The organism is Pseudomonas sp. GW821-FHT09C09, assembly GCF_059418105.1.
The window spans coordinates 229,607-287,277 of the sequence record NZ_JBWKPF010000004.1; the positions used below are offsets into that span (position 1 = coordinate 229,607).

Below are 57,671 nucleotides of genomic sequence, written 5' to 3' on the forward strand. Positions count from 1 at the left end.
GGTTGCTGTTCGAGAACCAGCTCGATGACCTTTTGCAGGCTCTCGCGAGTTTTCATGCCCAGCAGCGCGCCGTCCGCCTCGGCGAACAGATGACTGTCGGACAGTTGCACCAGCAACGCCGCATCGGCAGTGGTCAGAGTCGATACGCTCGGCAAGGCGTTCTCCCAGGGCTGGACGCCGGGTCGGAAAGGTTCGCAATTATGCTGGGGGAAGGCCCCGGGAAGAAACCGCCGAACCGGACACAGTTCACAACTTGCCGCTGTAATAGAAACTATCGAACGGCGGCGTACTCGTGACCGCAGGCCAGGCAATGACTCAGCCACTCTCCGAGGAACAGATTGAGCTGGGCCTTTTCGTCCGGCTGATGCATGGCCGCATTGGGGTAAGGATAGACGCCGCGAAAGCGCCGCGCATGTTCGGCGCTGATGACTTCGGCCATGCGCGCGTCGTGATAGACCTGCACTTCCAGCTGTGGCACCGGCAGCCACGGCAGGCTGTGTTCCTGACGCACTTGCAGGGTCGTGGTGTATGGGCAGGTCTGCAACACTTCGATGGCCAGCACGCCGAGCATCTGGTCGCCCTGGGTCACGGCGATGCGCCGCGCCTCAGGTTCGCGGCGCATGTCCGGCAGCAGTCGCATCAGGCGCGCGTAGTTGGCCTCGCAGGCGGCTTGCAGGCCCACGAGGTCGACACGATAACGATCGCGCAGTTTGTTTACGACCATAACCCCCTCACTTCGGCGCGATTGAGCGCCAGCCACTGCAAGGCGATGATGCTCGCCGCATTGGCAATCCGGCCGTCGCGTACGGCCTGCAGCGCATCCTCGAATGCCCAGACCGTGACGCGGATATCTTCTGCCTCTTCCTCCAGCCCATGCAGGCCGCCGACACCTTCGGTGCTGCAACGCCCCAGAAACAGATGCACGAATTCGTTGCTGCCCCCCGGCGACGGGAAATATTGCATCATCGGCCACAACGCCTTGATGTCGAGTCCAGCTTCCTCCTGCGCTTCGCGGCGAGCAACTTCTTCCGGCACTTCTTCCTTGTCGATCAGACCGGCGACCAGCTCCACCAGCCACGGGTTGGCAGTCTTGCCCATGGCACCGACGCGAAACTGTTCGATCAGTACCACCTCATCGCGCTGCGGATCGTAGGGCAGCAGGCACACGGCGTCGTGCCGCACGAACACTTCACGATTGATCTCGCGGCTCATGCCGCCGGCGAACAGTTCGTGGCGCAAATGCACACGGTCGAGCTTGTAGAAGCCCTTGTAGCATTGTTCGCGTCGCACGATATCGATGGCGGCGGGAGTGGCTTTGGCAAGATCGGTCATGGGCATCCTCGTTTACTGCAATTCCAATACGAGGCTGCGTTTTTTGTGACGGGCAACCTCGACTTCGCGCCATCCTAACGCGCCCGCGATGTTTGATGCAGCCCCTTTACCGTCAGCGGGATGGACGGTGGAGGCGAAACCCACTCTAATTAGCTTAGTGGCGAACTGACCGCTTCACAGAGAGTCGAAGCGGTAACTTTTTGCCTTCCCCTGTTTCAGAAAGGACGCCCATGTCGCTTTTCAAAATCGCCTCCGTGGCGGCCATCGCCCTGACCCTGGGCGCCTGTGCCAGCCTGTTCCAGCCCAACTACCGCACGCCGCTGGAAACCACCCGCGACGCCTCGGAAACCCTGAAACCCGGCTGTTCCAACCCGGACTGCCCGCTGGTGAACATCGACACGCTGCACTTCCCGGCCGAGCCTGCGCTGGACGGCATCATCGAAAAACGCCTGCTGCAATTCACCCGCACCGAGCCGAACGAACCGGTGGCGCCGACCCTGGCGGCCTACCGCGAGCAGTTCCTGCGCACGGCCGGCCCGCGCAACAGCAGCTATTTGCAGGCGAAAGTACGCGAGCAGCATGACGGTCTGGTGATTGTCGAAGTGTCGAGCTACCTGGACACCGGCGGCGCCCACGGCACGCCGGGCCGCGGCTTCATCAACTATTCGCGCCAGCAGCACAAGGTGCTGAGCCTGTCGGACATGTTGGTGCCAGGTCAGGAAGAAGCGTTCTGGAAGGCTGCGCAAGTGGCGCATAACAGCTGGCTGATCAGCACCAAGCTCGATCAGGAACCGGAGTACGTGAAAAACTGGCCGTTCGTCAAAACCCCGCACGTGGCCCTGACTTACGGCGGCGTGATCCTCAAGTACGACGTGAGCACCATCGCGCCTTACGCGCTGGGCCACGTCGAACTGAAGATCCCTTACCCGCGCCTGAACGGCATCATCAAGCCCGAGCTGTTTCCCGGCCGTAACTGAAGGCCCGGCCCAGCACGAGTTGCAGCAGCCCTGCCAGGACCAGCGCCGGCAGGGTTGCACCGACATCCGGATACAGGTTGGCCAGCAGGTGATAGGTGCTGATGCCACCCAGCCAGGCCAACAGCGCCGGCCAGCGCAACGCGGCCGAAGCGACCTGGCCACTACGCTTGCGCAGAATGAAGTGATCCACCAGCACCACGCCGAACAGCGGCGCAAATACCGAGCCGATCAGCAGCAGGAAATTCTGGTACTGCGCCAGGGGCGCCAGCAGTGCGATCAGGGTGCAGATCACACCGATGGCCAAGGCCAGATGTTCGACTTTCAGACGTAGCAGAATCCCGCTGGACACCGCCGCCGAGTGAATGTCGGCAAAGGCGTTTTCCGACTCGTCCAGCAGAATCAGCAGCAGCGGAATCCCCAGACCGGCACCGGCCAGTGCCAGCAGCAGCGCATTGACTTCACCGCTCGGCGCAAAGGCCAGGGTGTAGGCGACGCCCAGGCTCATCAGCCAGAAGTTGCCGATGAAAAAACCGATCGCTGTACCGCCGAACACATTCTTCGCCTTCTTGCCGAAACGCGAGTAGTCGGCGATCAGCGGCAGCCACGACAGCGGCATCGCGATGGCAATGTCGAAGCCCACGGCGAGCGGCATCGAACCATCCCCGGCCTGTGCCCACAAGGCGCCCAGATCAGCCTTGGCGAACAGGTTCCAGGTCAGCCAGATGCACGCGGCCAGAATCAGCCAGATGCCCCATTTGCGCAGGATCTTGCGCACGAATGTCAGCGGCCCGCTGACGGCGAGCAAGGTTGCCAGTGCACCGAAGCACAACGTCCACAACATCGGACTCGCCCACAGCGAACCTTCGCTGAACGCACGGGTACCCAGCAGGCTGGCGGCATCACGCATGACGATGATTTCGAACGAGCCCCAACCGATCAGTTGCAGCAGGTTGAGCAGCGCCGGCAGGCTCGCGCCTTTGCTGCCAAGGCTGAGTTTCAGCGCGGCCATCGACGACAGGCCGGTGTCGCTGCCGATCACGCCAACGGCGGCCAGCAACAGGACGCCGACCAGGGTGCCAAGGAAGATCGCCAGCAGCGATCCCGACAGCCCCAACCCTGGCGCCAGCAGCGCACCGGTCTGCAAGACCATCAGGCCGATGCCGAGGGAAAACCACAGGGAAAACAGATCGCGACCGCCGAACACACGCTTGTCGGCGGGCACAGCGAGGTCGGGGGAATAAGTACCGGGTTGAATGCTCAAGGGTGTTATCTCAGAGGGACATTTGTTGTTGTGTCGATCAATCGCCAGCAGGCTGGCTCCCACAGAGGACTTGTGGCGCCCACAAATCCCCTGTGGGAGCCAGCCTGCTGGCGATGGGGCCTGCACAGGCCCCACCCTTTCAGGTCAGATCAAACCTTCTTGTACAGCTGACTGCCTTCCTTCTTGAACCGCTCGGCCTGTTCCGCCAGGCCCTGGGCGACGTCCACGTCGACCGCGTCGATCCGCTGGTTGGCCGCGTATTCGCGGACTTCCTGGGTGATCTTCATCGAGCAGAATTTCGGCCCGCACATCGAACAGAAATGCGCGACCTTCGCCGAATCCTTCGGCAGGGTTTCATCGTGATACGAACGGGCGGTGTCCGGGTCCAGACCGAGGTTGAACTGGTCTTCCCAACGGAACTCGAACCGCGCCTTGCTCAAGGCGTTGTCACGGATCTGCGCGCCCGGATGTCCTTTGGCCAGGTCCGCTGCGTGGGCCGCGATCTTGTAGGTGATGATCCCGGTCTTCACGTCATCCTTGTTCGGCAGGCCGAGGTGTTCCTTCGGCGTCACGTAGCAAAGCATCGCGCAACCGAACCAGCCGATCATCGCTGCACCGATACCCGAAGTGATGTGGTCATAACCCGGTGCGATGTCGGTGGTCAGCGGGCCGAGGGTGTAGAACGGCGCCTCGTCGCAGCACTCCAGCTGCTTGTCCATGTTCTCCTTGATCAACTGCATCGGCACGTGGCCCGGGCCTTCGATCATGCACTGCACGTCGTGTTTCCAGGCAATCTTGGTCAGCTCGCCGAGGGTCTCCAGTTCGCCGAATTGCGCTTCGTCGTTGGCGTCGGCAATCGAGCCCGGACGCAGGCCGTCGCCCAGCGAGAAGCTGACGTCGTAGGCCTTCATGATTTCGCAGATTTCGTCGAAGTGGGTGTAGAGGAAGTTCTCTTTGTGGTGCGCCAGGCACCACTTGGCCATGATCGAGCCGCCACGGGAAACGATGCCGGTCACACGCTTGGCGGTCAGCGGCACGTAGCGCAACAGCACGCCGGCGTGGATGGTGAAGTAGTCGACGCCCTGCTCTGCCTGCTCGATCAGCGTGTCGCGGAACAGCTCCCAGGTCAGGTCTTCGGCAACACCGTTGACTTTTTCCAGTGCCTGATAGATCGGCACGGTGCCGATCGGAACCGGCGAGTTGCGGATGATCCACTCGCGGGTTTCGTGGATGTGCTTGCCGGTGGACAAGTCCATGACCGTGTCCGAACCCCAGCGAATGCCCCAGGTCAGTTTCGCCACTTCTTCTTCGATGGACGAACCCAGCGCGCTGTTACCGATGTTGCCGTTGATCTTCACCAGGAAGTTACGGCCGATGATCATCGGTTCCAGTTCGACGTGGTTGATGTTGGCCGGGATGATCGCGCGGCCACGGGCGATTTCTTCGCGGACGAACTCAGGGGTGATTTCTTTCGGGATGCTCGCGCCGAAGCTGTGGCCGGCGTGTTGCTGGTTCAGCAGGCCGGCGGCGCGGGCCTCTTGCAGCTTCATGTTTTCGCGGATGGCGACATATTCCATCTCGGCGGTGATGATGCCTTTGCGCGCGTAGTGCATCTGGCTGACGTTGGCCCCGGCCTTGGCGCGGCGCGGGTTGTTGACGTGGGCAAAACGCAGCTTGGTCAGCTCCGGATCGGCCAGGCGTTCCTGACCGAAATTCGAGCTCAGGCCCGGCAGGCGTTCGGTGTCGCCACGGTCGTCGATCCACGCCGAACGCACATCGCCCAGACCTTTGCGCACGTCGATCACCACGTTCGGATCGGTGTACGGGCCGGAGGTGTCGTAGACGGTGACCGGCGCGTTGATTTCGCCGCCGAAGTCGGTCGGGGTCACATCGAGGGTGATTTCGCGCATCGGCACGCGGATGTCCGGGCGGGAGCCCTGAACGTAGACTTTTTGCGAACGGGTGAACGGTTGAACCGACTGCTCGTCGACCTTGGCCGAGTCACTCAGGTTGATCGCGTTTTTAGATTTTGTAGTCATCACGGGCTCTCCAGACAGCATCCAGGCAGTGGATTGTCGGAGCAGAACCTGAAAGGCACGGACGCACCAGGACTGGTGCTGTGCATCGTCGTCGAGCGTTCGATTGTCGAACAATTTCCCGGACGAAGCACAAGAGGACTCGCCGGGTGACGAGAAATCTTGTTCCCTACGCAGGCGCTAACCTGATCAGGTTCAACGGGATCCGAAATTATTCGATCTCAGCCTCATAGCAAGGCACCCCGACAAGAACCCGGCCAGTCTAGACACAACCGGCAAAGAACGCCAACACCGCAGCAAACACCATGATGAATGGCGCAATTGCGGCGGCCGACAGGATTGTGAGCGCCTCAATGCGCTACTACACTCGCCTTGCCCTGCTGCGCCTTGACGCTATGCGGCCCGCGCCTTACCTTTGGCGCCCGGATTATTTCCATAATATTCATGCTAGGGATCGCCTCATGCTGCGCAAACTCTCACTGGCTGTTGCCGTGTCTTGTGCGTCCAACGCAATGGTCTGGGCAGCAGAAGCGCCCTTGTCGACCAGGACCGATCTGGTCAGCGTCTATCAGGAAGCGGTCGACAACAACGCCGATCTGGCCGCCGCCCGCGCCCAGTACGGCGCCCAGAAAGAAGTGGTGCCCCAGGCCCGCGCCGGGCTGCTGCCGAACCTCTCCGGCGGCGCCGAAACCGCCAGCGTGCGCACCTCGATCGACCAGCCTTCGGCCATCGCCAACCGCAGCGCGCACTCCTATCAGGCGACCCTGGCGCAGCCGCTGTTCCGCGCCGATCGCTGGTTCCAGTACCAGGCCGCCAAGGACGTCAACGAGCAGGCCGCGCTGCAACTGTCGGCCACCGAGCAGAATCTGATCCTGCAATCGGCAGAAAGCTACTTCAACGTGCTGCGCAGCCAGGACAACCTGGCCTCGACCAAGGCTGAAGAAGCCGCGTTCAAGCGCCAGCTCGACCAGTCCAACGAACGCTTCGACGTGGGCCTGTCGGACAAGACCGACGTACTTCAATCGCAAGCCAGTTACGACACCGCCCGGGCCAACCGGATCGTCGCCCAGCGTCAGGTCGATGATGCGTTCGAAGCGCTGATCACCCTGACCAACCGTCAGTACAACTCGATTCAGGGCATTGTCCACACCCTGCCGATCCTGCCGCCGGCGCCGAACGACGCCAAGGCCTGGGTCGACACCGCCGCGAAGCAGAACCTCAACCTGCTGGCCAGCAACTATGCGGTGAGCTCCGCCGAACAGACCTTGAAACAGCGCAAGGCCGGTCACCTGCCGACCCTCGACGCCGTGGCCAAATACGAAAAAGGCGACAACGACGCCCTCGGGTTCTCCAACCCGAGCGCCTTCGGCACGCCTTATCACGGTAACGTCGAGCAGAGCACCGTAGGCCTGCAACTGAACATCCCGATCTACAGCGGCGGACTGACCAGCTCCCAGGTGCGCCAGTCTTATGCACAACTGGATCAGAGCGAGCAGCAGCGCGAAAGCCTGCGCCGGCAGATCGTGGAAAACACCCGCAACCTGCACCGCGCGGTGAACACCGACGTAGAACAGGTGCAGGCGCGCCGCCAGTCGATCATCTCCAACCAGAGCGCGGTGGAAGCCACGGAAATCGGTTATCAGGTGGGGACGCGCAACATCGTCGACGTGCTCGACGCCCAGCGTCAGCTCTACACCTCGGTGCGCAACTACAACAACACCCGCTACGACTACATCCTCGACAACCTGCGCCTGAAGCAGGCGGCGGGGACGTTGAACCCGGGTGACCTGCAGGACCTGACCCGTTATCTGAAAGCCGACTACAACCCGGACAAGGACTTCCTGCCGCCGGATCTGGCCAAGGCCGCCGAAGAACAGCTCAAGGCCCGGCCCTGACACAAAAAAAACGCAGCCCTGAGGCTGCGTTTTTTTATGGGTGGTCGATCAACCTTCCCAGGCCATCGAGCAATCGCTGAAGCGCGCCCTGATTGCGGCGCATAACGTTCAATCCGGCTTCGGCCATGCGCTGTGCATCGCGCGGCAATTCGAACAGCCGCTGCACTTCCGTCGCCAGACCTTCGGCGTCATCCACCTCGGCCAACGCCCCGGCGCTGCGCAACTGCGCGGCGATGTCGAGGAAGTTGAACAGGTGCGGGCCGCTGATCACCGGTTTCGCCAGGGCTGCCGGCTCCAGCAGGTTGTGCCCGCCGTTGGGCACCAGGCTGCCGCCTACAAACGCGCTGTCGGCCAGGGCGTAGAGAAACAGCAACTCGCCCATGGTATCGCCGAGCAGCACCGACGTTGCGGCATCGACGTTGGCGCCGGTCGAACGACGCACCGTGGCAAACCCTTCGTGCTGGCACAGTTCGAACACCGAGTTGAAACGCTCCGGATGACGCGGCACCAGAATCAGCAGCGCATCGGGATGGTTGGCCAGCAAACGGCGATGGGCATTGAGCACCACCTCGTCTTCGCCTTCATGGGTGCTGGCGGCGATCCACACCGGACGCTCCAGCGCCTGCCATTGGCCGCGCAGTTCAGCGGCGCGTTGCAACAGCTGCGGGTCGATGGTCAGGTCGAACTTGATCGAGCCGGTGACTTCGACCGTCTCCGGGCGTGCGCCCAAATCGCGGAAGCGCTGGGCTTCGGCTTCGGTCTGCACGGCGAACAGGCTCATTTCGGCCAGCATCGGCGCGGTCAGTTTGCTGAACCGGCCGTAGCCTTTGGCCGAGCGCTCGGACAGTCGACCGTTGGCCAGTGCCACCGGAATCCCGCGTTTGGCGCATTGATGAATGTGGTTCGGCCAGAGTTCGGTTTCCATGATCACCGCCAGTTTCGGCTGCACGCGATCGAGAAAACGCGCCGCCGCGCAGGGCAAATCGTAAGGCAGGTAGCAATGCTGGATGCGCGGCTCATTGGCGAACATCGCATGAATGCGCTCCGAACCGGTCGGCGTCATGCAGGTCACGGTGATCGGAAGCGTCGGATAACGTTGCAGCAGCGCGCGAATCATCGGCGCGGCCGCAATGCTTTCGCCCACCGACACGGCGTGAACCCAGATGCCACCGGGTTGCAATGTCGGCATGCCGTAGGAGAAACGTTCGCCAATCCGTTTGGCATACGCCGGCGCCTTGCGCGAACGCAGCCATAGCCGAATCGCCACCAATGGCAGCCCCAGGTAAAACAGCGCGGTGTAGAGAGTTCTATTCATGGCGGCGGAGTTTATCGGCTTTTGCCGCCGATCGCCCGCAGGTGTATGGCAAATCGCTCCGCCAGCCAACGTGCCGCCGGCCCGAGCGGTTCGTCACGACGCCAGACCAGCTCCACCACCAGCGCCGGTGGCGTCCATTCGCTGTCGAGTTCCACCATCAGGCCCTGATAGGCCGAGTACTGCACCACATGACGCGGCAGCCAGGCCCAGCCGAGGTCGCGCACCAGCCATTCGGCCATGACGTAGAAACTGTCGGCACGCCAGACCTGCGGGCTGGCCGGCTCGCTGCCGGGGTAGACGCTGGTCTGGGTCGACATCAGCAGTTGCCGATGTTGCGCCAGTTGCTGGCAATTGACCCGGGATTGCGCGGCCAGCGGATGATTGACGCCACAGACCGTGACCATTTCCACACTGCCCAACACCCGACGCTCCAGCGCTTCGGGGATTTCATCGTGATAGAACAACAGCCCGAGATCGGCCCGGCGCTCCACCAGTTTGCGCGAGACTTCGCCTTGAGCGGCACTGGTCAGTTGTACCTCCAGGCTCGGAAACTGCTCGGCCAATGCACCGAAACTTTCCACCAGTGCCTGATAGGGCATCGCCTCATCCTGAGCCACGCGCAGTTGCGCTTCCTGGCCACGCACCATGGCCATGGCACGACCGTTCAGGCGCTCGCACTGACGCAGCACTTCCCGCGCTTCTTCGAGCAAGGCTTCGCCCGCTTCGGTAAGACTCGGCTGGCGACCGCTGCTACGCTCGAACAGACTGACACCGAGGTCGTCTTCCAGCATCGCGATCGCGCTGCTGATCGCCGACTGTGCCTTGCGTTGCTGGCGCGCCACGGCGGAGAACGAACGCTGTTCGGCGACCGCAATGAACACGCGCAACTGATCCAGATTCCACTGCATGTCCATCGGGCAACCCATCTTCAAAACAGATAGGTAATGACTTTACCCCATCCGGGTACTCACTAGAATGCCGCCTCAGAAAGCAACGCTTCACACGAGGAATTGAACATGAACGCTTACGTCTATCTGGCCATCGCCATCTGTGCCGAAGTGATCGCCACCGTTTCGATGAAAGCCGTCAAAGGTTTCAGCACGCCTTTGCCGCTGGTGCTGGTCATCGTCGGCTACGGCATCGCGTTCTGGATGCTGACGCTGGTGGTGCGCAGCGTACCGGTGGGCGTGGCCTACGCGGTGTGGGCCGGCATGGGCATCGTGATGGTCAGCGTTGCGGCGTTGTTCATCTATGGGCAGAAGCTGGACGTGCCGGCAATGCTCGGGATGGCGTTGATTGTGCTCGGTGTTGTAGTGATCCAGCTGTTCTCGAAAACCGCCGGCCATTGATTCTGACATGAGCCCCTTCAGGCACTCGCGCCTGCAGGGCTCATGCCTGCCCTCTGTTGATCATCGACAAATCCCCTTTTCCCCGAGTCTGTATACTGCGCCCTCGTCTTGAACACTGAGGTCGTTGCATGCCATCTCCAATTTCCACCGACGTGCTGATTGTCGGCGCGGGTGTCGCCGGTCTCTGGTTGAACGCGCGCCTGCGCCGCCAGGGTTTCTCGACCGTGCTGGTGGAAAGCGCCAGCCTCGGTGGCGGACAGAGCGTGAAATCCCAAGGCATCATCCACGGCGGCGCCAAGTACGCGCTGCACGGCGCACTGACCGGCGCCTCGGAAGCCATCGCCGACATGCCGCGCCGCTGGCGTGAAGCCCTGGCCGGCAACGGCGAACTGGATCTGAGCGGCGTGCGCCTGCTGTCCGAAGCCCACTACCTGTGGTCGCCGGGCACCCTGGCCGGCAACCTCACCAGTTTCTTCGCCAGCAAAGCGGTGCGCGGCCGGGTCGATCAGGTCAAGGGCGACCAGTTGCCGCCGGCCCTGCAGGACAAACGCTTCAAGGGCAAGGTCTACCGCCTCGCCGAACTGGTGGTCGACGTGCCGAGCGTGATCCAGCGTCTTGCCGACCTCGCCGGTGACGGCTTGCTGGCCGGTCAGAACATCGAGCCGCTGCTGGAAAGCGGCGTGCTGGTCGGCCTGAAGGTCGACGGCCGCGAGATCCGCGCCCAGCGCATCGTCCTCAGCGCCGGTGCCGGCACCGCAGCGTTGCTGGAAACCCTCGGCCTGACCCGACCGGCCATGCAACGCCGTCCGCTGCATATGATCATCGCCAAGGGCCCGGGCCTGAAGCCGCTGTACGCCCATTGCCTGGGTGGCGGCACCAAGCCGCGCATCACCGTGACCACTCACCCGGCTGCCGACGGCCAGTGGGTCTGGTACATGGGTGGCGATATTGCCGAATCCGAAGGCGTGGCTCGCGAGCCGGCCGAGCAGATCGCCACTGCGCAAAAGGAAATCGCACAGTTGCTGCCGTGGATCGACCTGAGCAACGTGCAATGGGCGACCCTGCGCGTCGACCGCGCCGAACCGCTGCAAACCGGCCTGACTCGCCCGGACAACGCGTTCCTCGCCGAAGAAGGTCGCCTGTTGGTCGGCTGGCCAACCAAACTCGCTCTGGCGCCGGACTTCGCTGACCGGGTGATCGCTTCCCTGCAACGCGACGGCATCCAGCCGAGCCACCCGGCACCGTTGCCGGAATTGCCGAAACCACCGATGGGCGTTACGGCCTGGGAGCAACTGCTGCCATGAGCCTGCCGACCCTGCACGATCTGCATCGCCCGCTGGGCAGCACCGGCCTGCTGGTTTCGCCGCTGGGCCTGGGCACCGTAAAGCTTGGCCGCGACCAGGGCGTGAAATACCCCAACGGGTTCCAGATCCCCGATGACGACGCCGCGCGCATGCTGCTCAAGCAGGCGCGGGAGCTGGGCATAAATCTGATCGACACCGCGCCGGCCTATGGCCGCAGCGAAGAGCGCCTCGGCCCGCTGCTGCGCGGCGAGCGCCAGGATTGGGTGATCGTCAGCAAGGTCGGCGAAGAATTTGTCGACGGCCAGTCGACCCACGACTTCAGCGCCGCTCACACCCGGATGTCGGTGGAGCGCAGCCTGCAACGTCTGGAAACGGATTTTATCGACCTGGTGCTGGTGCACTCCGATGGCAACGACATGGCCATCCTCAATGACAGCGAAGTCTATGCAACCCTCGCGGCGCTGAAGGCCGAAGGCAAGATTCGCGGCTTCGGCTTTTCCGGCAAAACCGTCGACGGAGGCCTCAAAGCGCTGGAGCAAGGCGACTGCGCGATGGTCACCTACAATCTGAACGAACAAAACGAGAAGGCGGTCATTGACTATGCTGCTGCCCACGGCAAAGCCATTCTGGTGAAGAAGGCCCTGGCCAGCGGTCACGTGTGCCTGAGTCCCGGCGTGGATCCGGTACGCGCCAGCTTCGAGTTGCTGTTCGCCCAGCCCGGCGTGGCGAGTGCCATCGTCGGGACAATCAATCCGCTGCACCTCGCCCATAACGTTGCGACCGTTGCCCAGGTCCTTCGTGGTCACTGACGCCGCCCCGCGGCCTTAAGCAGGAGCCGACATGCCGCGTACGCTCATCAGAAAGAACCCGAGCAACTTCAAGACGCTGCCACTGTTCGTCGAAGCGACACCCGAAGGCCTGACGTATCAGAGCGTCGGCATGCCGCTGAATTTCACCCAGACCCTGCAACGGCGCAAACCGGTCAGCGTGGCGGATGCCGAGCGCTTTGCGCTGGAGCTGGCCAACCTCGGCGTCTCGGTGCGTCTGACCCTGCACTGGCAGAATCGCGATTACTGGGTGCTGGTGCGCCAGCGGCGGCAGGATCGCGGCGATGTCGTGCTCAAGCTGATTTCCGGCTACGTGCCGGCGCACGAGTTGAATATCCCGTTGCACACGGCGATTCAGGAGATCGCCGAAGAATGCCTGCTGGAAACCCCGGAAGGCTGGCTCGGCGGGCGTTTCAACGACACCTGGCTGCCGGCGCCGTACGCGTCGGCGCTGCATTATCGCGAGGCCCTGCCCTTTCGCCTGACGCCGCTGTCCGGTTCGGCCCGGCCAGTGCGCTGCGCCAATCTGCAATTGCTCGAACGGCCGAGAGCCTACGTGCACTTGCCGACCGCCTCACTGCAATTGATCTATGACCTGCGACTGGACGTGCCGAAGGAAGCCAAGAACCTGAGCCTGTTCCATGTCGATGAGCGGCTGGAAGGCGATCAACTGGTCGCCCGGCTCGACCGCAAACGACCCGATCTGTACTTGATGCCGCTGCAGGACGGCGAGCCACTGCCCGAGCTGTATACGCTGAAGAAAGGTCAGTTATCCCCGGCAGGCACCCGAGGCCTGTATCTGGCCGAAAGCTTCGCCCGACAGGACGGCTGGCTGGTGCGCGATGAACGGATTCGCTGGAAGGACTGGCTGCGCCAACAGGGCCTGACGCCGCCACCCAAGGACACGGGGCTGGCGCGACTGCGCGGCAAGGCGAAGCAACTGCTGAAGAAGATCGTGCCGCGCAAGAAAGTGAGTTCCTGAACGGCAAAAGACCGCGCCTGCGAGTGACTCCAGAGAGTCATCGCAGGCGCGGTCTTCATGTTTGCATCACTCGGACTTGCGGATTTTTTCCACAATCGCCGTGGTCGAGCTGTTTTCCACCAGCCCCAACACCTTCACGGTGCCGCCGTAGGCCTTGACGATATCGGCGCCGACAACCTGGTCGATGCCATAGTCGCCGCCCTTCACCAGCACGTCCGGCTTGACCTCGCGCAGCAGGTTTTCCGGGGTGCCTTCAGGGAAGCTGATGACCCAGTCCACCGCGCCCAGGCCGGCGAGAACCGCCATGCGCCGGTCGACGCTGTTGATCGGTCGACCCGGCCCTTTCAGGCGGCTGACCGAGGCGTCGTCGTTGATCGCCACGATCAGGCGATCGCCTTGCGCTCGCGCCTGCTCGAGGTAGGTCACGTGCCCGGCGTGGAGGATGTCGAAGCAGCCGTTGGTGAACACGATCCGCTCGTTGTGCGCCCGGGCATCGGCAACCGCCAGTATCAGCTGCTCCAGACCCAACACACCACGTTCCGAACCTTCCTCGCGCTGAATGGCGCGACGCAGTTCCGGCGCGCTGATCGCCGCCGTACCCAGCTTGCCGACCACGATGCCGGCCGCCAGGTTGGCCAGCGCCACCGCGTGCGGCAGTTCTTCGCCTGCGGCAATCGCGGCTGCCAGGGTGGAAATCACCGTGTCGCCGGCACCGGTCACATCGAACACTTCACGGGCCCGGGCCGGCAGGTGCAGCGCCGGATGATCCGGACGCAGCAGGGTCATGCCGTGCTCGCCCCGAGTCACCAGCAGTGCGCCGAGCTCGAGGTCGTGCATCAGTTTCGCACCCTTGCTCACCAGTTCGTGCTCATCGGCGCAACCGCCGACGATGGCTTCGAACTCGCTGAGGTTCGGGGTGATCAGGCTCGCGCCACGGTAGATCGAGAAATCCTTGCCCTTCGGGTCGGCCAGCACCGGAATGCCTTTGGCCCGGGCGGCCTGGATCAGCGCCTGATGGTTTTTCAGGGCGCCTTTGCCGTAGTCGGACAGCACCAGCACCTTGATGCCTTCCAGCAGGTCGTCGACCTGGGAAGCAAGGGCGAGGGCGTCGGTGGCGAACGGTTCTTCGAAGTCGATACGCAGCAGTTGCTGGTGCCGGCTCATGACCCGCAGCTTGACGATGGTCGGCTGGTGCGCGATGCGCTGGAACAAGGCGCGCACGCCCGCCCCCTTGAGGCTGTTGCTCAGGCTGTCGGCAGCCTCGTCGTCACCGGTCACACCGACCAGCGACGCCGGCGCACCCAGCGCGGCAATGTTCAAGGCAACGTTGGCGGCACCGCCCGGGCGGTCTTCGATTTGCTCGACCTTTACAACCGGAACCGGCGCCTCAGGGGAAATCCGTGAGGTACCACCATGCCAGTAACGGTCGAGCATGACATCGCCGACCACCAAGACAGGGGCTTGATCGAATCGCGGCATGGACAACTTCATGGAGCAACCCACATACAAAATGAACAGGGGCGCGATATTAACACAGGGTTGGCGAAGGCTTGTGCGGCGGCTGCAACAGGATGAAACGACAGGCTTTTTTGCTCATTTTTTGCACAGAAACGCGGCCAGTCGATGGCAGGCATCGGCCAGCTCGACCTCGTCCGTATCGATGCGGCACTCGGCCGCCAGCGGCGCCTCGTACGGGCTGTCGATACCGGTGAAGTCCTTGATCCGCCCTTCTCGCGCCGCCCGGTACAACCCCTTCGGATCGCGTCGGGCGCAGACTTCCAGCGAGGTGCTGACATGCACTTCAATGAAATCACCTTCGGCAAACAGCCGGCGTGCCGTATCCCGCTCGGCACGAAACGGTGAAATGGCAGCCACGATCACGATCAACCCGGCGTCCACCATCAATCGCGCCACTTCGGCGGTGCGCCGGATGTTCTCGCGCCGGCAGGCGTCACTCATGCCCAGATCACGACAGAGGCCACTGCGCAGATTGTCGCCATCGAGCAGGAACGTGTGCAGCCCGAATTGATGCAGGTGCAGCTCCAGCGCATTGGCCAGGGTCGATTTTCCGGCACCGGACAGTCCGGTCAGCCACAGGCAACGGGGGTGCTGCGTCTTCTGCGCGGCACGCGCCTCGGCGGGAAGAGAAAGCGCATAGGGCCGGATTGCCGGTGGCGGCGATACTGACAGTGCCTCACTCATAACCGAGCATCTCGTAATCACGTGCATAGACTCGCCGCACCAGACGCCGGGTGCGTTGCGTGCAAAAGTCTCGGGCCGGCTGCGGGCGTCGTTGCCGGGAACTGTTGATGTGTTGCAACTGGCTGGTCAGACCCAGGCGCTCGCACACGAGGCGAAAATCCCGCTCCAGATGCTCCTGATAGCCGACAAAGTCCAGGGCGAGGCGCCCCAGTGAATCGGTGAGAAAATCGGTTTGCGCGGCAAAGTGCAATTGTCGCCCGATGGTGTCGGCATGTAGCCAGCGCGCAACGAAGTCATCAAAGTCGCGGTAGTGCCTGACCAGTTGCTGCGCGGCCTGATCACGCCCGCCCAGTTCGTTGCCATGCAGGAAGGCATAGGCGGAATAGGCACGCTCCAGCGGATCACGCACGAAAGTGAATTTGAAGGAGGCGGCGAACTGCGCGGGAAACTGCTCTTCATACCAGTACAACGGCAAGTGACCGGGACGCCAGCCGTCGAACATCGACTCGCACACACTGCTGCCGGCGCATTTGGGGACGTGAATGAACAGGCAGGAGTGTTGTTCGAAGGCTTCGGGAAAGCGCAGGCAGGCCGACATGGACTTGTTCACTGCCTGTCGATCGACCACCGACAGGCGCCCCAGCAGAAAAGCCCGCTGCGGCTTGGGCAGCAGTTTCCACAGATAGCGTTGCAACATGAAAGTACCCGCGCGACGGGGATGGCCCCTTCGATGGAAGTCAGAGTTCGTCGGGAACCTTAACAAGCGCGGTGTCGGGTTTTATGCAGGTTTGGTCAAGAAGAGTAAGTATTTCGATACAAATCGCCGGGCGCATTGCACGCCCGGCGTTCACAAGACGGGATCAGGCGATATCTTCGGCCGGTGCGTCGAGGCCCATGGCATTCAGGCGCGCGTAGTAGCCGTTCTGCGCCAGCAGTTCGCCGTGAGTGCCACGCTCGACGATCCGGCCCTGATCCATCACCAGAATCAGGTCGGCCTTCTCGATGGTCGACAGACGGTGGGCAATGACCAGCGTGGTGCGGCCCTTCATCACCTGGTCCAGTGCTGCCTGAATGTGCCGCTCGGATTCGGTATCGAGGGCCGAAGTGGCCTCGTCGAGAATCAGCAGTGGCGCGTTCTTGAGCAAGGCACGGGCGATCGCCAGGCGCTGGCGCTGGCCACCGGAAAGCAGCACGCCGTTCTCGCCGACCTGGGTATCCAGGCCTTCGGGCAGTTGCGCGATGAAGTCCATCGCATAAGCGTCACGCGCGGCTTTCTCGATGTCCTCACGCGGTGCCCCGGCCAGATCGCCGTAGGCAATGTTGTTGGCCACGGTGTCGCTGAACAACGTGACGTGCTGGGTGACCTGGGCGATGTGGCGGCGCAGGTTGAGCAGTTTGTATTGCTCGACTTCCACACCGTCGATCAGGATTTCGCCCTTGTCGTGGTGGTAGAAGCGCGGGATCAGGTTGGCCAGGGTCGACTTGCCGCTGCCGGAGCGGCCGACCAGCGCCACCATCTGCCCGGGTTCGGCCGAGAAGCTGATGTTGTCGAGTACCTGACGCTCGGTTCCCGGATAGGTGAAGCTCAGATTGCGCACATCGAGACGACCGCTGACCGCATCGCGCTCGACCGTGCCGGTATCGACTTCCGGCTCGACGTCCAGTTGCTCGAAAATGCTTTCGGCACCGGCCACGCCTTTCTGAATGGTCGAACTGACTTCGGACAACTGGCGAATCGGCTTGGGCAGCAGGCCAGCCAGGGTGATGTAAGCCACCATGTCCCCCGCCGAAGCGTCACCGCGCAGGAACAGCACCAGGAACATCAGCACGGCCATGGCGGTGTAGATCACCAGTTGCAGCATCGGTGTGTAGATGGCGCCGGTACGGGTCATGCGCAGTTGTTTGTCGGTATTGCTCTGGCTGGCATTGAGGAAGCGTTTCTCTTCGTAGGCTTCGCCGCCGAAGCTGCGTACGACGCGATAACCCTGGATGGTTTCCGACGCCACATGGGTCACGTCGCCCATGGCCAGCTGGATTTTCTTGCTCTGCTTGCGGAATTTCTTGCTGGCGGTGCGCACCATCACGGCGATCAGCGGCAGGATCGCAACCATCACCAGTGTGAGTTTCCAGTTCATGAACAGCAGGGAGGCGAACAGGAAGATGACCGTCATGCCTTCACGGATTACGACCTTGATCGCATCTGTTGCCGCCCCCGTGACCATGGTGACGTTGAAGGTGATGCGTGAAATCAGGTGACCGGAGTTATGCTTGTCGAAATACCGGTTCGGCAGCACCAGCAGGTTGTTGAACAATTGCACCCGCAGATCGTGGACCAGGCCCAGGGAAACCTTGGCCAGGAAGTAGTTGCCCAGATAGGATCCCAGGCCCTGCCATGCAGCGATCAGGATGATCAGCAGCGGTACGGCCTGCAAAAGCTGCAGGTCGCGCAGGTAAGGCACGGTGGGAAACAGCACCGCCTCGGGATTGGACAGGCCGTCGACGAAATACTTGAGAATGTAACCGAGCATCGGCTGGGTCGATGCGAAAATCAGAAAACCGACGATGCTGATCAGGAACAGACTGATATACGGCCGGACGTAGCCGAGCAGGCGGAAGTAGATTTTCAAGCTCGAAGGGCTTGCGGCGGGACTGGAGTCGGTCATATCACGCGAAAGTCGATAAAAAGGACGCTGACTTTAGCACAGCTTCTTAAGGGTTCTGGCAATCGGCCAAAGGCTGTTATTGTTATGCGTCTTTTTCAGCATCAAATAGCCATCAACGAAATGGCCGATCAACTTCAGGATTGAATCTCACAGCATGCAACTTCGCGGCTTCAGCAGTACGTCCAGTCGAGTCTTCGATTTCATCAGCCTGTGGATACTTCCCGTCGGCTACTTCCTGCTCCTGTGCGCGCTGTTCTTCCTGCCTGGCCGAAGCCTGCACCATAAGCTGTTTTATGGCCTGTTCAGCATTCCGGCGCTGATCGCCCTGTGCCTGCGTCCGCAGGGGTTCAAGGAACTGCTGCGCGAACCGATGATTGTAGCTTTGCTGGTGTTCGTCGCCTGGGCGATGCTCAGCCTGAGCTGGGGGCCAGTCGACGGCGAGTCGTTCGGTGGCATGTTCAAGCCGCCGCTGCATACCTTGCTGCTGTTCGTCGGCTGCTACCTGCTGGTGCGATATCGCAGTGACATTCTTGCACCGATGTTATTTGTCGCGGCCATGGTCGCACTGGTCGCCACCACCTGTTTTCTGGTCCCGTTCACCCTTCATTACGAGCCCGGCGCGCGTCTCGTTGGCGGTGGCGCTTTCGACAATCCCTTGCTCAGCTCCCACCTGTTCGGCTTCTTCTGTGCCTATTGGATGAGCATCAGCATGTCGTGCAGGCATGGCCGCCTGCTCTGGCTCAGCCTGCCGGCGATGCTGGTCATGTTTGCAGCCGTGATCGCCACCGGCTCAAGAACGCCACTGGTCGCACTGACCATGGCTGCGCTGTGGCTGAGCTTCATCTGCTGGAACCGTCGTTCGCTGGTGATGCTGGGGGCCCTGACCACCATGGGCATCAGCGTGGTCTGCCTGTTTTCGAAGATGATTACCGAGCGTGGCGACTCTTACCGTTTTGAAATCTGGCAGATCGCCCTGCAAAAGATTTCCGAGCACCCGTGGATCGGTCATGGCTATAACGCCGATCTGGCGATTGATCCGGGCGTTGGCTACAACTTTCAGGAACCCCACAGTTTCTTCCTGGGCGTCCTTTACTACGTCGGAATCCTCGGCTTGTTGCCATGGCTGTTTTTCCAGGCATGGGGCTTGCTGAGCAGCTGGCGTCAGCGGGTTCAGCCGTTGCTGATCATTGCTTCCACCTGGCTGGTATTCGGCATCGGTGCCGGATTGACCGAAGGCGGTGGCATCATTTCGCGCCCCAAGGAACACTGGTTCCTGCTGTGGATTCCTCTGGCGTTGATCGCGGCCCTGAGCATCAACCAGCGAGCCCGCCGCCTGCTGACCGTTCCGGTACAGAAACTGTCAGCCACCGGCCTGCAGCCATTGACGGCCGATGCCCAGGTGATCGAAGAAGACGGCCTCGGCCCCAAAGTGCTGCGCCTGACCGATGGCAGCTTCCTCAAGCTGTTCCGCCGCCGTCGCTGGTACACCTCGGGCAACTTCAACCCTTACTCCGAACGATTCGCCATCAATAGCGAACAATTGCGCCGGATGGGCATCCCGACCCCACAGGTGCTGAACCTGTACCGCCTCGACGATGGCAGCAGTGCAGTGCATTACGCGCCACTGCCGGGCCACACCTTGCGTCAGGTACTTCAGGGCATCACCGCACCAGCCGTGCGGCAGGCCCTGGTCGAGCGTTTCGGCAAATTCATGGCCCGCCTGCATGAACAGGGCGTGTATTTCCGCTCGCTGCACCTGGGCAACGTTCTGGTGCTGGAGGACGGTGAATTCGGATTGATCGACCTGGCCGACCTGCGCATTTACCCGTCCCCACTGAGCCTTTCATTGCGTCAACGCAACCTGCGCCACATGCAGCGCTACACGGAAGACAGGCGCTGGCTGTTCGAGGACCACTTCGATGCCCTGCTCCAGGGTTATTCGACGACGGCCTCCCGAGCGGCGGTCGATAATCTGCACAGGCAAGTGCAACAGGGAGGCCGCCCTGCCCGGGCCCATTGAATATGATGGACACCAATCCTCTCTTCGCCGCGGTAGCGTATTTGCTCGCTATCGCGACTTCGATAATGTTCCTGCGCCTGGTTCCCAAAGCCGCCCTGCACCTGCAGCACAATGGCGAAAGCCGCTACAGCACCATCGACGGTCTGCGCGGTTATCTGGCCTTTGGCGTATTCATACATCACGCCATCATTACCTGGTTCTACCTGCACACCGGCGTGATCGACTTTCCGCCGAGCAACTTCTACTCGCAGTTGGGCCAGGCCAGTGTTGCGCTGTTTTTCATGATCACCGGGTTTCTGTTCTGGAGCCGTCTGCTCAAACAGGGGCGCCAGCACGACTGGCTGGCATTTGCGGTATCACGGGTATTCCGGCTTTATCCCCTTTACCTGCCACTGATGCTGATTGTGTTTGTCACCGTATTCAACCTGCAGGACTGGGAACTGAAGGACTCACCCGCAGAAGTGGCCGGGCAGGTATTGGGCTGGCTGACATTCGACCGGCCTGATATCAATCAGTACCACCAGAGTGGCATGTTGATCTCCAACGTGACCTGGACACTGGCTTATGAGGTGTTCTTCTATCTGGGACTGCCCCTGCTGGGACTGGTATTCATCTACCGCGGGCACTGGCTGCAAGTCGTGCTGTGCCTGATCGGGATCTACGCCCTGTACCAGGTCGTCGGCTGGGAGCATTCGCTGAAGAAGCATTTTCTGGCGAGCTTTCTGGGCGGCATCGCGGCGGCTTATTGGGTACGACGCCCACAGTTGGTGGCATGGGGCCAGACCCACGTAGCCACAGCAGTTGCCCTGCTGGCCCTGATTCTGACGATGACACTGTTCAAGCGCGCCTTCAGCTTGCTGCCGCTTCTGCTGCTGGGCACATTCTTCGTCATCGTGGCGTCGGGCAATCCGCTTTGGGGGGCTCTGCGCCTGCGCAGTGTCCGCTGGCTGGGGGAGATCAGCTACAGCACTTATCTGCTGCACGGCTATGTGCTCTGGATCATGGTGCAGCAGTTGCCACACCTGATGTCCTTCAATCCACAGAGCCCGGTTCTCTATCTGCTGTTGATGGTCGTCTGCAGCTGTCTGCTGATCGTCATTGCCAGCCTGACATTCCTGTACATCGAGAAGCCTGGAATCGAAGCCGGAAAGACATTCCTGCACTGGCTACGCCAGAAGCAGCGCCCGAAAAAACTGGCCGAGGAAGCCGCCCGGGACCGTTGAGCGGCTAGGAGGGCTGGCGCTGGCGGGCGTAAGTGAGGAAGCCCTCGATGTCGTCACTGCACAGCGTTTGCGCCAGGCCGTGCAGTTCGGTTTCCGGCCAGTCCCACCAGGCACTCTGCAACAGTTGCTGACGCTGCTCTTCGGGAAAGCGCCAGCGCAGGAATTTCGCCGGATTGCCGCCCATGACCGCGTAGGGTTCGACATCCCGTGTGACCAGTGCACCGGCAGCGATGATCGCGCCACTCCCGATCGTCACGCCCGAGAGGATCGTGCAGTCGGAGCACAGCCAGACATCGTTGCCGATCGTCACGTCCCCGTGAGTACCGCTGTAGTCGGGAATGTGCGCAGCCTGCGGCAGCATCGCCGGAAACGGAAACGTGGTCACCCAGTCCGCCCGGTGATGCCCGCCAAGAAAGATCTGCACGCCTTCGGCAATCGAACAGTAGGCACCGACCTTCAGCGTCGAGCCTTCCTTCCAGTCATGAACGATCGGCAGACCATAACTGCCCCGGCCAAAAGCGTAGTCAGGATAAGCCTGGGCGAACCGTGCAGCACCGCGTTCGATCTTCGGCAACTTGCGAATCGCCCGTTTGGCGCGGCGCTCACGCCAGCGCTGGAGCCAGCCCATGGTTTCAGTCCTTTTCCAGCGGCGAAAACAGTAACCGGCCCAGACCGCGCCAGGTTTTCTTGTTCCACGCCTTGAACGGAATCTGCGCCAGCAGCTCCCGCGCCAGTTTGCGGTCGCGGTTGGCGGTTTTCAGGAACATCGAATTGAGCGACTTGTAACGCACCTCGTCGTACAGCGGATGATCGCTGAACAGCGCGTAGGTACGCAGGATGTTCTCGATCATGAAACGGTGATTCTTGTAAGAGTTGGTAGCGTGCTTGCGATAGCGCGCCATCACTACGTTCAGACCATCGATGAAGTACCCGGCGCGGGTCACTTTCAGCTCGATGTACAGATCCTCGAGACGAATCGTCGGATCGAACCCGCCCACCTTGTCCAGTGCCTCGCGGCGAATCATCAGGGTCGGCGCCGGCGGATACGGCTTGCGCTCCAGGAACATGTCATCGAAGTCCAGACGACGGAACGGCACGTCCCGGCGCTGACGCTTTTCCGGGTAGAGGTTGCCGTCGGCGTCCATCAATTCGATGTTGCCGGCGCAGATACCCACTTCCGGCTTGCCGTCCATGTACGCGACCTGGGTGGCGATGCGGTCCGGGTACATGATGTCGTCGGAGCCGAACGGTACGATCAGGCTGCCTTTGGCCCGTGCGATGGCGCCGTTGAGCGTGTTGGTCAGGCCCTGGTTCTGCTGCACCCGGAAATCGAAGCCGTGCTGTTCCTGCAAGGCCTTGATGCGCTCGACACTGTCGTCCTTCGAGCCGTCGTCGACCACCAGCAGCTCGATGTTCTTGTAGCTCTGGTTGATGACGCTGAGGATGCTTTCCTCGATGTACGGGCCGTGGTTATACGAAGCGATGATCACGGTGACGAGGGGTTGCGCTTCGCTCAAGGCGGTGGCCTCACTCATGGCTGCTCCTTGCGGGCCTGCGCCAGGCCGGAGTCGATCAGGTTCAGATATTCCTGGCGGAAGACTTCGATGTCGTGCTGTTCCTGCAAATAACGATAGGCCTGTTCACCCTTGGCCTTGAGCTCGTCATCCGACAGCCCGAGGTAGGCATCCAGCGCCGTCACCAGACTTGGCACGTCCTTGGGCGTGATCGCCAGGCCACCAGCACCTTCGATCAGCGGCAGCATGGCCGGCACGTTCGAGGCGATCACCGGCAGATGCCCGCTCATGCCTTCCAGCAAGGCCAGGCCCAGGCCTTCGGCCAGCGACGGCATGGTCCAGATATCGAACGCGCGCACGTATTGCAGGGCGTTTTCCTTGAAGCCCAACAGGTGGGCGCGACCGCTCAGACCGAGCTGTTCGATCTCGGCTGCCAACGGCGCTTGCAGGCGTCCGGCACCGATGATTGCCAGTTGGGTGTTCGGGTATTTGTCTTTCAGTTGGGCGAAAGCCTGCAACAGGTAAGTGTGGCCCTTGACCGACACCAGCCGGCCCAGCGCACCGATCAGACGCACCTTCGGGTCGATACCGAGCAGCTCACGGGCACGCTCGCGGCTGTGTTGCAAACCTTCGGCCTGCTCGATGTCAATGGCGTTGGTGATTGCGTAAGTATTCTGGTCGGTGAAACCGCAATCGCAATCCAGCAGGTACTGTTTGACCGCCGGCGACACACCGACGAAACGCCAGTGCCGGTCGATCAGGCGTTGAGTCTGACGACGGCGATAGAAGCGGTCGTACTCGCCGAAACCGTGGGAAATGCCGATGCACAACGGCACTTTCAACCAGCGGTTGAGCGTCAGCATCATGTTCACCGGTTTGAAGCGGTTGCAGATCACCACGTCGAACTTTTCCCGGCGGCAGAACTTGTACAGCTGCCACATCGCCCGCAGGCGCATGCCTTTGAGGGACTTGTCGGAAAATTCGAAATATACCGAACGGTCGGCCCGGCTGACGGCTTCACCCGGCCCGGGTTTACCGCGCAGGAATGCTGCCGTCACCTCATAACGATCCGTCGGCAGCGCCTTGACGATCTGTTCGGCGAGGTCGGCGAAATCATGGGATTTGACGTTGTAGTCGGGCTGCAGCTGCAGAACCTTTGCGCGTTGACTCATGACTCTCCCCGTTGCGAACCCGTCGCGCCTGCTTCGCTCTGCTTCAGCACCCAGAACAACTCCTGGCGCCTGACCGCTTTGCGGAAAAATTCGTTCTCGCCGTAGACCGACGGCATCCGCCCCGCCAGCAGTCGTTGAAACAGCCGGCGCAGGCGACGCTTGAACGGCGCCGGCGGCTGCAGGTCATGCATCATGCCCAGCGCCATGGCCTTGTCCCGTTGCAATTCGATCGACAGCGGCAGGCACAGCGGCTGCATCGCCAGAGTCGCATCGAAGGTCGGCGGCAAGGCGATGCCCTGCCCGCTGTCGCCCATCGGCCAGCGGTCGTTATCGTGCAAGTGGTTGGCGTAGCCGAGCAGGGTCGGATGCCAGTCAAGACCGCGCAGGGCTTCCAGCACGGCTTCCTGGGCACAGATATGATCGGGATGCGGATCCAGCGTCGGATGCGGCAACACGACCACATCCGGACGGGCACGAGACAGGACGTCACGCAGATCGGCCAGCAGATTGTTCCAGGTCGGCGCGCCGTCGGCATCGCCGGGCAAGGCAAACGGATTCAACTGGCGGAAAATCCGCGTGTCGCTCAGATCGGCTTCCCGCGAGCCCACCGGTTGACTCGGCGCAGCCTGCATCGCCGCCAGTTGCAGGCAGAAGTAACCGAGCTGCACGCAGTGTTCCTGTGGAACGCCGGCCCAGCGCGGCACGGCGAGGCTGTCCCAGGCCCGCAAGCGGCCCTTGAGTCGAGATGCCTCGACCTTGTTCAGGCCCATCTGCTGATAGTGTTCGGCTTCGATCTCGCCGGCGGTCAGGGTGACGATCCAGGCTTCTTTAGCCTGACTGTACAGACCGTAGGCGGCCAGTTCGGCATCGTCGGCGTGAGGGGCAATGACCATTACCCGCTGCTGGCGGTAGTCCGGTTGCTCCAGCGCCCACAGCACCGGCTCGCCGGACACCCGGCAAAAGCGCCCGCGCAGACGCAACTGGCCTTGCGACAGGGCTTGCGCCTGACCGCTGAGGTTCAGATAACGCAGGCCGTTGACGCCTCGTTCGAAGGTCTGGACATCCGGGTTCGATCCACCCGCAAGCTCCACGCGCGGATCAAAGAAGCGTCCCAGCCAGGTGCTTTTCACCCGCACGGCGAGGATCAGCGTGGCGTCGTCCACCAGCATCACGCCCTCGTCGAGGCGCAATTGCTCACCGTGCAAATGCACTTTGGGCTGCGGTGTGAACGGCGGAAAGCTGTATTGGTAATCGTCTTTCGGCGAATAGAACAAGTGATCGGCGAACCACGCTTCGTGAGCGATCCAGCCAATCACCGCCAGCATCAGCGGCAACCACCAGGCCACCAGCACGCCGAGGGCAATCAACACGATCAATGCGATCAACAGGCCGATTCGTTTATTGCGCCGGTGACGCTTGAGCAATTGCTGTTTGCGGCTCATGGGCTGACTCATACGGTGAAGACCGGCACAGGATTGCACCAGCGATCCTTGTATTCACGGTCGGCACGACCGAAGGAAAAGCGCAGCGGCTTGTTCAGGGACCGGGCATGCTCCCAGGCACTTTGCGTATTGAGGAAACTCAGGACGCTGCCGGGGCTGAATTCACGGGTTTCGGGGTCGACGCCGCCGTTGATGTATTCGACGCTGATCCACTCCGGGGCTTCGACGCGGTACACCAGTTGAATCGCGATTGGTGCATCGTTGAGGAAGATCACCGAACCGATCAACAGCTCGCGCAGGAGTTCGATGACTTCGGCCATACGTGCCGCGCCAGTGGCCGGAAAACCCCAGCGGCGCTGGAACAGGTCGCAGTAAATCGCGGCCAGTTCGGCACTGGAGAACTCAGCGACCGGCCGCACCACCCCGCCCGCCTCTTCCAGCAAACGCAGCTCGCGGCGCTGGTTGTAGCGAAACTTTTTCGACAGTTCTTCCGGGGTGCGGGCCATGGCCAGTTGCTCGGTCTGCAACTTGAGGCCGCTGAAGCGGTTCTCGTTGAGTGCCGACAGGTAACGCCCGCGATGGCGCAGCGGGGCCTGGGCATCGGCGGCGGCCGGCAGGATCAGTTCGGCGTTGCCGAGATCGAACAGGCCTTTCTTGCCGTTGCGCTTGAGCACGTCCTTGGACAAGGCCAGATCGCGGCCCCAGGTCGGGATCGCCGCTTTGACTTCGCCCTGCTGCTCCCAGGCCAGATAACGCACCGGAATGCCGGCCAGGTCCGCCAGACGCTCGACGACCATGGGATGTGTCGCGACGCTGCCGCCAAATCGCTGCCAGGCCTGTGCATAAGTTGAGGCGTCAACGGGCGACCAGCCACGTTCGCGCCAGCCTTGAAATCGGTTGAGCATCAGCCCCTCGGTGCCAGATCGGTAACTTGCGGCAAATGCCAGAAGGTGTCGCGTACGGCGCGGTCGGAGAAGCGTTCGCGCAGGCGATCGAACATCATCTCGGCGCACTGACGGCGTTGCTGCTCGTCCATGCCGGCCAGATGCTTCAGGCCCTGGGCCAGATGTTCGGCATCGCCCAGCGGGAACAGAATGCCCACGCCTTCGACCACTTCCTTCGCCCCGCCGCACGCGGTCGCCAGCAACGGCACGCCGGCAGCCATGGCCTCCAGCAGCACCATGCCGAACGGTTCGTGGTCGGAGCTCAGGGCAAACACATCGAAAGCCCGGAAATAATTGCGCGCGTCCGGCACCTGACCGAGGAACAGCACACGATCACCGACACCCAGTTCGCGAGCCAGCGCCTTGAGTTCGTCCTCAAGACGGCCCTTGCCGAGAATCACCAGTTGGCTGTTGGCCGGCAGACCGGGCAGCGCCGCGGCAAAACCGTGCAGCAGCGTGGCCTGATCCTTGTCCGGGTGCAGGCGACCGACGTTGCCGACGATGAATGCGTCTGCAGACAGACCGAGGGTCTCGCGGGCTTCACGGGCGGACACCTGACTCATCTGCAACGCCGAAACATCGATGCGGTTGTAGAGGGTCTGGATACGCGTCGCCGGCCATTTCGGCAGGCAACGACGCATGTCGTCGCGCACCGCGTCGGACACACCGAGCAGGCTCAGGCGCTTGCGGAAAATATGCGCAAACAATTTGCGCGAGCCGCGTTTGTAATCGCCAAACGCGTGGTGCACGCCAATCACCGGCAGCGAAGTGCCGAGCAAGGCGATGTAGATCGGCTTGAAGCGATGGGCAATGCAGAAACTGAAATTGCGTGAAGCGGCGATCTTGCGCAGATCGCCGATGGCGCCCAGCTTCAGGCCACGAATGGCCTTGGAGCTGTATTCCATGAACAACACTTCGTCGGAGGCGCAGGCCGCGGCCACCTCGCTATCGGCCGCCCCGGTCAGAAAGACCGTGGTGACCCGATAACCGGTGCCCGCGAACAGGCTGGCGTACTGCCGCGCGCAGTCGAGGAACGGCCCGTCATAGCCGTGACAGAACTGCAGCACATGGCGTTCAGCCGAGCGTGTCATAAGCGTTTGCGCCTTCTTTGACCACCAGGATGTCTTCCATGATCAGGTACTGCAGATCGGAGCCGAAGAACATGTTCAGGGCATCGGTCGGCGAGCAGATCATCGGTTCACCACGGCGGTTGAGCGAGGTGTTCAGGGACACGCCGTTGCCGGTCAGCACTTCCAGCGCCTTCATCATGTCGTAGTAGCGCGGGTTGTATTCGCGCTTGAGCACCTGGGCACGGGAAGTACCGTCTTCGTGGACGACTTCCGGCACGCGGGTCTTCCACTCTTCCGCCACTTCGAAAGTGAAGGTCATGAACGGCGCCGGGTGATCAATCTTGATCATCTGTGGCGCAACGGTGTCGAGCATCGACGGGCAGAAAGGCCTCCAGCGCTCGCGGAACTTGATCTGGTGGTTGATGCGGTCAGCCACGCCAGCCACGCTCGGGCAGCCGATGATCGAACGACCACCCAGTGCACGCGGACCGAACTCCATGCGGCCCTGGAACCAGGCTACCGGGTTGCCATCGACCATGATCTTGGCGATCTGCTCCGGCATGTTGTCGAGCTTGCGCCAGGTCGGCTTGTTCTCGTGACGGGCGCACGCGGCGATCACGTCTTCGTTGCTGTACGACGGGCCGAGGTAGACGTGTTCCATCTTCTCGACCGGCACGCCACGGGCGTTCGACACATAGGCCGCTGCGCCGACGGCGGTGCCGGCATCGCCGGAGGCAGGCTGTACGAACAGCTCCTTGACGTCGTCGCGGGCGATGATTTTCTGGTTGAGCTTGACGTTCAACGCACAGCCACCGGCGTAGGCCAGTTTGCCGGTTTCCTTGAGCACGTCGCCCAGGTAGTAGTCGATCATCTGCAGCGCGATTTTTTCGAACAGCGCCTGAATGCTGGCGGCGTAGTGGATGTACGGCTCATCGGCGATGTCACCTTCGCGCTTCGGACCCAGCCACTCGATCAGCTTCGGCGAGAAGTAGTAACCCTTGCCCTTCTCTTTGTAACGACGCAGGCCGATCACGTTGGCGTAGTCGGTGTTGATCACCAGCTCGCCGTTCTCGAACGAGGCCAGACGCGAGAAATCGTATTTGCTGGCGTCGCCGTACGGCGCCATGCCCATGACCTTGAACTCACCGTCCAGCATGTCGAAACCGAGGAACTCGGTGATCGCGCCGTACAGGCCGCCGAGGGAGTCCGGATCGAAGAATTCCTTGATCTTGTGGATCTTGCCGTTTTCGCCATAACCGAAGAAGGTCGTGGCGTACTCGCCCTTGCCGTCGATGCCGAGGATCGCGGTTTTCTCTTTGAAACCCGAGCAGTGGTAGGCGCTGGAAGCGTGGGCCAGGTGGTGTTCAACCGGTTCGATCTTGATTTTCTTCGGATCGAAGCCCAGTTGCTCCAGGCACCAGACGATCTTGTTGCGATAGCGCTTGTAGCGACGGTTGCCCATCAGGATCGCGTCGAGTGCACGGTCCGGGGCGTACCAGTAACGCTTGGCGTACTGCCAGCGGGCCTTGCCGAAAATGCTGATCGGGGCGAACGGAATCGCCACCACGTCAACGTCGGACGGCTTGATGCCGGCCTGCTCCAGGCAGAACTTCGCCGATTCGTAGGGCATGCGGTTCTTTGCATGTTTATCGCGTACGAAGCGCTCTTCCTCAGCCGCCGCGACCAGCTTGCCGTCGATGTACAGGGCTGCTGAAGGATCATGGCTAAGGGCGCCGGACAGGCCAAGAATCGTCAATGCCACAGGGGTCTAGCCTCTTTAGTCTGCATTCAGGCGCGATGCGCCTTGAAAAATGATGTGCCCTCGCACCGGGCGAGAGACAGCTAAAGGGCGGGATTATAGCTTAAAAGCGCCGACAAACCTCTAGCGGAACTGGCCGGCCGGTGCGTTGACGCATCAGAAGCTTCAACTTAGACTCCCCTGCAAATGGACTGGGAGATCCCGGTCGGCGTTGATGCCTCGGTGAGATCACCGGGGCTTTTCGCTTTCTGGAAGCCGCAAAAGTTTTAAAAGCCTCACCCACGGCTCGGCCGCCAATAAACACTGATATTCCCGTCCACCGCCTGGCGATAGATCGTATATGGCAGGAAAGCCGTGTCGAAGACGCCGGACAGGGTCAGGTCGAGCAGGACGACCGGCACCAGAATCCCGGTGGGATCGGGCGGCGCGTGCAGCAGGCAGAAGTCGTGGGCAAGACCGCTGTAAATGCGCGGAATGGACTGGCAGTAGGTCTTCTGCTTGCGCAGGCCGCGCGTGGCGTCTTCGTCGTCCTGCAACACGGTGACGGCAGTGCCACAGCCAGATAGAGCCAGGGAAAATGCGCCGATAGCGATAGTTATTTTGATGTTCAAGATTTGCCCTCCGGGAACGTCGGGGCAAACTAGCATCGGGGCTTTGAGGGGGGCAGTTCATGGGTTCCGGGAAGGCTGTAGGACAAGTCACAAGGATCTGTCGCCACATGCCTTGCCCGATTTTCATTGCAGAAACGTCTTACGCGCTTGCGAAAATAATCACGCAGCGGCCGATGCATCCTTGGGCAAACGCTGATCAATCACCTGATACAGCGCACTGCTCTCGGGCCAGTTGCGCATGAACCGCGCACGATCCCGGGCATAGGCCGGAGCAAAGCTGCCCGCCGAGCCGTGCTGACACATCGAATCCAGGTCGATCAGCGCCCAGCGATCCTCATGCCAGAACAGGTTGTGGCCCTTGAAGTCGCCATGGCTGATGCGCTCGGCAATCAACCGCGCAAACAGCTGATCCAGTGCCTGCAACTCGGCTTCCGGCGCTTCACCGCTTTCAACATACGGCGCAAAACGCTCGATGATGTCCGGCCCGGCCAGGTACTCGGTGATCAGGTACGCCTTGCTGCGCAGCCAGAAAAACCGCGTCTCCAGCACCGCCAATGGCTTTGGTGTAGCGATACCGAGAAATGCCAGGCGATTGCCTTCTCGCCACGAATGCCAGGCACGACTCGGGCGCCAGAAGCGCTTGAGCCAGTGGGCAAAATTCTTGATGTTGTAACGTTTGATCACCAGCGGCCGTCCGGCCACTTCGACCTTGCCGACGCTGGCTGCGCCGCCGGTCTTGTACAGGTGCCCCTGATCGAGCAAGGCATCGGCCTGCTCCAGCACCGGCAGCATCGCGGGCTCTTCTTCGCGACGGATCGACCGCAGGCCAAAGGCTCCACGTCGCACGCTGAACAACGTGCATTCGCGACCGACCTTGATCAGGAAATCCTTCAGCCGCCAGGCGCGCACCTTGTCGATCTGCTTCTGCAAGGCTTCCAGCGGCAGTGCGTGCTCACTGTTGCTCAGCAGGTAATACACCAGCAATTCTTCGGTGAACGGTTCCAGCGACTTGGGCAACTGGGCGAAAAACACCCCGAGATTTTCCAGCACTTTCTGCCGGGATAACGGCTGGCCGGCAGTTTCCACACAGATGCCGGCGCCATCGATCAGGTACAACTGCCCGCCGTGACGCAGCAGGTTGTCCAGGTGCAGGTCTTCCTGCCACAGGCCTTTGCCGTGCAACTGGCCAATGGCACCGAGCGCTTCGGCCAGCACCGCCGATTGCTCGTCCGCCAGCACCGGCAAGGATTCAACCTTGTTCCAGGCGTCGCCCAGGCTTTCGGCGCCTTCGAGGAATTCGAACAGCAGCCAGCCACCCTCGCCGTCCTTCAGGCCGTCAGCCAGCAGCAACGGCGTGGTCATGCCCTGGGCGGCGAGCAGCTTCACCCCTTCCAGTTCACGCTGAAAGTGTCGTGCTGCCTTACTGCCGACCAACAACTTGGCCAGCACCGGGCGCCCGCGCCACACACCGGCACCGACATAACGCTGCCCCGGCAACACCCGTAACAGGCTGAGCAATTGCAGATCGGCCGGGCCCGCCGCATCGGCCAGCGAAACCGTCAGCGGCAGGCTCGGCGTGCGTCCGGCGTGTTTCAGGTCGGACAACTGCATCAGCGGGTCTCCTTGCGACTGCGCCGCGCGGTCAACCGCGTGACCCAGCTATCGACCAGCGAGTCGTCGACCGACTGATCGAGATACGCCGCCAGCAACTCGCGCAACTGGGCATCAGTCCACTCCGGAGCTCGACGCAACAGTGGCTCCAGATCCTTGACCCGATCACGCTGACCGAACAGCAGAGGGCGAGTCTTTTCCAGATCGATCAGTTGCGCCTGATAACCGGCGCCTTCGGCCCGCAGGAAAATATGCTTCGGATAGAAGCAACCATGGACCTGACGTACACCGTGCAGGAGCCGCGCCAGTTGGCCGCAGGCCTTGAGGATTGCCGATTGCTGCGATGCATCAAGGTCCGACCAGCGCTGCAGCAGCGAATCCAGATCATCCCAACCGTCGAGGGCGCGGGTCAGCAGGATCGCGCGGACTTCGCCATTGACCTTGCGCTGGCCGAAAAACGCCGCTTGCAGCGCCGGAATACCGAGCTGGTTGTAGCGGCTGATATTGCGAAACTCCCGGGCAAACGTCGGCTCGCCGAACGGCGCATGCAAGGTGCGGGTCAGGTAATTGCTCTGACGCTTGAGGTAATAGCCGTGGCCTTCGAGTTCGAGGCGAAACACACTGCTCCAGCCGCCACCGTCGGTGTTCGGCTCATCCACCGCTTCGAGCTGCTTGGCCCACAGCGCGTCGAACGTGCCGAGACCGTGGCGCTCCAGCAGTGCACGGTCTTCAGCGGCGAGAAAATCAGTCATTCGCGTCCCTCGAAAAATCTCACCACGTGACGAATCCGTTTTTTGTCGGCGGCATTGAGCCGGTCACGCTGGCGGTATTGCAGGTAGAAGCGCAGACGCTGGGTGTTCGACAGGTGATATTTGGCAACCTTATCGAGACAGGCCAGGTCCTTGGTGATCCGGTACTTGAGCCAGAAACCGCGCCAGAAATCGCCGTTCGGGCAGTCGATGAGAAACAGCTGCGCCTGATCGTCGATCAGCAGGTTGCGCCATTTCAGATCGTTATGGGTAAAGCGATGATCGTGCATCGTCCGGGTATAGACGGCCAATTGCCGGCTGATGGCGTCGACCCAGCTGTGATTGCGCAGCTTGGGATCGTTGCGTTCGGCCAGTGCCGAGAGGTCCTCGGTACGCGGCAGCTCACGGGTAATCATCGCCCCGCGGTCGTAGGCCATGCCGTTGCGCTCCAGCCCCCAGGCCACCACTTCGGCAGTGGGAATGCCCCACTTGGCGAAACGCTTGAGGTTCTGCCACTCCATCTTTACCCGCGGCTTGCCGAGATAGCGGCGCAAGCCCTTGCCGGCGCCGGAATAGCGTTTGACGTAATAGTTGACGCCGTTGCGCTGCACACGGATGACTTCGGACAGCGGATCGCGGGTCAGGCGCTCGCCTTCCAGCGCGAATACCGCTTCAAGACTGCCAAAATCCGCTTCGAGGTCGCTGTATCCGGGTTCAAGATTCCAACCCGCCATCAGAGCGCATCCCCGTATCGCTGCTTGCGCGCGTAGAGCTTGTTGGCCTTGCCTTCGAGCCAGCTCAGCAACGACGCTTCTTCAGCCAGGATCTGGCGCAGCGGTTGCTGGAAGTAACCCTTGAGGAAGCGCAGCTTGTCGCGACGGGTCAGACCGATGTCCAGCGCGGAAAAGTACAGCGCCGCCAGGTCCTTGTCGCGCCAGCGCCGGGTGATCGCCGGACGGGTCTGGGCACGGTGCAGGTCGATCACCGAAAGTTTGAAATCTTCGGGAGTGACCGGCTTATCGGTGTGCAGCAGGAAGTGGCAGATGTAGCAGTCGCGGTGATTGACCCCGGCGCGGTGCATCATGCCGGTCATGCGTGCAACTTCGGCGATCAGCGCGCGCTTGAGTTTCGGCTGCGGTGGCTGCTTGACCCAGTCGATGCTGAAGTCTTCGAGACTGATGGTCGGCGCCAGCTCTTCAGTGACGATGAACGAATGCTGATCCGCCGGGTTGCTGCCCTTCTCGCCGTAGGCAACGGCGGTCATGGTCGGCACGCCGACTTCCTGCAGACGCTGGATAGCCTTCCACTCCTGACCCGCGCCGAGCACCGGCAGCTTGGCGGTCAGCAGGTTCTTGAAAATCTCGCCCCAGCCGATGCCACGGTGGATCTTGACGAAAAATCCGTTGCCGTCGACTTCCGTGCGCAAAGTCCTGCGGGCTTCCAGCTCGCGGTACACCTCGCCCTGCAAGCCCTCGACTTCCGCGAACGCATCGCGGCCGGCCCAGAGGCTCTTGAACGGTTCAGCCAGCATCAACTTCATTTATGCGTGCTCCGCCAGAATCACATCGGCCGCGTGCTGCGGCATGCTGTAGAGGTCGGCCGTCTCGGCGAAGGCCAGACCGTTGCGGCTCCAGGCCGCCCGTGCAGCGTCGTCGTTCAACATGTCGGCCAGGTATTGCGTCAGTTGCGCCTGATCGAACGGTTCGTCCAGCACGCGCCCGGCATCAGCCTCGGCAATGTAATGGGCGTAACCGCAGACCGCGCTGACCAGCACCGGCAACCCGGCGACCAGTGCTTCAAGCAGCACCGTACCGGTGTTTTCGTTGTACGCCGGGTGGATCAACAGATCGGCACCGAGCAGGAAGCGCGGAATATCACTGCGCCCCTTGAGGAACGTCACATTGTCGCCCAGACCCAAAGTTGCACTCTGCATCTGGAACAATTTGGGGTCATCCTGGCCGATTACAAACAGCCGGGTGCGTTTCTTCAGTTCGGCGGGCAATGCGGCCAACGCTTTCAGGCTGCGATCGACACCCTTGGTCTTGAACCCGGAACCGATCTGCACCAGCAGCAGTTCGTCGTCCTTCAGATTGAATTCAGCGCGGAAACCAGCGCGAATCTCGTCCGCATCCGCCGGACGCCGACGATCCTGGGCGATGCCCGGCGGCAGCAGGTGGAAGCGCTCCAGCGGCGTGTCGTAATGCTTGATGAACAGCGGCTGCTGCACTTCGGAAATCATCAATACTTCGGTCTTCGCATCTTTGGCGAACACTGCGCGCTCGTACTCGGCGAAGTGGCGATAGCGGCCCCAGCGACGGTACAGCGAGTTGCGCAGGTTCTGCGCCTTGTCCTCGAAGCAGCCGTCGGCGGCGTAGTAGACGTCCAGCCCCGGCATCTTGTTGAAGCCGATCAGGCGATCCACCGGGCGCTTGGCCAGGTCCGCTTCCATCCATGCGCTGAGCTTTTCATTGCGGCGGTGATTGAAGAACGCCTTGACCGGCGCCACCAGCACTTCGAAACCGGGCGGCACGTCGCCTTCCCAGATCAGGGTGTAGACGCGGATCTGGTGGCCACGCTTCTGGCATTCGAGGGCGATGCGCATGAAGTCGCGCTGCAAACCACCGAACGGGAAATACTTGTAAAGGACAAATGCCAATTGCATCAACGCAGCTCCTCAGCCATCAACAACGTGCTCAGTCGGCTGGCGACACGCTCGGGATTCAGACGCGTGAAGCACAAGGGCAACTCGCGTTTCAGGTCAAACTGACGGGCATCCTGCGCGGTCGGTTGATACGTACATTTCTTTTGCAGGCAAGGCGCGCACGGGAAATCGCTGCCGAGGTGAATCTGCAGCTTGCCGTAGGCGCCGGTCAGGCCCGGATTGGTCGGGCCGAACAGCGAAATCGTCGGCACGTCCAGTGCCGCAGCGAGATGGCCGAGCCCGGTGTCCACCGCAACGCAGGCCTGGGCGCCGGCCAGCACCTTGCCGACCCCGGCCAGGTTCAGCTTCGGCAGCACTTCGGCATGTTTGAAACCGGCGGCGATGCGTTCGGCCCGGGCCTTCTCTTGCGGGTTGCCCCACGGCAGTTTGATCCCGACGCCGAGGTAGCCGACCCGCTCGGTCAGCTCGCGCCAATAGCTTTCCGGCCAGTGCTTGGTGTCCCAGGTGGTGCCATGCAGGAACACCACGTAAGCATTCTTGCGCGGCAACTCGACCAGACGCTCGACATTGAGGCCGTAATCGCCCAGGCCTTTGGGCAAGTCGTAACCCAGGGCGATGGCGAACAACTGACGCACGCGCTCGACGGCGTGCTGACCACGGGCCACTGCCAGTTTGCGGTCATAAAAGCGCGCGGCGATCGGTTCGCGGGCCGAGCCTTTGTCGAGGCCGGCCACCGGCGCTTTGACATAGCGGGTCAGCCACGCGCTTTTCAGCAGGCCTTGAGCGTCGATCACCAGGTCATATTTGTTCGCCCTAACGGATTGCTTGAAGCGCTTCCACTCGCCGCTGGTGATGGTTTTCCAGAGGTTCTTGCGCCAGCGGCGGATCGCCACCGGAATCACCTTGCCCACCGCCGGGTGCCAGGTCGGGATTTCGGCGAAGCCTTCTTCCACCACCCAGTCGAACTTGATCCCGGGAATCGCCCGGGCTGCGTCGGTCAGCGCCGGCAACGCATGAATCACGTCGCCCAGCGATGAGGTCTTGATCAGCAATACCCGCAACTTAATGAACCTCGACCACGGAGCCCTGCAAACGCTGCAAGGCATCGTTGACCGCGTCCGGCATCAGCTGGCGCAGGCAGTTGTAATGGCCGAAACGGCAGGTCCGGTCAAAGCACGGGCTGCAATCGAGGCCCAGGCGGACGATTTCCACATGTTCGGCCAACGGCGGGGTGAAGCCCGGCGAAGTCGATCCGTAGACCGCCACCAACGGACGGTTCAGCGCTGCAGCAACGTGCATCAGACCGGAATCATTGGAGACCACCGAGTCGGCGCAGGACATCAGGTCGATGGCTTCGGCCAGCGAAGTGCCGCCGCTGAGGTTCACGGACTCTTCACGCAGGCCCGGAATCAGGCGCGCGCGGATGTCTTCGCCCACAGCGTGATCGTTCTTCGAGCCGAACAGCCAGACCTGCCAGCCTTCGCGAATGCGCGCCTCGGCGACCTTGGCGTAATGCTCGGACGGCCAGCGCTTGGCTTCACCGAATTCGGCGCCGGGGCACAACACCAACACTGGGCGATCGAGGGTCAGGCCGAACTTGGCCAGCGCCGCCTCGCGGGTGACCGGGTCGATCTGCAGGCTCGGGCGCGGATAGGGTTTCGGCAGCTCGGCGTTCGGCTCGTAGGCCAGCGCCATGAAACGCTCGATCATCAACGGATAACGTTCTTTATCCAGCGTGCGCACGTCATTGAGCAGGCCGTAGCGGAATTCGCCACGCCAGCCGGTGCGTTTCGGGATGCCGGCAAAGAACGGCACCAGCGCGGATTTGAGCGAGTTCGGCAACAGGATCGCCTGGTCGTACTGGCCGGCCAGGGATTTGCCGATCCGCCGGCGGGTCGCCAGCTCCAGCGCGCCGTGGCCGAGCGGGAAGCTCAAGGCCTTGCGCACTTCGGGCATGCGCTCAAGGATCGGCCGGCTCCACTCGGGGGCCAGCACGTCGATTTCGCACTGCGGGTGGCGCTGCTTGAGACACTGAAACAGTGTCTGCGCCATCACCATGTCACCGACCCAACTGGGCCCAACGATCAGAATATTCATGTGGTTTCCATAAACGAACCGGGGAGGCCTTACGCCTCCCCGTCTCGAGAATCAGCTTAGCCCCAGCTCTCGCCAGATCCGCATCACCTGCCGCCGTTCGTCCGCGAACTGGTCGCCCGGTATCACGCCGGCGTCCTTCTGCAAGGCCTGCCGGTGGGCGGCGGAACGGTAGGCCTTGTAGGCCTCGCGCAACAGGCTGGCGTCTTCGACGGGCATCAACCCTTCGTGTTCCAGCTCTTCCAGAATGCGGATATTGTCCGTCCAGCGCAGCAGCGGCGGGTGGCTTTGCGACCACGCCAGGGCCGCGTATTGCACCATAAATTCAATATCGACGATACCTCCGGCGTCCTGCTTGAGGTCGAACGGCGCCGCAGCGTCGAAGGCATTCGCCCCGGTACCGGCGGCGGTGCTCTTGCTCCCGAGGTTATCGCGCATCTTCGCGCGCATCTCGCTCACTTCCTGTTGCAGCTTCGCCAGATCCCGCGCCTTGCCCAATACCTGGGCCCGTACTTTCTCGAACGCCTGGCCGACATCCTGACTGCCGACCAACACCCGCGCCCGCACCAACGCCTGATGTTCCCATGTCCAGGCTTCATTTTCTTGATAGCGGGCGAACGCGCCGAGCGAACTCACCAACAGCCCGGACGCACCGGACGGCCGCAGGCGCATGTCCACTTCATACAACTGGCCGGAGTTGGTCTGCGCCGTCAGCAGGTGAATGATCCGCTGACCGAGCCGGGTAAAGAACTGCGCGCCATCAATCGGTTTCGCCCCGTCGGTTTCCGCCTGCGGATCACCGTCGTGGATAAACACCAGGTCCAGGTCCGAACCATGCCCCAACTCGATCCCGCCGACTTTCCCATAACCGACAATGATGAAGCCGGGATCGCACAACGTGCCGTCGGTGCGCAGCGGCGTGCCGTACTTGGCCACGGTCTGGCGCCAGGCCAGTGCCAGCACTTGCTCGAGAATCGCTTCGGCGAGCCAGGTCAGGTAATCGCTGACTTTCATCAGCGGCAGGCTGCCGGCGATTTCCGAGGCGGCGACGCGCAAGCGGTGCGCCAGCTTGAAATGGCGCAGGGCTTCCATCTGTTGTTCGAGGTCGTCTTCCGGGATCCGGGTCAGGCGCTCACGCAGCTCGGCTGCCAGTTCCGGCGCCAGCGGCGGCTTGAACAAGCGACCTTCGTTGAGCAATTCGTCGAGCAGCAACGGGAAACGGGTGATCTGCTCGGCGATCCATGGGCTGGCGGCGCACAGGGTCAGCAAGCGCCGCAACGCGCCCGGGTTTTCCGTCAGCAACACTAAATAAGCCGAACGCCGGGCCACCGCTTCGACCAGCGGAAGCACCCGCTCGAGCACCAGATCCGGATTGTCATGCTCCACTGCCTGAGCGAGCAGGCGCGGAATAAAGGCGTCGAGGCGTTCGCGCCCCAGACGCTGCATCGCCCGCAGTTGCGGACTGCTGCGCAGACCGGCCAACGCCTTCAAGGCTTTGGTGGCGTCGGCAAAACCGCCCTCTTCCAGTTGGCGGCAGGCGGCTTCTTCGTCCTGCGCCTCTTCCCACAGCGGCAGCCATTCGCCGCCGACCACCACTTCGCAGTCGGCGCCTTCTTCCTCATCGGGATCGGCGATGACCTGAGCAAAATGCCAGGCCACCCGGCCACGCCAGAACATCAGCTTTTCATGGAAGGCGTCCCAGTCGGCGAAACCGAGCATGAACGCAATGCGCGCCTGATCCTGCGGGCTGTCCGGCAGCATCTGGGTCTGGCGATCGGCAATAGCCTGGATCGCGTGTTCGGTGTAGCGCAGGAATTCATAACCTTCGCGCAACTCGCTGATCACCGCCGGCGGCAGATAACCCTGCCCTTCCAGCGTGCTCAACACCTTTAATAGAGGCCGCTGTTGCAGACTCAGATCGCGACCGCCGTGAATCAATTGAAAGGCCTGGGCGATGAACTCGACTTCGCGAATGCCACCGGAGCCAAGCTTGATGTTGTCGGCCATGCCCTTGCGCCGGACTTCCTGCTGGATCAACTGCTTCATGGTGCGCAGTGCTTCGATCGCCGAGAAGTCCAGATAGCGCCGGTAAACGAACGGCCGCAGCATGTCGAGCAACTGCGCGCCCGCCACCTGATCGCCCGCGACGACCCGCGCCTTGATCATCGCGTAGCGTTCCCAGTCGCGGCCCTGATCCTGGTAATACTGCTCCAGCGCATTGAAGCTCAGCACCAGCGCGCCGGACGAGCCGTACGGGCGCAGGCGCATGTCGACGCGGAACACGAAGCCGTCGACGGTCATCGGGTCGAGGGCCTTGATCAGGCGCTGGCCGAGGCGGATGAAAAATTCCTGATTATCCAGCGCGCGCTTCACGCCGACGGTTTCGCCGCCCTCGGGGTAGGCGAAGATCAGGTCGATGTCCGAAGACAGGTTCAGCTCGACCGCGCCGAGCTTGCCCATGCCGAGGATGACCATTTGCTGCGGTTCGCCGCTGCGCCGGCCGGTGGGCGTGCCGAATTGCTGGCAATGGCGGCTGTACAGCCATTGATAGGCCTGGTCGATGCTGGCGTCGGCCATGTCGGAAAGATCGCGGCAGGTCTGCACCAGGTCGGCCTGACGGGTCATGTCGCGCCAGATGATCCGCACCTGATGCCGGGCACGCTGGCGACGCAGGACGCGGCCCAGCTCGTCTTCTGTTTGTGCCGCGCTCACCGCAGCGGCGATCTGCCCGCATAGCTCGCCAGGGGCGAACGGCCGGTCGAGTTCACCGGACTGCACCAGCGACAGCAACATCAAAGGGTCACGAACACTCTGTTCAATCACGAAATCGCTGGCGCCAGTGACGCGGGCGAACTGCGCCCAGCGCTCCGGAGTCCAGGTGGAGAAGCCGTGATCGCCTTCGGTCAATCCGGCGACGGCCGTACGGAACGACTGCTCCGATCGGCTGACCAACGGCAGGAGAATGGCGGGCAGTTCGGCAAGCGCGGGCAGGGTCATGGTCTATCCTTGATCGGCGTGTAAATGGCCGCTTGTAGTGATGATTGAAAAACCGCTACGCGAAGGACTGTCGAACAAAAGTGAGAAATAGCTGAAATTTCTTTTTCTTTGGCAGCCAACATCAAACTTTCACCTTTTTCGGATGGCTAAAGACCAACCTTAACGATTATTCTCACAACGCAGTCGGAGGCCACAAGCCTTTCATCTGTAGTTTTACTACTCGTCTATACATTCGAAAGGCTGAAATGCCGGATGATTTGTAGTAAAACTACACGCCGCCGGAACAACCTGTCGGCAATCCAAGAATTTTAAATCGTCTGCCCACAAGGCCAGTCGCAAACTCAGGCAACCGATTCTGGAAGCCTTTCCGCCCTGGAGCAAGCCATGCAAGACCTCGATCCCGTCGAAACCCAGGAATGGCTGGACGCCCTGGAATCGGTTCTCGACAAAGAAGGCGAAGACCGTGCTCACTATCTGATGACCCGTATGGGCGAACTCGCGACCCGCAGCGGCTCGCAACTGCCTTACGCCATCACCACGCCTTACCGCAACACCATCCCGGTTACCCACGAAGCACGCATGCCTGGCGACCTGTTCATGGAACGCCGCATTCGCTCGCTGGTACGCTGGAACGCGATGGCCATGGTAATGCGTACGAACCTGAAAGATTCTGACCTGGGCGGTCACATCTCCAGCTTCGCCTCCAGCGCGACCCTGTACGACATCGGTTTCAACTACTTCTTCCAGGCTCCGACCGACGAACACGGCGGCGACCTGATCTACTTCCAGGGTCACACCTCGCCAGGCGTCTACGCCCGTGCGTTCATGGAAGGCCGCATTTCCGAAGACCAGATGAACAACTTCCGCCAGGAAGTCGACGGTCAGGGCCTGTCGTCCTACCCGCACCCTTGGCTGATGCCTGACTTCTGGCAGTTCCCGACCGTATCCATGGGTCTGGGCCCGATCCAGGCGATCTACCAGGCGCGCTTCATGAAGTACCTGGAACACCGCGGCTTCATCCAGCCGGGCAAACAGAAAGTCTGGTGCTTCCTGGGCGACGGCGAGTGCGACGAGCCGGAATCCCTGGGCGCCATCTCCCTGGCCGGCCGCGAGAAGCTGGACAACCTGATCTTCGTCATCAACTGCAACCTGCAGCGCCTCGACGGCCCGGTTCGCGGCAACGGCAAGATCATCCAGGAACTCGAGGGCGTGTTCCGCGGTGCTCAGTGGAACGTGACCAAAGTCATCTGGGGCCGTTTCTGGGACCCACTGCTGGCCAAAGACGTCGACGGCATCCTGCAACGTCGCATGGACGAAGTCATCGACGGCGAGTACCAGAACTACAAAGCCAAAGACGGCGCGTTCGTGCGTGAACACTTCTTCAACACGCCAGAACTCAAGGCGATGGTTGCAGACCTGTCCGACGACGAGATCTGGAAACTCAACCGTGGCGGCCACGACCCGTACAAGGTCTACGCGGCGTACCACGAAGCGGTCAACCACAAAGAACAGCCGACCGTCATCCTGGCCAAGACCATCAAGGGTTACGGTACCGGTGCGGGCGAAGCGAAGAACACCGCGCACAACACCAAGAAAGTCGACGTCGACAGCCTGAAGCTGTTCCGCGACCGCTTCGACATCCCGGTCAAGGATGAAGAGCTGGAAAACCTGCCGTTCTTCAAGCCTGAGCCAAACAGCGCCGAAGCCCGTTACCTGGCCGAGCGCCGCGCCGCACTGGGCGGTTTCGTTCCTCAGCGTCGCGCACAGAGCTTCAGCGTACCGACTCCGGATCTGGACACCCTCAAGGCGATCCTCGACGGTTCCGGCGACCGTGAAATTTCCACCACCATGGCCTTCGTGCGAATCCTCGCGCAACTGGTCAAGGACAAGGAAATCGGCCCGCGCATCGTTCCGATCATCCCGGACGAAGCCCGTACCTTCGGTATGGAAGGCATGTTCCGTCAGCTGGGCATCTACTCGTCCGTCGGCCAGCTCTACGAGCCAGTCGATAAAGACCAGGTGATGTTCTACAAGGAAGACCAGAAAGGTCAGATCCTTGAAGAAGGCATCAACGAAGCAGGCGCCATGAGTTCCTTCATCGCCGCCGGTACTTCGTACTCCAGCCACAACCAGCCAATGCTGCCGTTCTACATCTTCTACTCGATGTTCGGCTTCCAGCGTATCGGCGACCTGGCCTGGGCTGCCGGCGACAGCCGCACCCGTGGCTTCCTGATCGGCGGCACAGCCGGCCGTACCACCCTGAACGGTGAAGGCCTGCAGCACGAAGACGGTCACAGCCACCTGCTGGCTGCCACCATCCCGAACTGCCGCACCTACGATCCGACCTACGGCTACGAGCTGGCGGTGATCATTCAGGACGGCATGAAGAAGATGACCGAAGAGCAACAGGACATCTTCTATTACATCACCGTGATGAACGAGTCGTACCAGCAGCCAGCCATGCCGGCCGGTGCCGAAGAAGGCATCAAGAAAGGCATGTACCTGCTCGAAGAAGACACCCGCGATGCGGCGCACCACGTTCAGCTGATGGGCTCCGGCACCATCCTGCGTGAAGTCCGTGAAGCGGCGAAGATCCTGCGTGAAGAGTTCAACATCGGCGCCGATGTGTGGAGCGTCACCAGCTTCAACGAACTGCGTCGCGACGGCCTGGCCGTAGAGCGCAGCAACCGTCTGAAACCAGGCCAGAAGCCTAAGCGCAGCTACGTCGAAGAGTGCCTGAGCGGCCGTAAAGGTCCGGTCATTGCCTCTACCGACTACATGAAACTGTTCGCCGAGCAGATCCGTCAGTGGGTACCGTCCAAGGAATTCAAAGTCCTGGGCACCGACGGTTTCGGCCGCAGCGACAGCCGCAAGAAACTGCGTCATTTCTTCGAAGTCGACCGTCATTTCGTGGTGTTGGCAGCCCTGGAAGCACTGGCTGACCGTGGCGATATCGAACCTAAAGTCGTGGCCGAGGCCATTACCAAGTTCGGCATCGACCCGGAAAAACGCAACCCACTGGACTGCTGAGGAGAAACTCTGTGAGCGAACTCATTCGCGTACCTGACATCGGCAGCGGTGAAGGTGAAGTAATCGAACTGTTTGTGAAGGTCGGCGACCGTATCGAAGCCGACCAGAGCATCCTGACCCTGGAATCGGACAAGGCCAGCATGGAAGTGCCGGCCCCGAAGACCGGCGTCATCAAGAGCCTGAAAGTGAAGCTGGGCGATCGCCTGAAAGAAGGTGACGAACTGCTGGAGCTGGAAGTCGAGGGCGCCGCGCAAGCGGCCCCAGCGCCTGCCGCTGCGCCGGCTGCAAAAGCTGAAGCCAAACCGGCTGCCGCTCCTGCTGCTGCCGCGCCAGCCGCTGCCCCTGCTGCCGCTTCGGTTCAGCAAGTGCACGTGCCGGACATCGGTTCGTCGGGCAAGGCCCAGATCATCGAGATCCAGGTCAAGGTCGGCGACAAGGTCGAGGCTGATCAGTCGCTGATCACCCTGGAATCCGACAAGGCAAGCATGGAAATCCCGTCGCCTGCCGCTGGCGTGGTGAAGGCCATCAGCGTCAAGTTGAACGACGAAGTCGGCACCGGCGACCTGATTCTGGATCTGGAAGTGGCGGGTGCTGCGGCCCCTGCGGCTGCCGCTCCGGCCCAGGCTGCTGCTCCAGCCGCTGCCGCTGCGCCGGCTCCGGCCGCCGCGCCTGCTGCACTGGTTGCCGACAGCGTTCAGGACATCCACGTTCCGGACATCGGTTCGGCCGGCAAGGCCAAGATCATCGAAGTGCTGGTCAAGGCTGGCGACAGCGTTGAAGCCGATCAGTCGCTGATCACCCTGGAATCCGACAAGGCGAGCATGGAAATTCCATCGCCTGCCGCTGGCGTGGTGGAAAGCATTTCCATCAAGCTGGACGACGAAGTCGGCACCGGCGACCTGATCCTCAAGCTGAAAGTCAAAGGCGCCGCTCCGGCTGCTGCCCCGGCTCCAGCTGCCGCTGCTGCTCCGAGTGCTCCGGCGCCAGCCGCCGCTGCACCTGCTGCTGCCGCTCCGGTTGCCGCTCCAGCCAAGCCTGGTGCGAAAGTTCACGCCGGCCCTGCCGTGCGTCAACTGGCTCGTGAATTCGGTGTCGAGCTGAGCGCTGTCGGCGCCAGCGGTCCGCACGGTCGCATCCTGAAAGAAGACGTACAGACTTACGTCAAAGCCATGATGCAGAAGGCCAAGGAAGCTCCGGCCGCTGCTGGCGCAACCGGTGGCGCGGGCATCCCGCCGATTCCGGTCGTCGACTTCAGCCGCTTCGGCGAAATCGAAGAAGTGCCGATGACCCGCCTGATGCAGGTCGGCGCCGCCAACCTGCACCGCAGCTGGCTGAACGTGCCGCACGTGACGCAATTCGACTCGGCGGATATCACCGAGCTGGAAGCGTTCCGTAACGCACAGAAAGCTGTCGCAGAGAAGGCCGGCGTCAAGCTGACCATCCTGCCGTTGCTGCTCAAGTCCTGCGCACACCTGCTCAAGGAACTGCCGGACTTCAACAGCTCGCTGGCTCCAAGCGGCAAGGCGATCATCCGCAAGAAATACGTGAACATCGGCTTCGCCGTCGACACCCCGGATGGCCTGCTGGTACCGGTCATCAAGAACGTCGACCAGAAGAGCCTGCTGCAACTGGCCGCCGAGGCCGCTTCCCTGGCTGAAAAGGCCCGGACCAAGAAGCTCTCGTCGGACGAGATGCAAGGCGCCTGCTTCACCATTTCCAGCCTCGGCCACATTGGCGGCACCGGCTTCACGCCGATCGTCAACGCGCCGGAAGTGGCGATCCTCGGTGTTTCCAAGGCAACCATCCAGCCAGTCTGGGACGGCAAAGCCTTCCAGCCGAAACTGATGCTGCCACTGTCGCTGTCCTACGATCACCGTGTGATCAACGGCGCCGCTGCTGCACGCTTCACCAAGCGTCTGAGCGATCTGCTGGCGGACATCCGCACCATCCTGCTGTAAAGCGCTCGGCCCTCCGGCAACGGAGGGCCGACTGCGTTCCACGTTTTCGAGCGCCACACGCTCGTACCTCAACCCCGTCAGTTTGGCGGGGCTTTTTTTTGCCTGAAATAACTCGCACCCATACTTTTCCTACAACTTGCGCTGATATAAGCCACGAATCCAGTCGAATTCCTATCGATATTTTTTTATCGCAAGACAACTAATCTCCCCCAACAAAGTTAACTAAATAACTTTGCCACTCTCGAACACAACTTCTTGATAACTCGAATGGATTCGAACATGTTAAAACCCACCGTCGGCCCTATTATCGGCCACACAACAACTAATCACGCACGCATATTCATACGCGGAGAGCAACAGGAAAACACCAGGGTCTTTGCAGGCATTCGTTACCGAAAGTCTGGAAAAGAACAATGGATAAAAAGCATCTTTGCGACTTTAAGTGTCTTGCACGACATGTCCACCGTATTCGCAATAAACAACTTGTGCGCCGATACCGAATACGAGTATCAGACCGGGTGGTTCAGCCCGATGAGCCCGGTACATACCGTAGAAAGCGTCGCTGAACTGCCACTGCAATGGCCACGAGAGGTCTACCGTCTGCGCACCCGCTCAAGCGAGGCAAAGCAAGACCGGGCCTACATTGTCGGCTCCTGCCGCTACCTGCGAATGACCGCCGGCAAGCCGTCTTCCCCCCAATCGGGCGACCGGATTTTCGCCTCTATCAACCAATTGATCGAAGGCAGCCAGCCTCCGGTCAGTGCAGCACTGATGACCGGAGACCAGATCTATGTCGATGACTTGAATATCATTGCGCCCGATCGCGAATACCAGGACATTCTGAAGAAGTATCGTGCGGCGTTTTCTCAGCCAAACATCCAGCGTTTGATGTCTGGACTATCAACCTACATGATCCTCGATGATCATGAGATTGAAGACAACTGGCCGGCCAATGCCGGAAAAAACGACCATGAGTTATATCGCAACGCCATGGCAGCCTACGAGTTATATCAAGCCAGTCACAGCCCCGTACATCCACTGGATACTAACGGACAAGTCAAACGCTCATCATTGGATCATTACTGGTATCAGTTCAGCGACGGTGATATCGAATGGTTTGTGACCGACAGTCGAACTCGCCGCAACTTGTCATCGACTGACCGGCGCATTCTCGATGAAGAACAGGAGCAGGCATTGTGCAAGTGGCTGATCGAAAGTCCGGCGCGGGTCAAGTTCGTGGTCACCAGCGTCATGTTCTATCCCGATCGCAAGGCTCACGGCGACGATGCCTGGAAAGCCTTCCCGGAGCAAAGGCTGCGCTTGCTGGAAGTCATTCGCACCCACCGGATCTTGAATGTCATCTTCGTCAGCGGCGATGTCCATGGCTCTCTGACCTCACGCCTCACGCATACTGAAGACTCCGATTTCGAAGTGCACACCATCGTCTCTTCGCCACTGTGCAACAGCAAATTGCTGCCATATGCCAAGGCTTCCACATTCATCCTCGATCAGCCTCTGGCCCGTACCGCAGACGGCGAATACCAACACGAGCTGACCAGCCAGGTCGTCAGCGAGGACAACTTCGCGCACCTGGTGGTTGGGACCGGGCGGATCCAGGTCAACTATCACGACCGCGATGGCAGACGCCTGCAATCCATCGATATTCCGTTGAGATAAAATCCAGCGGCACGACCGTTCCGGATGCCGAAAGGCTCTGGAACGGCACTTTCCCGGCGATCGCGCATTACTTTCCGCCACCCGCTGGAGAAATGCCCGCCGCAGCCGACATATTCTTATAGCACTTGGCCTTCATGTCTCTTGTCAGTCGGTGCCGCAATGATGCAACCTTGCCGCAGGCAACAGTAAAGAGGGCGAGAGCCCGGCGCGTTCAGCAAATTTCCAAGCGAGTTCCCTTCATGAAGAGCCAACCCGATGCCGCCAGCCGTATGGCGGCCGAGGTAGTGACGCAGTTGCCTGTGCCCTCGCGGCTCGGCATGCTGCGTTTCGAGCGCCTGAATGAAGCCAGTTGGGCGATGCTGTTTCTCGATCCCAACTGCGAACGCCAGTTCGGCCAGCCGGCCGTCGAACTCTGCGCCCTGGTCGGTTCGCCCTACGCCAGCCTGATGGAACCCGAAGCGCGCTATCAGCTGCACGATGCGATCCAGCAGCAACTCGGCCAAAGCCCGCATTATCTGGTGCGCTATACCCTGCATACCGCCGCCGGCGCCTTGAGCATTCTCGAACTCGGCGAAGCCTACAAACAGCACAACCGTCATTTGCTGCGCGGTTACCTGCTGGCGGTCGACGACGTATTTGACGAGGCACCAGCGCTGCCGTCCGTCGACCTGGAAACCCAGAACTCCCGCCTGCAAATCGCCCTTGAGCTCAACCAGCGCGCCCAGCAGGAACAACTGCAGCACCTGGAGCGGGTGCGCGCCCAACAGGATCTGATCCTGTTGCTGGCCCGCCAGCGCTACAGCAGCCAGAACTCCCTGCAGGAAGCCGCCGAGCTGATCACCCGCTGCGCCTGCGATATCTACGAAATCGACTGCGCCAGCCTGTGGAACCTCGAAGGCCAGAAGCTGGTGCCGATCTCGGCCTACCACCGCGCCACCCAGGAATACATCCTGCCGGACGTGATCGACGTCAGCGGTTTCCCCGATTACATGGAGGCGCTGCACGGCAGTCGCGCCATCGACGCACACAACGCGATGCGCGACCCGCGTACCCGGGAAATGGCCGAAGCCCTGCGCCCGCGCGACGTCAACGCCATGCTCGACGCCAGCATCCGTGTCGATGGCCAGGTGGTCGGCGTGCTGTGCCTGGAGCAGACCGGCGTCACCCGCGCCTGGCAGTCCGACGAAATCGCCTTTGCCGGCGAGCTGGCGGATCAGTTCGCCCAGGTCATCAACAATCACAACCGCCGCACCGCCACCAGCGCCCTGCACCTGTTCCAGCGTGCGGTCGAGCAAAGTGCCAACGCCTTTTTGCTGGTCAACTGCGACGGCGTGGTCGAGTACGTCAACCCGAGCTTCACCGCGATCACCCAGTACACCACCGAGGAAGTTCACGGCCAGCGCCTGTCAGAGCTGCCGGCCCTGGAAAACCTCAGCGAGCTGCTGTTCGACGCCCCCTCCGCGCTGGCCAAGAGCAATAGCTGGCAGGGCGAATTCAAGAGCCGCCGCAAGAATCTCGAACCCTACTGGGGTCAGTTGTCGATTTCCAAGGTCTATGGCGACAACCGTGAGCTGACGCATTACATCGGCATCTACGAAGACATCACCCAGACCAAACTGGCGCAGCAGCGCATCGAGCGCCTGGCATACACCGATAACCTGACCAACCTCGGTAACCGGCCTGCATTTATCCGCAATCTGGACGAACGCTTCGCCCGAGACAGCGATACCCCGATCAGCCTGCTGCTGGTGGACATCGATAACTTCAAGCGGATCAACGACAGCCTCGGTCACCAGACCGGCGACAAACTGTTGATCAGCCTGGCACGTCGTCTGCGCAACAGCCTGAGCCCGAGCGGTAGCCTGGCGCGGTTCGCCAGTAACGAATTCGCCGTGCTGCTCGACAATACCGACCTCGAGGCCGGCCAGCAGATCGCCAGTCAGTTGTTGATGACCCTCGACAAGCCAATGTTCGTCGACAACCAGTTGATCAGCGTCACCGGCTCCGTGGGTCTGGCCTGCGCGCCGCTGCACGGCCGCGACCCGCAGACCCTGATGCGTAACGCTGGCCTCGCCCTGCACAAGGCCAAGGCCAACGGCAAACATCAGGTGCAGGTATTCACCGAAGCGCTGAACGCCGAGGCCAGTTACAAACTGTTCGTCGAGAACAACCTGCGCCGCGCCCTGACCCAGAACGAGCTGGACGTGTTCTACCAGCCGAAGCTGTGCCTGCGCAGCGGTCGCCTGCTGGGCATGGAAGCGCTGCTGCGCTGGAATCACCCGGAACGCGGCATGATCCGTCCGGACCAGTTCATCAGCGTCGCCGAGGAAACCGGCCTGATCATTCCGATCGGCAAGTGGATCGCCCGCCAGGCCTGCCGCATGAGCAAAGCGCTGACCGCCGCCGGCATGGGCAACCTGCAAGTGGCGATCAACCTGTCGCCCAAGCAGTTCTCCGACCCGGATCTGGTGGCCTCGATCGCCAACATCCTCAAGGAAGAAGCGCTGCCGGCCAATCTGCTGGAGCTCGAGCTGACCGAAGGCCTGCTGCTGGAAGCCACCGAAGACACCCACTTGCAGCTCGACCAGCTCAAGCGCCTGGGCCTGACCCTGGCCATGGACGACTTCGGCACCGGCTACTCGTCGCTCAGCTACCTGAAGAAATTCCCGATCGACATCATCAAGATCGATCGCAGCTTCATCCATGAGATCCCGGACAACCAGGACGACATGGAAATCACCTCCGCCGTGATCGCCATGGCCCACAACCTGAAACTCAAGGTCGTGGCCGAAGGCATCGAGACCGCCGAGCAGCTGGCATTCCTGCGCCGGCACCGCTGCGACGTCGGCCAGGGCTACCTGTTCGACCGGCCGATTCCGGGCGGCGAGCTGATCCAGGCGCTCAAGCGCTACCCGCGCGGCCCGCTCTGCCTCTAAATCCCATAATCCCCCCCACCCTGTGGGAGCGAGCTTGCTCGCGAAAGCGGTGGGTCAGTCACTGCAAATGTTGAATGGATCGCCGCCTTCGCGAGCAAGCTCGCTCCCACATTTGAATAGTGCGAAATCGGGCATCATTGGGCACACTGACGGTCTGACTTTTTACATCCCATCCTGACTGAGAGGAACGATCATGGTTCTGCGCTCGGAAATTCTGGTGAACAAAAACGTGCTACCGACTAAAGAACAAGCTCTGCCTGGCCGCGAAACCGCGATGACCTTGCCTGAAAACCATTTCGTCTTCAAAGACACGCCGCTGCTTGGCCCGTTCTTTCAAGACGTCGATTTCGCGATTTTCGGACTGGGCTGCTTCTGGGGTGCGGAACGTCGCTTTTGGCAGCGCGAAGGCGTGGTCAGCACCGTGGTCGGTTACGCCGGCGGCTTCACGCCGAACCCGACCTACGAAGAAGTCTGCTCGGGCCTGACCGGTCATTCGGAAGTGGTGTTGGTCGTTTTCGACAAAGACAAAGTCAGCTACGAAGAGCTGCTGACAATGTTCTGGGAATTGCACAACCCGACGCAGGGCATGCGTCAGGGCAATGACATCGGCACTCAGTACCGTTCGGTGATCTACGCGACCCACCCGGAACAACTGGATGCGGCGTTGAAGAGCAAAGCCGTTTATCAGGCTGAGTTGTCGAAGGCAGGTCTGGGTGAAATCAGCACCGAGATTGAACAGGCACCGACCGTTTACTTCGCAGAGACCTATCACCAGCAGTATCTGGCGAAAAATCCGGAAGGCTACTGCGGGATTGGCGGCACTGGCGTTTGCATGCCACCGAGTCTGGCGGGTAACTAAGTCCGCCCTGGTCGCTCCCGCGCTATGTGCGGGAGCGATTGACGGTTGATCAGCTCTCGGCGATCAACCAATCCATCTGCCATCCACCCTGGGTCTGACCCAACTTCTTGGACAGCCACGGCAGCAGCTCACGCAATTCTTCCTCCAGCCCCCACGGCGGATTGGCAATCGCCAGGCCAGAGCCGTTCAGGCTGTTCGGCGTGTCCAGCGGATGCACCAGCAGCTCGACCCGCAGCAACTTCGGCGCACCGGTGCCGGCCAGATCCTGATAGAAACGACGCAATGCGCGCTGGTCCTTTACCGGGTACCAGATCGCCGCCACGGTCTGGCGCATGCGCGAGATCGCCTCTTTCAAGGACGCCGCGCAACGCTGCATCTCGTCGAGTTTCTCGAACGGCGGGTCGATCAGCATCACCGCACGCTTCTCGGCCACCGGCAGCAACGCCCGCGCCACATGCCAGCCCTCACCCAGATGCACGGCCACACGACGGTCGCCCTTCATGTTGTCCTTGAGCAGCACGCCGTCTTCCGGGTGCTTCTCGTTGAGCAACACCCGATCCTGGGAACGGGTCAGACGCCGCGCCAGCTCCGGCGAACCCGGGTAATAGCGCAACTGGCCGTCCGGGTTCATCTCGTGCAGCACGTTCATGTAGTCGGCGGTCAGTGCCGGCAGATCCGGCTGATCCCACAACCGCGCGATGCCTTCCAGGTACTCGCCGGTACGGTTGGCCTGATCGCCCTGCAGGTCATACAGACCGATGCCGGCGTGGCTGTCGAGATAGGCAAACGGCTGCTCCTTGCGCGACATCAGGGCGATGAGGCGGGTCAAGGTCAGGTGTTTGAACACATCGGCGTGATTGCCGGCATGGAAGGCGTGACGATAATTCATGGCTGCTCCTGCGAGGGCCGTGAAGTTTACCTTTTACCGGGCGGCAAGTCAGGGGTTGGGGGCTGAGTGGGTGGTCTTGCTGTCGGGTACATCCTTGAGAGCCCGCTGAGGTAGATGGAATCGAAGGCAAAGCAACATCAAGAAACAACTCGCCATAGATACTCTTCGTCCCTTGAAGAAAGGGAATGCGAAGATCGGTCGCACTTAAAACCTGTAAAGAGGGACATTTACATGGGAAGAAAGGTGATCGGAATCGGCGCTCCGACCTCAACCGGTGGCGCAGTCCTGGAAGGGAACGCCGGAATCAACATTGATTACGCCGTAAGCACATCCTCCATCGGCCACATGGCCAGCTGTCCGGCATGCAGTGCAGGCAAAGGCCCTATCGTGGCAGTGGGCCCTCGAACAGTTACATTACCCGCCGGACCAGTTGCACTCGAAGGTGATTACATCGCCTGCGGGTGTCCACCAAAATCCAACACGCTGTTGTTCGGTCAATCGTCTGTTTATGGTGGCGGTGAACATAGTGCTGCGAGCTTCTCTGCGATAAGCAGCCTTATTCCAAAGCCCAAAACGATACAACGGATAACCTTCTCGTACGGGGAAAGCCAAACTCCCGTGGATTCGGTGTCGCGTTTCTATACCGACCTGAATATTCATGTAAAAACATCCGGCTATTCACCCGGTGAAACGGTAACTGTCACGATCAGTGGCGCGACAGAAAAGACGTTGTCGGGCACTGTCGGAGCGAAAGGAATCGCGATCATCCCGAATGCTTTTCAAGGGGAAGCATTTGATATGGAAGGAGAGATCTAATGGCCCAGGTCAATATCAGTTCAGGCGGCGTGAGCTCCAACATCGTCGTCAAAAGGCCAAAATTCAGCACGCTGTGGACTGCCTACGCAGAGGTCGGTCTTAAAAGCTCAATAGATGTTTATGCGCTTGTCGGGGGCAATGTCGAGGCTGCCAGAGCAGAAAAACCGGACGCCTATGCAAACGCCTGCGCTCTGAGGATAAGCAGAGGATTCAACTACGGCGGTTACAAAATCCCGAAAGGAACGATCATTCCCAGCAAATCCATCTACCGTCTGGCCGGCGCTGATCAGCTCCCCTACATCATGAAAGTCGCGGACTTTCTGGCTTTCCTGAAACACAACTGGGGGGCTCCCGATCACGAGTTGACGCTGAGCAACGCAGACTTCATCAATGGCAAGAAGGGCGTCATTATCATGGAGATCACGGGATGGAGCGATGCGACGGGCCATGCGACTTTATGGAATGGTAGCGCCACCGGAGACAACAGCGACTACCATCGTCCCGATAGCCATACCTATGACCGGCCAGACGTAAAGCTGGAAAAAATCAACTTCTGGGAGTTAAAGGGATGAAATTCCAGCTACTCATCGCACTAGGCATTCTGGGTATTTCCGGAAGTGCCCTATCAGGTGAGGCCGAAATAAACAGTGCAAGAATCTCACTGAAGAATTATGGCCTCGCCAACTGCATATCGAGTCAATTCAAGTCTGAGTCCGACATAAAATCGGATCTTGGACTCGCAATTGGCGCCTACTCGGCCATGGGCAAGGGGCAACACGTGATACTGCAGAATGAAGATACGCTGGAGGTCACGCATGATCCGTATGCTGAGACTGAGAAATACATGGCAAGCGCCTACCTCAAAACGTCCTCTACCAGCAAACAGACTGGTAAAAACATAGTGTTTTATTCTTGCCTGGAAATTTATAACTCCCCGGAATTTGACGCTTTCATAAAGTCGCAGGATCAGTATCTGCAAAACTGAAATCTTCTCGCCTGACTAAATGATCCTTCCAAACCGATGCTGGAAGAATCTCTGGAAAGGGCTGAGAGTGAAGTCTTGCTAATGAGCGTTCCCACGCTCCGCGTGGGAATATCTACAGGGACGCTCCGCGTTCCAGGCGCCCACCGCAGTTGTGGCTGACACCCCATGTGACGCGGAGCGTCACGGGCTGCATTCCCACGCAGAGCGTGGGAACGATCGAGTCAGGACGGTATGGCGCGCAGGCGCTTGCCAATCACATCCAAGTCATCACAGCCGTCACGCAACGGAATCACGCAGAGCTGGGCGAAGTCACTGAGGATGACGGAGTCGCACTCGACCGAGCCGCGCATGCACATGTTTTCCAGGACCTGGATGACGGCGCGGATGCGGTAGTTGGCGGCGTCCATCAGGACATCGAGCGGGGCGTGGGTGTCGATGAACAGGGTGGGCATGTCGTTGCAGTTGCTGGTCAGCGCCATGAGGCGGTTGTTGGGGTGGGGGATGAAGGGCTCGTAGGGTGGATCGGGTTTTAACGTCGACATATTTTTTGCACCTCGGCAGGTCAAGTGAAGCTGCCAACGACCTTCCTACAGGTTTGGGTGGCAGCCGTACGCGAGAGTAGGAAACTGAGGAACCCACCAAACTCAGCTACGCCGAAGCGTTCCCGCGCACAGCCGCCGCGAACAATGTCATGGGCACGTTCAAGTGCCGCAATCAAAGGACAGAGCTAATGCACGGTGAGTTTTCCAAGGGTTCCTACACCCTGTCACCACTCTCGCAGTGACAGCCAAAAGACTATCCCCGCACCACCGCGCCCACCAGTTCACGCAAACCGCCGCAACTCGCAGGAAACGTCCGAAGCCTTTGCCCGGAAATTTCACTCTGACTCGTCCCGCAAGTAGTCCCGCAATGCCGAAGCCGACGATTCGTCCGACGCCGTAACCGCAAAAAACCTGACAACCTTGCAGCGCAAGACATCGGCGGGAAACGCCTCGAACAACGCCGGCTGCTCCTCGCTCAACCACTGCAAGGCGTTGTTGATCCGGGCATCACCACCGAATTGCGCCAACAGCTTTTCCGGCACCGACCACCAAGGAAACTCCCGCCCCGAGACCCGCGCCCTGCCCCTGATCTCGACAGCCTGACCGTTGATCAAGCCTCGCGTGAGGACCGGCAGCAATTGCCCGGCATCCACCTCGGAAGACTCAAGGATCGGCAACAAAAACCGCCCATCCCAGAACCGGAAAAACACCGCTTTCCCGTCCGGCATCAGCACCTGCGTCAAACTCCTGAAATGTTCGACCACCGCCTCAAGCCCCGCCGAAGAGACCGCCAGCCAGCCCCAGTCGCGGGATTCGGTGGTCGCGACCCAATCCAGAAACTCACTGCCCGCGTCGACGATTCCCACGTAGGGCATCACCGCATCCCACTCGGCATAAATCGTTTCCGTCCAGACCGGTTTCGACATCTGCGCATTCGACGGCCAGGCTTTCAGCGGCTCTACGGCACTGGCGCTGCTGAAAATCGCGAACAACTGCTCCGTCGCTTTCAGCGGTTCATCCTTCAACCATTGATCAGGCTGCACAGACACCCTCCTTGCAGCGCTCGCATTCTTCGCAGAACGGCGCATCTCCTTTAAGGCTCATGATTTGTGCAGCGGTCAGAATCGCTGCCGGTGCCGCCGTCAGTTTTTCCGGCAATCCCGGCACGGTCGGCGCGGCGCTCATCGCCGCCATCGGCGCACCTCCCACCACAATCGGCACGCTGCTGAAGATCCCGCCGGGGCCGATGTTAATCCACTGCCCGCCCGCCTGAATCGTCGCGCTCGCCCCGCCGTCGATCACCACTTGCTGGCCGGCGCTGACGTGGAATTGGGCACTGGCGTTGATCGCCTGACTGCTCACCCGAATATGCCTGTCGCCGGTCACCGTGAGGTGGTCGTCCTGCTTCACTTCGGTCTGGCGCTGGCCGTGAGTGATGCGCTGCTCATCGGCTTTCAGTTCATGTTTGGCGAGGCCAGTGACGACAACACTGCGCTGGTTATCCACCTGCACCTGCTGATCATTCAACACATGTTGCGTCCAGTTTCGCTGGGCGCGCAGGTAGATTTCCTCGGCGCCTTTGCGATCTTCGATGCGCAGTTCGTTGTAGCCGCCGCCACCGGGACTACTCTGGCTGCGGAAAATGCTGCGGGTCTTGTCGGCCGGTAGATCCAGCGGCACCGGCGTCGCGGCGTTCGGCAGGCAACCCATGACCAGCGGTTTGTCGGCGTCGGAATCGATGAACCCCACCAGTACTTCCATGCCGACCCGTGGAATCAGCACGCTGCCATAACGGTCGTGGGCCCAACCGCTGGCGACCCGCAGCCAGCAACTGGAATGCTCGTTGAGTTCACCGTCGCGATCCCACGCCAGTTGCACCTTGACCCGGCCGTACTCGTCGCAATGGATTTCACTGTCTTTCGGGCCGGTAACCACGGCCGGTTGATAACCAAGCATCCGTGGTTTTTCCGGGCCCATCGGCGGGCGGAAGAACACGCCCCACGGCGTCGCAAGAAAGGTATTACGGTAACCCTGGAATTCGTCGCCATCGCTGGTGACCGATTCCTCCAGCACTTGCGGCTGCCGGCCATGGTGCTCGACGGTGGTCAGCAGCCAGAGGTCATTCAAGTCTTGGCGTGGATGCTCGGTCAGTTGCAGGAAATGTCCGCTGACCAAGGCAGATTGATCGCTGCGACCCTCAGCCTGACGGTAGTCGGCGACATGTCGCTCAAGGGTGCGCTGAGCCAGTTGCTTGCCGGTTTCACGTTCGGTGAACTGGCCGGGAAAGTGATAATCCTCCAGCACCGGGCGCTGTTCGCTTTCGGCGCGACTTTGCAGCGCCAGCCGGGGTTTGGTGAAGTCGTAATCACGCCGGGTGACTACGCTGGTGCGGGTTTCAACACGTACCGTGAAGCGCTTGATCGCCGGGGCCGCCGCAGCCATGCCGCTGCCTGGGAGGTACAGCGTCGGTTCGGCCAGACGCGGGAACACCGTTTGATCGTCGCCGAACACGAGTAGATGCCCATCGGGACTGTGCTGGAAATGGAAATGAATGCCGACTTCGGCACACAGGCGCTGAATGAATGCCAGATCGCTCTCGGCGTACTGCACGCAATATTCACGCGGCGGGTAATCGCTACCGACGCGAAACTCGAAGGCATCGCGCAGGATCGCGTGATCCTTGAGGATCTGCGTCACGATCTGCGGCACGCTTTGGTGCTGAAAGATCCGCTGATTGATCCGGTGGCCGAGATAAGCCAGACGCGGAACGAGGCTGACGTGATAGCGGGTCAGACGCTTGCCGGAATCCCCCTGCCCGACCCGATAGATCTGACCGTGAATACCGGAACCGTCTTCATCAAAACTCAGAAACGCCTGACAGTGCAGCAGGCTTTCAAGATCCAGATCCGGCCGCTCGCTGACCAGCTCCAGGTCGAAGCGAAAGGGTTGGCTGATGGCTTCCCTGCCCGTGAACTCAAGGACTTTGAGGTCAAACTGGGCGCCTTCGACGGTCAACGTGAAACGTGGTTGATTGGCAGGCGCGAACATCCGATGTCTCTCTGCAGATTGAGGGCGGGCGATTCTGCATGAGGGGCAAGGGGTGAAGGCCAGGTGACCGGAAAATCAGATTTTCCCTACTTGAAACTTCGATCTCCCCTTCAAGAATCGGCGCCTTCAACTACAGACATTTCCTTCCACAACATCACCAATCCCTGCGGGAGCGAGCTTGCTCGCGAATGCGGTGTGTCAGAAAAACAGATTTGAATGACAGGACGCCTTCGCGAGCAAGCTCGCTCCCACAGGGTTTCTCGGTGTTTTCAAAGAACTTGCAGGCAATAAAAAACGGCCCGTTTCCTGGCAGGAAACGGGCCGTTCTTTTGTGAGCCTCAGCTCATTCCCATCACTTGTTCAGATGGAAGTCCTTCTCGGCCGCTTCGAAGCGCTGAACCATGCCGGTGCTTGGCTGGCCCATCAGGCTGACCAGGTAGATGGCCAGGCTGGCGAAGATGAAGCCCGGGATGATTTCGTACAGGCCCAGCACTTCAAAGTGCTTCCACACGATCACGGTGATCGCGCCGACCAGGATGCCGGCCAGTGCGCCGTCGCGGGTCATTTTCTTCCAGATCACCGAAATCAGCACGACCGGACCGAAGGCTGCGCCGAAACCGGCCCAGGCGTAGGACACCAGACCCAGCACGCGGTTGTCCGGGTTGGCAGCCATCGCGATGGCGATCAGTGCAACCAGCAGCACCATGGCACGACCGACCCATACCAGCTCGACTTGCGAGGCGGATTTACGCAGGAAAGTCTTGTAGAAGTCTTCGGTCAGGGCGCTCGAGCACACCAGCAACTGGCAGCTCAGGGTGCTCATCACGGCAGCCAGGATGGCCGACAGCAGGACACCGGCAATCCACGGGTTGAAGAGGATTTTCGCCAGCTCGATGAACACACGTTCGTGGTTCTCGGTC

The 57,671-nt window shown here is 61.1% G+C and carries 48 protein-coding genes and 1 riboswitch (2 of these 49 running past the window's edge); of the genes, 16 read left to right on the forward strand and 32 right to left on the reverse strand.

The features are described 5' to 3' along the window. From cpdA to AC07NR_RS14575, 3 genes are all read right to left on the reverse strand, one after another. Nucleotides 1-155, reverse strand: the start of a protein-coding gene (gene cpdA, locus AC07NR_RS14565) for a 3',5'-cyclic-AMP phosphodiesterase (RefSeq protein ID WP_305833221.1). It extends 661 nt beyond the left edge of the window; the window shows 155 of its 816 coding nt (coding positions 1-155); the start codon lies at nucleotides 153-155; its stop codon lies beyond the left edge, outside the window. Between the two features lie 116 nt (nucleotides 156-271). Then, a complete protein-coding gene (locus AC07NR_RS14570) occupies nucleotides 272-724 on the reverse strand; it encodes a DUF1249 domain-containing protein (RefSeq protein WP_085711136.1) in 453 nt (150 codons plus the stop codon). After that, nucleotides 715-1,332, reverse strand: coding sequence for an NUDIX domain-containing protein (locus tag AC07NR_RS14575; RefSeq protein ID WP_134825273.1), 618 nt, complete (start codon nucleotides 1,330-1,332; stop codon nucleotides 715-717). Before AC07NR_RS14575 ends, AC07NR_RS14570 begins: the two co-directional genes overlap by 10 nt. 230 nt (nucleotides 1,333-1,562) lie before the next feature. On the opposite strand from AC07NR_RS14575, the gene AC07NR_RS14580 reads away from it, so the two are divergent. After that, nucleotides 1,563-2,309, forward strand: a complete 747-nt coding sequence (locus AC07NR_RS14580; protein ID WP_495078835.1) for an RsiV family protein — start codon at nucleotides 1,563-1,565, stop codon at nucleotides 2,307-2,309. Here AC07NR_RS14580 and cytX read toward each other — a convergent pair. Both cytX and thiC read right to left on the reverse strand, forming a co-directional pair. Then, on the reverse strand, nucleotides 2,278-3,570 hold the full coding sequence (cytX, locus tag AC07NR_RS14585; protein ID WP_085711133.1) for a putative hydroxymethylpyrimidine transporter CytX: 1,293 nt from the start codon (nucleotides 3,568-3,570) through the stop codon (nucleotides 2,278-2,280). The two genes, AC07NR_RS14580 and cytX, sit on opposite strands and share 32 nt — an antisense overlap. A 149-nt stretch (nucleotides 3,571-3,719) precedes the next feature. Beyond that, nucleotides 3,720-5,609, reverse strand: a complete 1,890-nt coding sequence (gene thiC, locus AC07NR_RS14590) for a phosphomethylpyrimidine synthase ThiC (RefSeq protein ID WP_085711132.1) — start codon at nucleotides 5,607-5,609, stop codon at nucleotides 3,720-3,722. A 146-nt stretch (nucleotides 5,610-5,755) separates the two neighbouring features. Beyond that, nucleotides 5,756-5,861, reverse strand: a riboswitch (TPP riboswitch). Nucleotides 5,862-6,067: 206 nt separating this feature from the next. Between thiC and AC07NR_RS14595 the strand changes: the two genes are divergently transcribed. After that, nucleotides 6,068-7,501 carry a TolC family outer membrane protein gene (locus AC07NR_RS14595; protein WP_114881190.1) on the forward strand — a complete coding sequence of 478 codons (1,434 nt, stop codon included), beginning with the start codon at nucleotides 6,068-6,070 and terminating at the stop codon, nucleotides 7,499-7,501. Between the two features lie 34 nt (nucleotides 7,502-7,535). Here the strand turns inward: AC07NR_RS14595 and waaA are convergent, their stop codons facing one another. Continuing rightward, a complete protein-coding gene (gene waaA / locus AC07NR_RS14600; protein ID WP_495078836.1) occupies nucleotides 7,536-8,816 on the reverse strand; it encodes a lipid IV(A) 3-deoxy-D-manno-octulosonic acid transferase in 1,281 nt (426 codons plus the stop codon). 11 nt (nucleotides 8,817-8,827) lie between these two features. Further along, complete coding sequence (locus tag AC07NR_RS14605; RefSeq protein ID WP_423204774.1) at nucleotides 8,828-9,730, reverse strand: LysR family transcriptional regulator; 903 nt, start codon at nucleotides 9,728-9,730, stop codon at nucleotides 8,828-8,830. 102 nt (nucleotides 9,731-9,832) lie between these two features. Between AC07NR_RS14605 and AC07NR_RS14610 the strand changes: the two genes are divergently transcribed. The 4 genes from AC07NR_RS14610 to AC07NR_RS14625 all read left to right on the forward strand — a co-directional run bounded on the left by AC07NR_RS14610 (nucleotide 9,833) and on the right by AC07NR_RS14625 (nucleotide 13,278). Then, nucleotides 9,833-10,165, forward strand: a complete 333-nt coding sequence (locus AC07NR_RS14610; RefSeq protein WP_423204773.1) for a DMT family transporter — start codon at nucleotides 9,833-9,835, stop codon at nucleotides 10,163-10,165. Nucleotides 10,166-10,293: 128 nt separating this feature from the next. Continuing rightward, nucleotides 10,294-11,469 (forward strand): NAD(P)/FAD-dependent oxidoreductase, encoded by a 1,176-nt coding sequence (locus tag AC07NR_RS14615; RefSeq protein WP_248738541.1) that lies wholly within the window; start codon nucleotides 10,294-10,296, stop codon nucleotides 11,467-11,469. Further along, on the forward strand, nucleotides 11,466-12,278 hold the full coding sequence (locus AC07NR_RS14620) for an aldo/keto reductase (RefSeq protein WP_248738542.1): 813 nt from the start codon (nucleotides 11,466-11,468) through the stop codon (nucleotides 12,276-12,278). The genes AC07NR_RS14615 and AC07NR_RS14620 overlap by 4 nt, the downstream gene beginning before the upstream one ends. Nucleotides 12,279-12,309: 31 nt before the next feature. Then, complete coding sequence (locus AC07NR_RS14625; protein WP_248738543.1) at nucleotides 12,310-13,278, forward strand: metal ABC transporter ATPase; 969 nt, start codon at nucleotides 12,310-12,312, stop codon at nucleotides 13,276-13,278. 66 nt (nucleotides 13,279-13,344) lie between these two features. Here the strand turns inward: AC07NR_RS14625 and hldE are convergent, their stop codons facing one another. The 4 genes from hldE to msbA all read right to left on the reverse strand — a co-directional run bounded on the left by hldE (nucleotide 13,345) and on the right by msbA (nucleotide 18,143). Further along, the gene (gene hldE, locus AC07NR_RS14630) at nucleotides 13,345-14,769 is read right to left on the reverse strand and encodes a bifunctional D-glycero-beta-D-manno-heptose-7-phosphate kinase/D-glycero-beta-D-manno-heptose 1-phosphate adenylyltransferase HldE (RefSeq protein ID WP_119429475.1); all 1,425 of its coding nucleotides are present in this window, start codon (nucleotides 14,767-14,769) and stop codon (nucleotides 13,345-13,347) included. Nucleotides 14,770-14,871: 102 nt separating this feature from the next. Then, complete coding sequence (gene cysC / locus AC07NR_RS14635) at nucleotides 14,872-15,480, reverse strand: adenylyl-sulfate kinase (protein WP_495078837.1); 609 nt, start codon at nucleotides 15,478-15,480, stop codon at nucleotides 14,872-14,874. Continuing rightward, complete coding sequence (locus AC07NR_RS14640) at nucleotides 15,473-16,177, reverse strand: sulfotransferase family 2 domain-containing protein (protein WP_495078838.1); 705 nt, start codon at nucleotides 16,175-16,177, stop codon at nucleotides 15,473-15,475. Before AC07NR_RS14640 ends, cysC begins: the two co-directional genes overlap by 8 nt. A 163-nt stretch (nucleotides 16,178-16,340) precedes the next feature. Next, a complete protein-coding gene (gene msbA / locus AC07NR_RS14645; protein WP_134825262.1) occupies nucleotides 16,341-18,143 on the reverse strand; it encodes a lipid A export permease/ATP-binding protein MsbA in 1,803 nt (600 codons plus the stop codon). Nucleotides 18,144-18,297: 154 nt separating this feature from the next. On the opposite strand from msbA, the gene AC07NR_RS14650 reads away from it, so the two are divergent. Continuing rightward, nucleotides 18,298-20,163, forward strand: a complete 1,866-nt coding sequence (locus AC07NR_RS14650; RefSeq protein ID WP_495078839.1) for an O-antigen ligase family protein — start codon at nucleotides 18,298-18,300, stop codon at nucleotides 20,161-20,163. Nucleotides 20,164-20,165: 2 nt separating this feature from the next. Continuing rightward, a complete protein-coding gene (locus AC07NR_RS14655) occupies nucleotides 20,166-21,386 on the forward strand; it encodes an acyltransferase family protein (RefSeq protein WP_423204770.1) in 1,221 nt (406 codons plus the stop codon). Nucleotides 21,387-21,390: 4 nt separating this feature from the next. On the opposite strand, the gene AC07NR_RS14660 is transcribed toward AC07NR_RS14655, so the two are convergent. The 16 genes from AC07NR_RS14660 to glnE all read right to left on the reverse strand — a co-directional run bounded on the left by AC07NR_RS14660 (nucleotide 21,391) and on the right by glnE (nucleotide 40,011). Then, nucleotides 21,391-22,014 (reverse strand): CatB-related O-acetyltransferase, encoded by a 624-nt coding sequence (locus AC07NR_RS14660; RefSeq protein ID WP_248738550.1) that lies wholly within the window; start codon nucleotides 22,012-22,014, stop codon nucleotides 21,391-21,393. Nucleotides 22,015-22,018: 4 nt separating this feature from the next. Further along, a complete protein-coding gene (locus AC07NR_RS14665) occupies nucleotides 22,019-22,903 on the reverse strand; it encodes a glycosyltransferase (RefSeq protein ID WP_423205726.1) in 885 nt (294 codons plus the stop codon). Nucleotides 22,904-22,917: 14 nt separating this feature from the next. Further along, nucleotides 22,918-24,072 carry a glycosyltransferase family 4 protein gene (locus AC07NR_RS14670; protein ID WP_423204769.1) on the reverse strand — a complete coding sequence of 385 codons (1,155 nt, stop codon included), beginning with the start codon at nucleotides 24,070-24,072 and terminating at the stop codon, nucleotides 22,918-22,920. Continuing rightward, on the reverse strand, nucleotides 24,069-25,514 hold the full coding sequence (locus tag AC07NR_RS14675; RefSeq protein ID WP_495078840.1) for a PIG-L deacetylase family protein: 1,446 nt from the start codon (nucleotides 25,512-25,514) through the stop codon (nucleotides 24,069-24,071). The genes AC07NR_RS14670 and AC07NR_RS14675 overlap by 4 nt, the downstream gene beginning before the upstream one ends. Nucleotides 25,515-25,522: 8 nt before the next feature. Next, complete coding sequence (locus AC07NR_RS14680) at nucleotides 25,523-26,419, reverse strand: antimicrobial resistance protein Mig-14 (protein WP_495078841.1); 897 nt, start codon at nucleotides 26,417-26,419, stop codon at nucleotides 25,523-25,525. Next, nucleotides 26,419-27,549 carry a glycosyltransferase gene (locus tag AC07NR_RS14685; protein ID WP_119429484.1) on the reverse strand — a complete coding sequence of 377 codons (1,131 nt, stop codon included), beginning with the start codon at nucleotides 27,547-27,549 and terminating at the stop codon, nucleotides 26,419-26,421. Before AC07NR_RS14685 ends, AC07NR_RS14680 begins: the two co-directional genes overlap by 1 nt. Beyond that, on the reverse strand, nucleotides 27,533-29,290 hold the full coding sequence (locus AC07NR_RS14690; RefSeq protein WP_007952261.1) for a carbamoyltransferase family protein: 1,758 nt from the start codon (nucleotides 29,288-29,290) through the stop codon (nucleotides 27,533-27,535). The genes AC07NR_RS14685 and AC07NR_RS14690 overlap by 17 nt, the downstream gene beginning before the upstream one ends. Before the next feature lie 272 nt (nucleotides 29,291-29,562). Continuing rightward, a complete protein-coding gene (locus AC07NR_RS14695) occupies nucleotides 29,563-29,934 on the reverse strand; it encodes a YceK/YidQ family lipoprotein (RefSeq protein WP_495078842.1) in 372 nt (123 codons plus the stop codon). A 123-nt stretch (nucleotides 29,935-30,057) separates the two neighbouring features. Continuing rightward, complete coding sequence (locus tag AC07NR_RS14700; protein ID WP_248738557.1) at nucleotides 30,058-31,509, reverse strand: lipopolysaccharide kinase InaA family protein; 1,452 nt, start codon at nucleotides 31,507-31,509, stop codon at nucleotides 30,058-30,060. Then, nucleotides 31,509-32,261 carry a lipopolysaccharide kinase InaA family protein gene (locus AC07NR_RS14705; protein ID WP_305833235.1) on the reverse strand — a complete coding sequence of 251 codons (753 nt, stop codon included), beginning with the start codon at nucleotides 32,259-32,261 and terminating at the stop codon, nucleotides 31,509-31,511. The genes AC07NR_RS14700 and AC07NR_RS14705 overlap by 1 nt, the downstream gene beginning before the upstream one ends. Further along, nucleotides 32,258-32,992: a lipopolysaccharide kinase InaA family protein gene (locus AC07NR_RS14710; protein ID WP_114881174.1), complete on the reverse strand. Its 735-nt coding sequence runs from the start codon at nucleotides 32,990-32,992 to the stop codon at nucleotides 32,258-32,260. Before AC07NR_RS14710 ends, AC07NR_RS14705 begins: the two co-directional genes overlap by 4 nt. Further along, the gene (gene rfaP, locus AC07NR_RS14715; RefSeq protein ID WP_119429490.1) at nucleotides 32,992-33,798 is read right to left on the reverse strand and encodes a lipopolysaccharide core heptose(I) kinase RfaP; all 807 of its coding nucleotides are present in this window, start codon (nucleotides 33,796-33,798) and stop codon (nucleotides 32,992-32,994) included. The genes AC07NR_RS14710 and rfaP overlap by 1 nt, the downstream gene beginning before the upstream one ends. Beyond that, nucleotides 33,799-34,920 carry a glycosyltransferase family 4 protein gene (locus AC07NR_RS14720; RefSeq protein ID WP_495078843.1) on the reverse strand — a complete coding sequence of 374 codons (1,122 nt, stop codon included), beginning with the start codon at nucleotides 34,918-34,920 and terminating at the stop codon, nucleotides 33,799-33,801. Then, on the reverse strand, nucleotides 34,920-35,981 hold the full coding sequence (gene waaC / locus AC07NR_RS14725) for a lipopolysaccharide heptosyltransferase I (protein ID WP_423204765.1): 1,062 nt from the start codon (nucleotides 35,979-35,981) through the stop codon (nucleotides 34,920-34,922). Before waaC ends, AC07NR_RS14720 begins: the two co-directional genes overlap by 1 nt. Before the next feature lies 1 nt (nucleotide 35,982). Next, nucleotides 35,983-37,017: a lipopolysaccharide heptosyltransferase II gene (gene waaF / locus AC07NR_RS14730; protein ID WP_039766536.1), complete on the reverse strand. Its 1,035-nt coding sequence runs from the start codon at nucleotides 37,015-37,017 to the stop codon at nucleotides 35,983-35,985. A gap of 51 nt (nucleotides 37,018-37,068) precedes the next feature. Further along, on the reverse strand, nucleotides 37,069-40,011 hold the full coding sequence (gene glnE, locus AC07NR_RS14735; protein ID WP_495078844.1) for a bifunctional [glutamate--ammonia ligase]-adenylyl-L-tyrosine phosphorylase/[glutamate--ammonia-ligase] adenylyltransferase: 2,943 nt from the start codon (nucleotides 40,009-40,011) through the stop codon (nucleotides 37,069-37,071). A 384-nt stretch (nucleotides 40,012-40,395) separates the two neighbouring features. On the opposite strand from glnE, the gene aceE reads away from it, so the two are divergent. From aceE to msrA, 5 genes are all read left to right on the forward strand, one after another. Continuing rightward, entirely contained in the window at nucleotides 40,396-43,041 is a 2,646-nt protein-coding gene (aceE, locus tag AC07NR_RS14740) for a pyruvate dehydrogenase (acetyl-transferring), homodimeric type (RefSeq protein WP_114881168.1), read from the forward strand. An 11-nt stretch (nucleotides 43,042-43,052) separates the two neighbouring features. Further along, nucleotides 43,053-44,999 carry a dihydrolipoyllysine-residue acetyltransferase gene (aceF, locus tag AC07NR_RS14745; protein ID WP_495078845.1) on the forward strand — a complete coding sequence of 649 codons (1,947 nt, stop codon included), beginning with the start codon at nucleotides 43,053-43,055 and terminating at the stop codon, nucleotides 44,997-44,999. A 279-nt stretch (nucleotides 45,000-45,278) separates the two neighbouring features. Continuing rightward, complete coding sequence (locus tag AC07NR_RS14750; RefSeq protein ID WP_248738565.1) at nucleotides 45,279-46,676, forward strand: alkaline phosphatase D family protein; 1,398 nt, start codon at nucleotides 45,279-45,281, stop codon at nucleotides 46,674-46,676. A gap of 239 nt (nucleotides 46,677-46,915) precedes the next feature. Then, nucleotides 46,916-49,612, forward strand: coding sequence for a putative bifunctional diguanylate cyclase/phosphodiesterase (locus tag AC07NR_RS14755; RefSeq protein WP_114881165.1), 2,697 nt, complete (start codon nucleotides 46,916-46,918; stop codon nucleotides 49,610-49,612). Nucleotides 49,613-49,805: 193 nt separating this feature from the next. Continuing rightward, the gene (gene msrA, locus AC07NR_RS14760) at nucleotides 49,806-50,471 is read left to right on the forward strand and encodes a peptide-methionine (S)-S-oxide reductase MsrA (RefSeq protein ID WP_096819876.1); all 666 of its coding nucleotides are present in this window, start codon (nucleotides 49,806-49,808) and stop codon (nucleotides 50,469-50,471) included. Between the two features lie 49 nt (nucleotides 50,472-50,520). Here the strand turns inward: msrA and AC07NR_RS14765 are convergent, their stop codons facing one another. Beyond that, the gene (locus AC07NR_RS14765) at nucleotides 50,521-51,360 is read right to left on the reverse strand and encodes a 23S rRNA (adenine(2030)-N(6))-methyltransferase RlmJ (RefSeq protein WP_085711101.1); all 840 of its coding nucleotides are present in this window, start codon (nucleotides 51,358-51,360) and stop codon (nucleotides 50,521-50,523) included. Between the two features lie 231 nt (nucleotides 51,361-51,591). Between AC07NR_RS14765 and AC07NR_RS14770 the strand changes: the two genes are divergently transcribed. Genes AC07NR_RS14770 through AC07NR_RS14780 form a run of 3 tightly spaced genes read left to right on the forward strand, consistent with a single transcriptional unit; the run spans nucleotide 51,592 to nucleotide 53,161 of the window. After that, nucleotides 51,592-52,176: a PAAR domain-containing protein gene (locus AC07NR_RS14770; protein ID WP_127796711.1), complete on the forward strand. Its 585-nt coding sequence runs from the start codon at nucleotides 51,592-51,594 to the stop codon at nucleotides 52,174-52,176. Then, nucleotides 52,176-52,748: a type VI secretion system amidase effector protein Tae4 gene (locus tag AC07NR_RS14775; RefSeq protein ID WP_127796710.1), complete on the forward strand. Its 573-nt coding sequence runs from the start codon at nucleotides 52,176-52,178 to the stop codon at nucleotides 52,746-52,748. Before AC07NR_RS14770 ends, AC07NR_RS14775 begins: the two co-directional genes overlap by 1 nt. After that, nucleotides 52,745-53,161 (forward strand): T6SS amidase immunity protein Tai4 family protein, encoded by a 417-nt coding sequence (locus AC07NR_RS14780; protein ID WP_169428549.1) that lies wholly within the window; start codon nucleotides 52,745-52,747, stop codon nucleotides 53,159-53,161. Before AC07NR_RS14775 ends, AC07NR_RS14780 begins: the two co-directional genes overlap by 4 nt. A gap of 221 nt (nucleotides 53,162-53,382) precedes the next feature. On the opposite strand, the gene AC07NR_RS14785 is transcribed toward AC07NR_RS14780, so the two are convergent. The 4 genes from AC07NR_RS14785 to putP form a co-directional block, all read right to left on the reverse strand. Next, nucleotides 53,383-53,703 (reverse strand): hypothetical protein, encoded by a 321-nt coding sequence (locus AC07NR_RS14785; RefSeq protein WP_495078846.1) that lies wholly within the window; start codon nucleotides 53,701-53,703, stop codon nucleotides 53,383-53,385. Between the two features lie 335 nt (nucleotides 53,704-54,038). After that, nucleotides 54,039-54,746, reverse strand: coding sequence for a DUF4123 domain-containing protein (locus AC07NR_RS14790; protein WP_495078847.1), 708 nt, complete (start codon nucleotides 54,744-54,746; stop codon nucleotides 54,039-54,041). Continuing rightward, nucleotides 54,736-56,751, reverse strand: coding sequence for a type VI secretion system Vgr family protein (locus AC07NR_RS14795; protein WP_495078848.1), 2,016 nt, complete (start codon nucleotides 56,749-56,751; stop codon nucleotides 54,736-54,738). Before AC07NR_RS14795 ends, AC07NR_RS14790 begins: the two co-directional genes overlap by 11 nt. A gap of 352 nt (nucleotides 56,752-57,103) precedes the next feature. Next, nucleotides 57,104-57,671, reverse strand: the end of a protein-coding gene (gene putP / locus AC07NR_RS14800) for a sodium/proline symporter PutP (protein WP_495078849.1). Its footprint extends 917 nt past the window's final position; 568 of the gene's 1,485 nt are visible here — the last part of the coding sequence; its start codon lies off the right edge, out of view; it ends in the stop codon at nucleotides 57,104-57,106.

Coding starts and splice junctions, on each gene's coding strand:
- AC07NR_RS14595 (WP_114881190.1), top strand. CDS start 6,068: ATGCTGCGCAAACTCTCACTGGCTGTTGCCGTGTCTTGTGCGTCCAAC.
- waaF (WP_039766536.1), bottom strand. CDS start 37,017: ATGAATATTCTGATCGTTGGGCCCAGTTGGGTCGGTGACATGGTGATG.
- AC07NR_RS14670 (WP_423204769.1), bottom strand. CDS start 24,072: ATGAGTCAACGCGCAAAGGTTCTGCAGCTGCAGCCCGACTACAACGTC.
- AC07NR_RS14700 (WP_248738557.1), bottom strand. CDS start 31,509: ATGCAGTTGTCCGACCTGAAACACGCCGGACGCACGCCGAGCCTGCCG.
- msrA (WP_096819876.1), top strand. CDS start 49,806: ATGGTTCTGCGCTCGGAAATTCTGGTGAACAAAAACGTGCTACCGACT.
- AC07NR_RS14605 (WP_423204774.1), bottom strand. CDS start 9,730: ATGGACATGCAGTGGAATCTGGATCAGTTGCGCGTGTTCATTGCGGTC.
- AC07NR_RS14615 (WP_248738541.1), top strand. CDS start 10,294: ATGCCATCTCCAATTTCCACCGACGTGCTGATTGTCGGCGCGGGTGTC.
- AC07NR_RS14775 (WP_127796710.1), top strand. CDS start 52,176: ATGGCCCAGGTCAATATCAGTTCAGGCGGCGTGAGCTCCAACATCGTC.
- rfaP (WP_119429490.1), bottom strand. CDS start 33,798: ATGAAGTTGATGCTGGCTGAACCGTTCAAGAGCCTCTGGGCCGGCCGC.
- AC07NR_RS14655 (WP_423204770.1), top strand. CDS start 20,166: ATGATGGACACCAATCCTCTCTTCGCCGCGGTAGCGTATTTGCTCGCT.
- AC07NR_RS14675 (WP_495078840.1), bottom strand. CDS start 25,514: ATGAGCCGCAAACAGCAATTGCTCAAGCGTCACCGGCGCAATAAACGA.
- msbA (WP_134825262.1), bottom strand. CDS start 18,143: ATGACCGACTCCAGTCCCGCCGCAAGCCCTTCGAGCTTGAAAATCTAC.
- waaA (WP_495078836.1), bottom strand. CDS start 8,816: ATGAATAGAACTCTCTACACCGCGCTGTTTTACCTGGGGCTGCCATTG.
- AC07NR_RS14610 (WP_423204773.1), top strand. CDS start 9,833: ATGAACGCTTACGTCTATCTGGCCATCGCCATCTGTGCCGAAGTGATC.
- AC07NR_RS14570 (WP_085711136.1), bottom strand. CDS start 724: ATGGTCGTAAACAAACTGCGCGATCGTTATCGTGTCGACCTCGTGGGC.
- AC07NR_RS14685 (WP_119429484.1), bottom strand. CDS start 27,549: ATGACACGCTCGGCTGAACGCCATGTGCTGCAGTTCTGTCACGGCTAT.
- AC07NR_RS14580 (WP_495078835.1), top strand. CDS start 1,563: ATGTCGCTTTTCAAAATCGCCTCCGTGGCGGCCATCGCCCTGACCCTG.
- glnE (WP_495078844.1), bottom strand. CDS start 40,011: ATGACCCTGCCCGCGCTTGCCGAACTGCCCGCCATTCTCCTGCCGTTG.
- AC07NR_RS14765 (WP_085711101.1), bottom strand. CDS start 51,360: ATGAATTATCGTCACGCCTTCCATGCCGGCAATCACGCCGATGTGTTC.
- AC07NR_RS14770 (WP_127796711.1), top strand. CDS start 51,592: ATGGGAAGAAAGGTGATCGGAATCGGCGCTCCGACCTCAACCGGTGGC.
- hldE (WP_119429475.1), bottom strand. CDS start 14,769: ATGAAGTTGTCCATGCCGCGATTCGATCAAGCCCCTGTCTTGGTGGTC.
- AC07NR_RS14640 (WP_495078838.1), bottom strand. CDS start 16,177: ATGTTGCAACGCTATCTGTGGAAACTGCTGCCCAAGCCGCAGCGGGCT.
- AC07NR_RS14780 (WP_169428549.1), top strand. CDS start 52,745: ATGAAATTCCAGCTACTCATCGCACTAGGCATTCTGGGTATTTCCGGA.
- AC07NR_RS14705 (WP_305833235.1), bottom strand. CDS start 32,261: ATGACTGATTTTCTCGCCGCTGAAGACCGTGCACTGCTGGAGCGCCAC.
- AC07NR_RS14575 (WP_134825273.1), bottom strand. CDS start 1,332: ATGACCGATCTTGCCAAAGCCACTCCCGCCGCCATCGATATCGTGCGA.
- AC07NR_RS14750 (WP_248738565.1), top strand. CDS start 45,279: ATGTTAAAACCCACCGTCGGCCCTATTATCGGCCACACAACAACTAAT.
- AC07NR_RS14785 (WP_495078846.1), bottom strand. CDS start 53,703: ATGTCGACGTTAAAACCCGATCCACCCTACGAGCCCTTCATCCCCCAC.
- AC07NR_RS14695 (WP_495078842.1), bottom strand. CDS start 29,934: ATGCTAGTTTGCCCCGACGTTCCCGGAGGGCAAATCTTGAACATCAAA.
- AC07NR_RS14720 (WP_495078843.1), bottom strand. CDS start 34,920: ATGCAATTGGCATTTGTCCTTTACAAGTATTTCCCGTTCGGTGGTTTG.
- AC07NR_RS14650 (WP_495078839.1), top strand. CDS start 18,298: ATGCAACTTCGCGGCTTCAGCAGTACGTCCAGTCGAGTCTTCGATTTC.
- AC07NR_RS14755 (WP_114881165.1), top strand. CDS start 46,916: ATGAAGAGCCAACCCGATGCCGCCAGCCGTATGGCGGCCGAGGTAGTG.
- aceE (WP_114881168.1), top strand. CDS start 40,396: ATGCAAGACCTCGATCCCGTCGAAACCCAGGAATGGCTGGACGCCCTG.
- AC07NR_RS14795 (WP_495078848.1), bottom strand. CDS start 56,751: ATGTTCGCGCCTGCCAATCAACCACGTTTCACGTTGACCGTCGAAGGC.
- cysC (WP_495078837.1), bottom strand. CDS start 15,480: ATGAGTGAGGCACTGTCAGTATCGCCGCCACCGGCAATCCGGCCCTAT.
- AC07NR_RS14620 (WP_248738542.1), top strand. CDS start 11,466: ATGAGCCTGCCGACCCTGCACGATCTGCATCGCCCGCTGGGCAGCACC.
- AC07NR_RS14680 (WP_495078841.1), bottom strand. CDS start 26,419: ATGCTCAACCGATTTCAAGGCTGGCGCGAACGTGGCTGGTCGCCCGTT.
- AC07NR_RS14710 (WP_114881174.1), bottom strand. CDS start 32,992: ATGGCGGGTTGGAATCTTGAACCCGGATACAGCGACCTCGAAGCGGAT.
- thiC (WP_085711132.1), bottom strand. CDS start 5,609: ATGACTACAAAATCTAAAAACGCGATCAACCTGAGTGACTCGGCCAAG.
- AC07NR_RS14660 (WP_248738550.1), bottom strand. CDS start 22,014: ATGGGCTGGCTCCAGCGCTGGCGTGAGCGCCGCGCCAAACGGGCGATT.
- AC07NR_RS14625 (WP_248738543.1), top strand. CDS start 12,310: ATGCCGCGTACGCTCATCAGAAAGAACCCGAGCAACTTCAAGACGCTG.